Origin of the sequence: Gluconobacter sp. P5H9_a, assembly GCF_018812085.1 — a bacterium.
In the GTDB taxonomy this organism is placed as follows: domain Bacteria; phylum Pseudomonadota; class Alphaproteobacteria; order Acetobacterales; family Acetobacteraceae; genus Gluconobacter.
On the sequence record NZ_JACRVW010000011.1, the window covers coordinates 1 to 56,418 of the forward strand.

At 57.6% G+C, this 56,418-nt stretch carries 55 protein-coding genes (1 of these 55 only partly in view); 29 read left to right on the plus strand and 26 right to left on the minus strand.

Annotation, left to right across the window (positions count from 1 at the left end):
- The coding region (locus KP708_RS10915) for an NAD(P) transhydrogenase subunit alpha (protein ID WP_215757181.1) at positions 1-1,158 on the minus strand (1,158 nt) is incomplete at its 3' end.
- Positions 1,159-1,491: 333 nt separating this feature from the next.
- On the opposite strand from KP708_RS10915, the gene dnaG reads away from it, so the two are divergent.
- The 7 genes from dnaG (at position 1,492) to KP708_RS10950 (ending at position 8,899) form a co-directional block, all read left to right on the plus strand.
- The gene (dnaG, locus tag KP708_RS10920; RefSeq protein ID WP_215750739.1) at positions 1,492-3,330 is read left to right on the plus strand and encodes a DNA primase; all 1,839 of its coding nucleotides are present in this window, start codon (positions 1,492-1,494) and stop codon (positions 3,328-3,330) included.
- Positions 3,331-3,464: 134 nt separating this feature from the next.
- On the plus strand, positions 3,465-5,420 hold the full coding sequence (gene rpoD / locus KP708_RS10925) for an RNA polymerase sigma factor RpoD (protein ID WP_064275007.1): 1,956 nt from the start codon (positions 3,465-3,467) through the stop codon (positions 5,418-5,420).
- A gap of 11 nt (positions 5,421-5,431) precedes the next feature.
- Positions 5,432-6,004: a GNAT family N-acetyltransferase gene (locus tag KP708_RS10930; protein WP_086632985.1), complete on the plus strand. Its 573-nt coding sequence runs from the start codon at positions 5,432-5,434 to the stop codon at positions 6,002-6,004.
- Positions 6,005-6,162: 158 nt separating this feature from the next.
- Positions 6,163-6,645, plus strand: coding sequence for a 30S ribosomal protein S6 (gene rpsF / locus KP708_RS10935; RefSeq protein ID WP_046901239.1), 483 nt, complete (start codon positions 6,163-6,165; stop codon positions 6,643-6,645).
- A 5-nt stretch (positions 6,646-6,650) separates the two neighbouring features.
- A complete protein-coding gene (rpsR, locus tag KP708_RS10940) occupies positions 6,651-6,941 on the plus strand; it encodes a 30S ribosomal protein S18 (protein WP_046901240.1) in 291 nt (96 codons plus the stop codon).
- A gap of 10 nt (positions 6,942-6,951) precedes the next feature.
- Positions 6,952-7,545, plus strand: coding sequence for a 50S ribosomal protein L9 (gene rplI / locus KP708_RS10945; RefSeq protein WP_215750740.1), 594 nt, complete (start codon positions 6,952-6,954; stop codon positions 7,543-7,545).
- A 133-nt stretch (positions 7,546-7,678) separates the two neighbouring features.
- A complete protein-coding gene (locus KP708_RS10950) occupies positions 7,679-8,899 on the plus strand; it encodes a cyclopropane-fatty-acyl-phospholipid synthase family protein (RefSeq protein WP_215750741.1) in 1,221 nt (406 codons plus the stop codon).
- 4 nt (positions 8,900-8,903) lie between these two features.
- On the opposite strand, the gene KP708_RS10955 is transcribed toward KP708_RS10950, so the two are convergent.
- Genes KP708_RS10955 through KP708_RS10995 form a run of 9 tightly spaced genes read right to left on the minus strand, consistent with a single transcriptional unit; the run spans position 8,904 to position 18,648 of the window.
- Positions 8,904-9,479 (minus strand): DNA-3-methyladenine glycosylase I, encoded by a 576-nt coding sequence (locus KP708_RS10955; RefSeq protein ID WP_215750742.1) that lies wholly within the window; start codon positions 9,477-9,479, stop codon positions 8,904-8,906.
- Positions 9,460-10,284 (minus strand): 16S rRNA (adenine(1518)-N(6)/adenine(1519)-N(6))-dimethyltransferase RsmA, encoded by an 825-nt coding sequence (gene rsmA, locus KP708_RS10960; RefSeq protein WP_215750743.1) that lies wholly within the window; start codon positions 10,282-10,284, stop codon positions 9,460-9,462. The genes KP708_RS10955 and rsmA overlap by 20 nt, the downstream gene beginning before the upstream one ends.
- A 1-nt stretch (position 10,285) precedes the next feature.
- Positions 10,286-11,644 carry a peptidylprolyl isomerase gene (locus KP708_RS10965; RefSeq protein ID WP_215750744.1) on the minus strand — a complete coding sequence of 453 codons (1,359 nt, stop codon included), beginning with the start codon at positions 11,642-11,644 and terminating at the stop codon, positions 10,286-10,288.
- A gap of 2 nt (positions 11,645-11,646) precedes the next feature.
- On the minus strand, positions 11,647-13,965 hold the full coding sequence (locus KP708_RS10970; protein ID WP_215750745.1) for an LPS assembly protein LptD: 2,319 nt from the start codon (positions 13,963-13,965) through the stop codon (positions 11,647-11,649).
- The gene (lptG, locus tag KP708_RS10975; protein WP_252347461.1) at positions 13,965-15,152 is read right to left on the minus strand and encodes an LPS export ABC transporter permease LptG; all 1,188 of its coding nucleotides are present in this window, start codon (positions 15,150-15,152) and stop codon (positions 13,965-13,967) included. The genes KP708_RS10970 and lptG overlap by 1 nt, the downstream gene beginning before the upstream one ends.
- Positions 15,149-16,297: an LPS export ABC transporter permease LptF gene (lptF, locus tag KP708_RS10980; protein ID WP_202207671.1), complete on the minus strand. Its 1,149-nt coding sequence runs from the start codon at positions 16,295-16,297 to the stop codon at positions 15,149-15,151. Before lptF ends, lptG begins: the two co-directional genes overlap by 4 nt.
- A 56-nt stretch (positions 16,298-16,353) precedes the next feature.
- A complete protein-coding gene (locus KP708_RS10985) occupies positions 16,354-16,836 on the minus strand; it encodes a hypothetical protein (protein ID WP_215750746.1) in 483 nt (160 codons plus the stop codon).
- 4 nt (positions 16,837-16,840) lie between these two features.
- Complete coding sequence (locus KP708_RS10990) at positions 16,841-17,854, minus strand: L-threonylcarbamoyladenylate synthase (RefSeq protein WP_215750747.1); 1,014 nt, start codon at positions 17,852-17,854, stop codon at positions 16,841-16,843.
- Positions 17,851-18,648 (minus strand): 3'(2'),5'-bisphosphate nucleotidase CysQ, encoded by a 798-nt coding sequence (locus KP708_RS10995; RefSeq protein ID WP_215750748.1) that lies wholly within the window; start codon positions 18,646-18,648, stop codon positions 17,851-17,853. The genes KP708_RS10990 and KP708_RS10995 overlap by 4 nt, the downstream gene beginning before the upstream one ends.
- A gap of 240 nt (positions 18,649-18,888) precedes the next feature.
- Between KP708_RS10995 and KP708_RS11000 the strand changes: the two genes are divergently transcribed.
- The 10 genes from KP708_RS11000 (at position 18,889) to KP708_RS11045 (ending at position 28,572) form a co-directional block, all read left to right on the plus strand.
- Entirely contained in the window at positions 18,889-20,370 is a 1,482-nt protein-coding gene (locus tag KP708_RS11000; protein ID WP_215750749.1) for a leucyl aminopeptidase, read from the plus strand.
- Positions 20,371-20,372: 2 nt separating this feature from the next.
- Positions 20,373-20,816, plus strand: a complete 444-nt coding sequence (locus KP708_RS11005; RefSeq protein WP_099213221.1) for a DNA polymerase III subunit chi — start codon at positions 20,373-20,375, stop codon at positions 20,814-20,816.
- Between the two features lie 66 nt (positions 20,817-20,882).
- Positions 20,883-21,728, plus strand: a complete 846-nt coding sequence (locus KP708_RS11010) for an aldo/keto reductase (protein ID WP_086632998.1) — start codon at positions 20,883-20,885, stop codon at positions 21,726-21,728.
- A gap of 105 nt (positions 21,729-21,833) precedes the next feature.
- Positions 21,834-23,081, plus strand: coding sequence for a hypothetical protein (locus KP708_RS11015; protein WP_215750750.1), 1,248 nt, complete (start codon positions 21,834-21,836; stop codon positions 23,079-23,081).
- Complete coding sequence (locus KP708_RS11020; protein ID WP_215750751.1) at positions 23,078-23,938, plus strand: hypothetical protein; 861 nt, start codon at positions 23,078-23,080, stop codon at positions 23,936-23,938. Before KP708_RS11015 ends, KP708_RS11020 begins: the two co-directional genes overlap by 4 nt.
- A complete protein-coding gene (locus tag KP708_RS11025) occupies positions 23,935-24,456 on the plus strand; it encodes a hypothetical protein (protein WP_046901257.1) in 522 nt (173 codons plus the stop codon). The genes KP708_RS11020 and KP708_RS11025 overlap by 4 nt, the downstream gene beginning before the upstream one ends.
- Positions 24,456-25,547 (plus strand): hypothetical protein, encoded by a 1,092-nt coding sequence (locus KP708_RS11030; protein ID WP_211498456.1) that lies wholly within the window; start codon positions 24,456-24,458, stop codon positions 25,545-25,547. Before KP708_RS11025 ends, KP708_RS11030 begins: the two co-directional genes overlap by 1 nt.
- Positions 25,517-26,983, plus strand: coding sequence for a hypothetical protein (locus KP708_RS11035; RefSeq protein WP_252347462.1), 1,467 nt, complete (start codon positions 25,517-25,519; stop codon positions 26,981-26,983). Before KP708_RS11030 ends, KP708_RS11035 begins: the two co-directional genes overlap by 31 nt.
- Before the next feature lie 14 nt (positions 26,984-26,997).
- Complete coding sequence (locus KP708_RS11040) at positions 26,998-27,465, plus strand: NADH-quinone oxidoreductase subunit B family protein (RefSeq protein ID WP_215750799.1); 468 nt, start codon at positions 26,998-27,000, stop codon at positions 27,463-27,465.
- Positions 27,466-27,636: 171 nt separating this feature from the next.
- Positions 27,637-28,572 (plus strand): ROK family protein, encoded by a 936-nt coding sequence (locus KP708_RS11045; protein ID WP_215750752.1) that lies wholly within the window; start codon positions 27,637-27,639, stop codon positions 28,570-28,572.
- Positions 28,573-28,656: 84 nt separating this feature from the next.
- On the opposite strand, the gene KP708_RS11050 is transcribed toward KP708_RS11045, so the two are convergent.
- The 3 genes from KP708_RS11050 to KP708_RS11060 form a co-directional block, all read right to left on the minus strand.
- Positions 28,657-29,538, minus strand: a complete 882-nt coding sequence (locus tag KP708_RS11050) for a phosphatidylcholine/phosphatidylserine synthase (RefSeq protein ID WP_046901261.1) — start codon at positions 29,536-29,538, stop codon at positions 28,657-28,659.
- 14 nt (positions 29,539-29,552) lie between these two features.
- Complete coding sequence (locus tag KP708_RS11055) at positions 29,553-30,230, minus strand: phosphatidylserine decarboxylase (protein WP_046901262.1); 678 nt, start codon at positions 30,228-30,230, stop codon at positions 29,553-29,555.
- Between the two features lie 61 nt (positions 30,231-30,291).
- A complete protein-coding gene (locus KP708_RS11060) occupies positions 30,292-31,008 on the minus strand; it encodes a methyltransferase domain-containing protein (RefSeq protein WP_215750753.1) in 717 nt (238 codons plus the stop codon).
- A gap of 40 nt (positions 31,009-31,048) precedes the next feature.
- Here KP708_RS11060 and gloB point away from each other — a divergent pair, with 40 nt between their 5' ends.
- On the plus strand, positions 31,049-31,765 hold the full coding sequence (gloB, locus tag KP708_RS11065) for a hydroxyacylglutathione hydrolase (RefSeq protein WP_215750754.1): 717 nt from the start codon (positions 31,049-31,051) through the stop codon (positions 31,763-31,765).
- A 54-nt stretch (positions 31,766-31,819) separates the two neighbouring features.
- Here the strand turns inward: gloB and KP708_RS11070 are convergent, their stop codons facing one another.
- The 8 genes from KP708_RS11070 to KP708_RS11105 form a co-directional block, all read right to left on the minus strand.
- The gene (locus tag KP708_RS11070) at positions 31,820-31,975 is read right to left on the minus strand and encodes a DUF2474 domain-containing protein (protein ID WP_086633006.1); all 156 of its coding nucleotides are present in this window, start codon (positions 31,973-31,975) and stop codon (positions 31,820-31,822) included.
- Between the two features lie 19 nt (positions 31,976-31,994).
- Positions 31,995-33,020, minus strand: coding sequence for a cytochrome d ubiquinol oxidase subunit II (gene cydB, locus KP708_RS11075; RefSeq protein ID WP_215750755.1), 1,026 nt, complete (start codon positions 33,018-33,020; stop codon positions 31,995-31,997).
- Positions 33,021-33,026: 6 nt separating this feature from the next.
- Positions 33,027-34,451 carry a cytochrome ubiquinol oxidase subunit I gene (locus KP708_RS11080; RefSeq protein WP_046901266.1) on the minus strand — a complete coding sequence of 475 codons (1,425 nt, stop codon included), beginning with the start codon at positions 34,449-34,451 and terminating at the stop codon, positions 33,027-33,029.
- Positions 34,452-34,661: 210 nt separating this feature from the next.
- Positions 34,662-35,738 carry a DUF2125 domain-containing protein gene (locus tag KP708_RS11085; RefSeq protein ID WP_215750756.1) on the minus strand — a complete coding sequence of 359 codons (1,077 nt, stop codon included), beginning with the start codon at positions 35,736-35,738 and terminating at the stop codon, positions 34,662-34,664.
- A gap of 250 nt (positions 35,739-35,988) precedes the next feature.
- Entirely contained in the window at positions 35,989-36,738 is a 750-nt protein-coding gene (locus KP708_RS11090; protein WP_215750757.1) for a 1-acyl-sn-glycerol-3-phosphate acyltransferase, read from the minus strand.
- Positions 36,739-36,782: 44 nt separating this feature from the next.
- Entirely contained in the window at positions 36,783-37,424 is a 642-nt protein-coding gene (locus KP708_RS11095; RefSeq protein WP_371822759.1) for a YdcF family protein, read from the minus strand.
- Positions 37,373-38,272 carry an FtsX-like permease family protein gene (locus tag KP708_RS11100; RefSeq protein ID WP_215750758.1) on the minus strand — a complete coding sequence of 300 codons (900 nt, stop codon included), beginning with the start codon at positions 38,270-38,272 and terminating at the stop codon, positions 37,373-37,375. Before KP708_RS11100 ends, KP708_RS11095 begins: the two co-directional genes overlap by 52 nt.
- Positions 38,269-38,946 (minus strand): cell division ATP-binding protein FtsE, encoded by a 678-nt coding sequence (locus tag KP708_RS11105; RefSeq protein WP_046901269.1) that lies wholly within the window; start codon positions 38,944-38,946, stop codon positions 38,269-38,271. The genes KP708_RS11100 and KP708_RS11105 overlap by 4 nt, the downstream gene beginning before the upstream one ends.
- 122 nt (positions 38,947-39,068) lie before the next feature.
- Between KP708_RS11105 and KP708_RS11110 the strand changes: the two genes are divergently transcribed.
- Entirely contained in the window at positions 39,069-39,524 is a 456-nt protein-coding gene (locus KP708_RS11110) for a zinc-ribbon domain-containing protein (RefSeq protein WP_215750759.1), read from the plus strand.
- A 9-nt stretch (positions 39,525-39,533) separates the two neighbouring features.
- On the opposite strand, the gene KP708_RS11115 is transcribed toward KP708_RS11110, so the two are convergent.
- On the minus strand, positions 39,534-39,944 hold the full coding sequence (locus KP708_RS11115) for a hypothetical protein (protein WP_086633011.1): 411 nt from the start codon (positions 39,942-39,944) through the stop codon (positions 39,534-39,536).
- Between the two features lie 117 nt (positions 39,945-40,061).
- Here KP708_RS11115 and KP708_RS11120 point away from each other — a divergent pair, with 117 nt between their 5' ends.
- Genes KP708_RS11120 through KP708_RS11140 form a run of 5 tightly spaced genes read left to right on the plus strand, consistent with a single transcriptional unit; the run spans position 40,062 to position 46,181 of the window.
- Entirely contained in the window at positions 40,062-41,882 is a 1,821-nt protein-coding gene (locus KP708_RS11120; RefSeq protein ID WP_046901272.1) for an ATP-binding protein, read from the plus strand.
- Positions 41,879-43,780: a response regulator gene (locus tag KP708_RS11125; protein ID WP_215750801.1), complete on the plus strand. Its 1,902-nt coding sequence runs from the start codon at positions 41,879-41,881 to the stop codon at positions 43,778-43,780. The genes KP708_RS11120 and KP708_RS11125 overlap by 4 nt, the downstream gene beginning before the upstream one ends.
- A 55-nt stretch (positions 43,781-43,835) precedes the next feature.
- On the plus strand, positions 43,836-44,414 hold the full coding sequence (gene hslV / locus KP708_RS11130; RefSeq protein ID WP_200898348.1) for an ATP-dependent protease subunit HslV: 579 nt from the start codon (positions 43,836-43,838) through the stop codon (positions 44,412-44,414).
- Position 44,415: 1 nt separating this feature from the next.
- A complete protein-coding gene (gene hslU / locus KP708_RS11135) occupies positions 44,416-45,732 on the plus strand; it encodes an ATP-dependent protease ATPase subunit HslU (protein ID WP_215750760.1) in 1,317 nt (438 codons plus the stop codon).
- A 14-nt stretch (positions 45,733-45,746) separates the two neighbouring features.
- On the plus strand, positions 45,747-46,181 hold the full coding sequence (locus tag KP708_RS11140; RefSeq protein ID WP_211501406.1) for a SufE family protein: 435 nt from the start codon (positions 45,747-45,749) through the stop codon (positions 46,179-46,181).
- A 63-nt stretch (positions 46,182-46,244) separates the two neighbouring features.
- On the opposite strand, the gene KP708_RS11145 is transcribed toward KP708_RS11140, so the two are convergent.
- The 3 genes from KP708_RS11145 to KP708_RS11155 all read right to left on the minus strand — a co-directional run bounded on the left by KP708_RS11145 (position 46,245) and on the right by KP708_RS11155 (position 49,756).
- Positions 46,245-46,454 (minus strand): hypothetical protein, encoded by a 210-nt coding sequence (locus tag KP708_RS11145; RefSeq protein ID WP_086633016.1) that lies wholly within the window; start codon positions 46,452-46,454, stop codon positions 46,245-46,247.
- 85 nt (positions 46,455-46,539) lie between these two features.
- Positions 46,540-47,196, minus strand: a complete 657-nt coding sequence (locus tag KP708_RS11150) for an energy transducer TonB (RefSeq protein WP_215750761.1) — start codon at positions 47,194-47,196, stop codon at positions 46,540-46,542.
- 133 nt (positions 47,197-47,329) lie between these two features.
- A complete protein-coding gene (locus KP708_RS11155) occupies positions 47,330-49,756 on the minus strand; it encodes a glucose/quinate/shikimate family membrane-bound PQQ-dependent dehydrogenase (protein WP_046901278.1) in 2,427 nt (808 codons plus the stop codon).
- Positions 49,757-50,060: 304 nt separating this feature from the next.
- Between KP708_RS11155 and rpmI the strand changes: the two genes are divergently transcribed.
- From rpmI to lpxB, 5 genes are all read left to right on the plus strand, one after another.
- On the plus strand, positions 50,061-50,261 hold the full coding sequence (rpmI, locus tag KP708_RS11160; protein ID WP_046901279.1) for a 50S ribosomal protein L35: 201 nt from the start codon (positions 50,061-50,063) through the stop codon (positions 50,259-50,261).
- A gap of 15 nt (positions 50,262-50,276) precedes the next feature.
- Positions 50,277-50,636: a 50S ribosomal protein L20 gene (gene rplT / locus KP708_RS11165; RefSeq protein WP_007282845.1), complete on the plus strand. Its 360-nt coding sequence runs from the start codon at positions 50,277-50,279 to the stop codon at positions 50,634-50,636.
- A gap of 101 nt (positions 50,637-50,737) precedes the next feature.
- Entirely contained in the window at positions 50,738-51,808 is a 1,071-nt protein-coding gene (gene pheS / locus KP708_RS11170; RefSeq protein ID WP_215750762.1) for a phenylalanine--tRNA ligase subunit alpha, read from the plus strand.
- 1 nt (position 51,809) lies between these two features.
- Complete coding sequence (gene pheT / locus KP708_RS11175) at positions 51,810-54,278, plus strand: phenylalanine--tRNA ligase subunit beta (RefSeq protein ID WP_215750763.1); 2,469 nt, start codon at positions 51,810-51,812, stop codon at positions 54,276-54,278.
- On the plus strand, positions 54,275-55,537 hold the full coding sequence (gene lpxB / locus KP708_RS11180) for a lipid-A-disaccharide synthase (protein WP_215750764.1): 1,263 nt from the start codon (positions 54,275-54,277) through the stop codon (positions 55,535-55,537). The genes pheT and lpxB overlap by 4 nt, the downstream gene beginning before the upstream one ends.
- Here the strand turns inward: lpxB and trpS are convergent.
- Positions 55,527-56,418: the 3' portion of a tryptophan--tRNA ligase gene (gene trpS / locus KP708_RS11185; protein ID WP_099213243.1), read on the minus strand. The gene runs 98 nt beyond the window's last position; the window shows 892 of its 990 coding nt (coding positions 99-990); its start codon lies beyond the right edge, outside the window; the stop codon is at positions 55,527-55,529. The genes lpxB and trpS overlap by 11 nt on opposite strands.

Genomic DNA, 56,418 nt, shown 5'->3' on the forward strand with positions numbered 1-56,418 from the left:
GGGTTGCGGTGCGGGCGGCGCCGGGGAATTCGGATCGACGGCCGTGCGGATGCCTTCGTTCGTGATGTAGCCATCATGAGTCAGGGCGGTGCCGGAAATGACTTCATCCGTGAAATCCAGCTGGATCTGACCATCCTTGGTCAGGATCTGCTGGAGCAGATGCATGATGTTTTTGGAATAAAGTTCGCTGGCCTGAAGGGCGAGCATGGACGGAACATTGATGGGGCCGACAATCGTCGTAGGGCCGACCTGCACGGTCTGGCCTGCCTGTGTGCCTTCACAGTTGCCACCGCCTTCTGCACCGAGGTCGATGATGACGGAGCCGGGCTTCATGGCCTTGATCTGCTCGGCATCAATCAGGCGCGGAGCCTTTTTGCCGGGGACTGCTGCTGTCGTGACGATCAGGTCAGCCCGTGCGATGTGGTCGCTGATGACCTTGCGGACCGTCTGTTTTTCTTCGTCTGTCAGTTCGCGGGCATAACCGCCTTTGCCGGTGCCATCCACGCCGGTATCGACGAATTTGGCGCCGAGAGACTGCGCTTCTTCGCGTGTTTCCGGGCGGACGTCATAGCCTTCCGTGACCGCACCAAGACGCTTGGCCGTGGCAAGAGCCTGTAGACCCGCAACGCCAAGGCCCATGACAAGAACCTGTGCAGCCCGCAGGGAGCCGACGGCTGTGGTCATCATGGGAAGGATCTTGGTCATGTGCACGGACCCGAGCAGAACGGCGTAATAGCCGGCGAGGGTGGCCTGACTGGAGAGGGCGTCCATGGCCTGCGCGCGGGAAATGCGGGGAACCAGCTCCATGGCGAAGCAGGTCACTTTCTGGTCCCGGAGGGCCTTGACCAGATCAGGGTGGTTTCGGCCGTAAATGAAGGACACCAGAATGGCGCCGGGCTTCATGGCCTGAACGGTTTCAATGGTGGGAGGCTGAACGGCGAGGACAATATCCGCATCGCCGAGGAGAGCCTTCCGGTCTGTTGAAAGGGTTACGTCTTTATAGGTTTCATCCGGATAGGAAGAGGCGACCCCGGCCCCGTTTTCCATCGCGAAAGAGACGCCGAGGCTGCTGAGGCGCTCGACAACCTGCGGGATCAGGGCGACGCGGCGTTCACCGCCTTCGTCCTGTTCTTTTAGTACCGTGATTTTTACGGTCATAGGTTGAGATCCTGCGTCTTTAATCTTTTGTGAAGGCGCGACTCATCCACCCCACTAAAGGGATGCAGGGGCCTGCACCTCGTTCGACTGCCATATTGACGCTATATTTGCGCCTCTTCCATTGATGGGTGTCAAAAGAAAAAAAATTCTTTTAGTTGTCATATTGTAATCGTTTCCAGATCAGGAAAACGGCTACGATTGTTTCGGAAACTGGCATTCACTATTCAGGTTTTCTTTAACGCAGGGAGATTTGGGGAAGAGTAGATTTTCCCTTCCCAGGATTGTAAGAGCCTTCTCTCCTGACAGACCTGATCGAAAGGCTCTTGCTGCCCGATGGCATTCGACGCTGCCTTTCTGGACGAACTCCGCAATCGGACGCCGCTGGCCTCCCTGATCGGACGGCGTAACAAGCTGGTTCGTTCTGGCCGGAACTGGAAAACGTGCTGCCCTTTCCATGGGGAAAAGACGCCGTCTTTTTACGTTTATGATGATCATTTTCATTGCTTTGGCTGTGGCGCACATGGCGATGCGATCTCCTTTGTCATGCAGAGCGACGGCCGGAGTTTTCCTGAGGCTGTCGAGCAATTAGCTGCTGAAGCAGGCCTTGAAGTTCCGAAGCAGGACCCACGGAGTGAGGCGCGTGCGCGGGAGGTCAAATCTCTCGGCGATGTTCTGTCCCTCGTTCAGGCCAGTTACCGGCGTCGACTCTTCCTTCCGGAAGGAGGGGAAGGGCTCGTTTATCTGCGTGGGCGTGGACTGAGTGACGCGACTATCGAACGGTTTGGTTTGGGGTGGTCCGGCGATGGGCGGCATCTGGTTGAAGAATTACGTGCTCATGATGTGACGCCTGAAATGCTCGTTCAGGCGGGCATTTTGCGCGTGGATGATCGGGGACAGCCCAAAGGGGAACTGTTTTTCAATCGCGTGACGTTTCCGATCCGGGATCGCCGCGGCAAGCTAATTTCTTTTGGTGCGCGTACCCTGGGGGATGGGCAGCCAAAATATCTCAATGGTCCGGAAACGGCGCTCTTCTCCAAGCGGCGCACACTCTACAACCTCGATCTGGCACGTGAGGCTGTCCACAAGGGCGCTGAGCTTGTTGTGGTTGAAGGGTATATGGATGTCATTGCTCTGGACCAGGCAGGCTTTGGCGGTGCTGTGGCGCCGTTGGGGACTGCGCTGGGCGAAGAGCAGCTCAATCTGCTGTGGCGCATGACGCCCTCTCCGATCCTGTGTCTGGATGGTGATGCGGCAGGAGCCCGCGCCGCTTTGCGGGTCTGTGAAGTCGCGCTTCCGCTGCTTTCTCCCGAACGAACGCTCAGGTTCTGTCGCCTGGACCCTAAAGATGACCCGGACAGTCTGATCCGTACACGCGGCGTTGCGGCCATGAAGGAAGCCCTGTCTGGGGCGACGTCTCTGGCGACTGAATTGTTCGGGTTGATGACGGGGGGAATGGTTGATCCCGGTCCCGATCAGCGGGCGGCGTTGCGTGAGAAGCTTGTTGCTCTGTCAAAGCTGATCCCGGATCGGGCACTCGCGTCTGAGTATCGCAGTACGTTTCTGGATATGTTTTTCGCGCGATTCAGGCGCGGGGGAGGAAGTAAAAAACCGTTCCAGAAGAAAGGAGCGCCGCTTCCTCTTTCAACGCAGGCCCCTGGCGAGATGCGGCATATCGAGCAGGGGAGTGTGGAGCGTCTTAACATCCTGACTGCGATGCTGTTGCGCTATCCGGATATCCTTCCGGAAGTGGAGCAGGCCTATAGCAGTCTCGCTCTTCCGGGTGATCTGGATCGGATTCGCTCGGCTCTTCTGGACTGGAGTTGTCAGGACGAGGATCTGACGGAAGAGAACTGCCATCGCTGGATCGAGGCTCATGGGCTGACGGATATCGTGGCGGCCGTGACAGAAAGTCCGATGCCTCGGGAAGTGGGGCTCGGAAAAGACAGGGATGAAGTTCTCAAGATCGATGTTGTGGAGAGCTGGTGGCACTTTTACGGGCTTGTAAATTTTCGCAATTTCGAGCGCGAAGTGGCCAATGACATTCAGGCAACCATCATGCAGGTCTATTCTGGTGGGGGAGGCGGAGACTCATCTTTTCCGGAAAGCCTGCTGGCGCGGATGAGGGTTCTGGAAGCGCTGCGGCGAGGTGAGGATGTTGAAGAAGAAGGGTGAAAAAGGCCGGGGCTAACGTTTTTTATTGCCCTGAAGTTGCTTTCTTTTTCGTCTAAACCTTGACTTACGGCTCAGGATCGACCACCTGCACGCTGCCGAATTGCTTGCTTTCGGTGGAGTTGAGGGAGAGACGCATGGCGACGAAAACAGCCTCTGGTACGGATCGGAACGCGCAGGAACAGGAGGGGGATGCCACTCTTCTTGATACGCAATCCGCTGCCGTGAAGCGGCTGATCGCCAAAGGGCGTGAGCGTGGCCATATTACCTTTGACGAGCTGAACGCCGTTCTGCCGCAGGACCAGATGTCCTCCGAGCAGATCGAAGACGTCATGGCAGCTCTGTCAGAGATGGGCATTCAGGTTCTGGAAAACGAAGAACAGGACGAAGCTGAGCCGGCTCAGGAAGAAGCCAAGGAAGAAGCTGAGGAATCAGACGAGCCTCAGGGCGGCAATATTGATGCCGAGGCTGCCAGCCGCACGGATGATCCGGTTCGGATGTATCTGCGTGAGATGGGGTCTGTAGAGCTCCTGTCCCGCGAAGGCGAAATCGCGATCGCCAAGCGCATTGAAGCTGGCCGTGACGAGATGATCGGTGGGCTGTGCGAAAGCCCCCTGACGATCCGTGCGATCATTTCCTGGCATGAGCGCCTCAAGGACGGCGAGATGTTGCTCCGCGACATCGTCGATCTGGAAGCCAGTCAGGCTGTCGGTCCGGGTCCTGAAGGCGAAGAGGGCGAGGAAGGCGAGGAAGCTGCGGCTGACGAAGACGCTACGGACGACGATGCCGAAGAAGGCGACGGCGATCAGCAGGAAGGCAGTGGCCTGTCCCTGTCTGCTCTGGAAGAGAAGCTGAAGCCAGAAATCCTGGCCCGTTTCGAAGCCATTGAGCCGCTGTATCACAAGCTGCGTCAGCTTCAGGTCAAGCGTCTGGAGGCCCTGACGGCCGGTGAGGAAAGCTCGGACAAGTCTGAGAACATCTACGAAGAACTGCGCCATGAACTGGTCAGTCTGGTGGAGCAGGTTCACCTGCATAACAACCGGATTGAAGAGCTGGTTGCCCAGATCAAAATGCATGTTCAGCGTCTGAATAACCTCGAGGGCCGCTTGCTGCGTCTGGCTGAGGGCTGCAAGATTTCGCGTGATGACTTCCTGCTGAAGTATCGTAACCGCGAGATGGACCCGACCTGGGTTGATTTTATTTGCACTCTGCCCGGTAAGGGTTGGAAGACGCTGACGACCAAGCACCTGGACCAGATCCGGTCCATGCGTGCTGATCTTGCGGCGCTTTCTCACGAGACTGGCCTGCCGGTTGGGGAATTCCGTCGTGTGTATGCGACCATTTCCCGTGGTGAGCGTGACTCCACACGTGCCAAGAAGGAAATGATCGAGGCTAACCTTCGTCTCGTGATCTCGATTGCCAAGAAGTACACGAACCGTGGTCTGCAGTTCCTGGATCTGATTCAGGAAGGCAACATCGGTCTGATGAAGGCTGTGGACAAGTTCGAGTACCGTCGCGGTTACAAGTTCTCGACCTATGCCACTTGGTGGATCCGTCAGGCGATCACGCGTTCTATCGCCGATCAGGCCAAGACGATCCGTATTCCGGTGCACATGATCGAAACGATCAACAAGCTGGTGCGGACGTCCCGTCAGATGCTGCATGAGATCGGGCGCGAGCCTGCTCCGGAAGAGCTGGCTGAGAAGCTGGGTATGCCGCTGGAGAAGGTCCGGAAGGTCCTGAAGATTGCCAAGGAGCCGATCTCCCTTGAAACGCCGATTGGCGACGAGGAAGACAGTCATCTTGGTGACTTCATCGAGGATAAGACGGCTGTTATTCCGTTGGATGCCGCGATCCAGACCAACCTGCGTGAAGCAACCACGCGCGTTCTGGCGTCCCTGACGCCACGTGAAGAGCGCGTTCTGCGGATGCGCTTTGGTATTGGCATGAACACGGACCACACCCTTGAGGAAGTGGGTCAGCAGTTCAACGTGACGCGTGAGCGTATTCGTCAGATCGAAGCAAAGGCTCTTCGCAAGCTCAAGCACCCGAGCCGCAGCCGTAAGCTGCGTTCCTTCCTCGACGATAACTGATCGTCTGGGTCATGCTGCCGGCCTGGCTTCATCCGCAGGGATCATCCACCCGTTTTGAGGTGGGTGTGACTTTTCTGGAGACGAGGGCAAGCCGCCCAGCTCCGGTTTTGCCGGAGGGGGTCTCTCTTGAGAGAGTTCTCCCTCCGGCATTGCCGCTATACCGCAAGCTTTATCGGGAAGTCGGTGAGGCATATTGCTGGTGGATGCGTCGTCCGATGCCGGACGAAAAACTTGCTGAAATTGTTCATGATCCTGACGTTTACTTCATGGTGCTCTGGCAGGCAGATGGTACGCCTCTTGGGTTCTACGAACTGGATCTGCGAGAGGGCGGAGACGCCAATCTCGCGTACTTCGGACTTCTGCCAGCAGCGATTGGTCGTGGCTTAGGTCGGGCATTGCTGGATTCCGCGATTTCTCAGGCGTTTGCGGCAGGGTGCTGGCGATTGCGGGTCAATACCTGCACACTGGATCATCCCAGAGCTCTGACCAATTATCAGAAATGTGGGTTTGTAATTCAGTATGTTGTTCAGGAAATCTGGAACGTTCCTGACGAATATGTTCCGGCAGAGCTGCGTCGACTCTGAGTTTATCCTTGATTTCCGTTAGGCTGCATGATTAATGCAGTCTTTCCCTGCCGGGCGATGTGGCGTCGCGCCGGCTATACCCGCGCTTTCCCCAAAGATTGCACTGTCTCCGGCACGGGCTGGACCAGTTGGGTTGACCTTATCCGAAGGGAGTTTTCATGCCACTGTACGAAAGCGTGCTCATCGCACGTAACGATGTGTCTCAGGCACAGGTCGAGAGCCTGGTTGAGACCATTGAAGCCCTGCTGACCGAGAATGGTGGTTCCATCCAGAAGCGCGAATTCTGGGGTCTCCGTTCGCTCGCATACCGCATCAAGAAGAACCGTAAGGGCCATTACGTCCTGCTCGGTATCGACTGCACGCCGGATACGCTTCGTGAAGTTGAGCGTCAGCTCGGCCTGAACGAAGACGTGCTTCGCGTTCTGACGCTTCGCGTTGACGAAATCGACGAAACTCCGTCCCCGGTTCTTGCTCGCAAGAATGATGACCGCGGCGACCGTGGTAGCTTCCGTGGCGGCTCCAAGCCGGCTGGTCGCTTCGAGAGCGGCCGTGGCGGCCCGCGTCGTGGCAGCGAAGACCGTGAAGAATACCGTGCACGCGGCGAGCAGGACGATGCTCGTGAGGCGGCTGGAGCGGAGTAAGAAACATGTCCGATACAACCACCACCGACGTGAACGACGTCAACCCAGCAGCCCGTCGCACGGCTGTCGGCGCACGCCGTCCTTTCTATCGTCGTCGTAAGTCCTGCCCGTTCTCCGGCCCGAATGCGCCGAAGATCGACTACAAGGACGTGCGTCTTCTGAGCCGCTTCCTCTCTGAGCGTGGCAAGATCGTGCCGAGCCGTATCACGGCTGTTTCGGCCAAGAAGCAGCGTGAGCTGGCGCAGGCTATCAAGCGTGCCCGCTTCCTTGCCCTGCTCCCCTACGTCGTAAGCTGAGGAGAGCACCATGTCCCAGACCGCACTGATCCTGCTCCAGCGGGTCGAGCATCTCGGCCAGATGGGCGATCTTGTTTCCGTGAAGCCGGGTTACGCCCGTAACTTCCTGCTTCCGCAAGGCAAGGCGATGCGTGCTACGGCCGCAAACCGCAAGCGCTTTGACACGGAGCGTGCCCAGCTTGAAGCGCTGAACATCAAGAAGCGCGAAGAAGCCGAGCGTCTTGCCGAACGTATGGACAGCCTGTCTGTCGTCATCATCCGTCAGGCAAGTGACAGCGGCAACCTGTACGGCTCCGTCAGCACGCGTGATATCGCTGTTGCTGCTACGGACGCTGGCCTCACGGTTGCTCGTCAGCAGGTTGTTCTGGCTCACCCGATCAAGTCTCTTGGCCTGACGGAAGCCCGCATCGTCCTGCACCCGGAAGTTTCCATTCCGCTGACAGTCAACGTTGCACGTTCTGCTGAAGAAGCTGAGCGCCAGGCTCGCGGCGAAGCCGTTGGCGTGGAAGAAGAGGATGACAACATCCTTGGCGACCTGCAGGCAGAGAACGCAGCTGAAGAAGCTGCTGCCGAAGCTGCAGTCACGGAAGAAGCCGAAGGCTGATTTCGCTGGCATAGCCAACAGAAAACCCGGCCGGGTATTCCCGCGCCGGGTTTTTTGATGTCTGCTCTCCCGGTCAGGAAACTGAAGACTGTGTCATGTCTTGTTATGACGCGTGAACAGGAGGGAGACAGGCGTGAAACCCATTCTCGATTTCGTTCTGAAGAAATTTATTCAGGTCGGAACGCTGCGAGTCACGTTCAGTGACGGTACGATACAAACCTATCGTGGGGCCTTACCCGGCGTTGAAGCGGGCTTACATCTCAAAACAAAACAGGCTGAGCGTTCTCTGGTTATTAATTCCGGGTTGGCGTTTGGCGAAGAATACATGGCTGGTGAACTTGCGCCGGAAGGATGCACTCTTGAGACACTGATGATCGTCCTCATGGCGAACATCACCCAAGGCGGTCATGTTTTTGAAGAGATCGAGGACCGACTCCGTTATCTTCTGCGACCTTTAAAGGGACTTAATTCCCTGAAGCGGTCCTGCCGGAATGTTGCGCATCACTATGATCTGAATGGTCGACTTTACGACTTGTTCCTCGACAAGGACCGCCAATATTCGTGCGCGTATTTCCAGCGTGAGGATATGACCCTAGAGGAAGCCCAGATCGCAAAGAAGCGACATATTGCAGCTAAGCTCAATCTAAACCGTCCCGGACTGGAAGTTCTGGATATTGGGTGCGGCTGGGGCGGTCTGGCACTGACACTGGCAAAAGACTATGGCGCGACGGTTGTCGGTATTACGCTTTCAAAAGAGCAACTGGAGGAAGCGCGGGCTCGAGTGCGGGCAGAGGGACTTGAGGGGCAAGTCCGTTTCGAGCTCATGGACTATCGGAATGTTCATCACGAGTTCGATCGCGTCGTGTCAGTCGGAATGTTCGAGCACGTTGGACAACCGCAATTTGAGCGCTATTTTCGCGGAATTAAGGAATGTTTGAAGCCAGATGGGGTGGCTTTAATCCACTCGATCGGTCGGACGGATGGGCCGGGAACCACCAATGCGTGGCTTCAGAAATACATCTTCCCCGGAGGATATTCTCCGTCTTTAAGCGAGACGCTGGCTGCTATTGAGCGCACCGGTCTCTGGATGACAGACTGCGAGGTGCTGCGTCTGCACTATGCCAAGACAATTGCAGAATGGCGTAAGCGCTTTGATGCCAACCGACAAAAAATTATAGATCTGTATGACGAGCGCTTTGTGCGGATGTTTGAATTGTATCTTGTTGGGAGCGAACTGGCATTCCGTGTGCAGGGGCACATGAATTTTCAGCTTCAGCTAACACGGTCTGTGGATGCCGTGCCTTTGACGCGTGACTACATGTTTGAAAGTGAGCGTGCGAAAAGCGCAGTCTGAGTTTTTAGACTTGGGGTGTGTAGCGAAAGCAGGATGGGTCGTGATCGTGGATCAGACCCACGGCCTGCATCCAGGCATACACGATGACAGGGCCAACGAAGCGAAAGCCCCGGGCTTTCAAAGCCTTGGACACAGTTACTGAAAGAGGTGACTGCGCCAATACTGTTCCGGTTGAATTGTAAATCGGAGCATCAGGAACCAATGATGCAATGAAACCTGCAAAATCTTCGCCTTGTGCCTGCATGGCCAGATAGGCTTGTGCGTTTCCGACAGTCGCTTTGATCTTGGCGCGGGCCCGGATAATGCCGGGATCCTGCATGAGGCGGTCGATATCCTGTTCCGTAAAGAGTGCTACTTTTTCAGGATCGAAGTTGGCGAAGGCCTTTCGAAAACCTTCCCGTCTTTTCAAAACAATCGCCCAGGACAAGCCAGCCTGAAAGCTTTCCAGAACCAAGGTCTCCCACAGCTCACGGCTATCACGGATCGGAACGCCCCACTCTTCGTCATGGTACTGGCGAAGAAGGGGGTCTGTTGCGGCCCAACGGCAGCGGGTAAGGTTCTCAGGCGCGGGAGCGGACAAGATGCAGCTCTGCAAGGCGACCAAATTCTGCAACGCTCAGAGTTTCAGCCCGGCGTGTGGGCTCGATACCCGCAGCGTCCAGAAGTGCTTCCCCACCGATCGACTTAAGTGACGAACGCAGCATCTTGCGGCGCTGTCCGAACGCGGCGGCTGTGACACGCTCCATCGCTCGGAAAAGCTCTGGTGCAGGTTGCTCTGCGTGCGGGATCAGGACTGCAACGGCAGAATGAACCTTTGGTGGCGGGGAAAATGCCCCCGGTGGAATGCGCAGAGCCACGGAGCAGGACGCGCACCATTGGGCCAGCACAGCCAGCCGCCCGTAAGCGGAGGTATCTGGTTCAGCACAGATGCGTTCAGCAACTTCCAGCTGGAACATCAGAGACAAGCGTTCCCACGAATGGGCCTGTCTCAACCAGCCCACAAGAAGGGGAGTGGCGACATTGTAAGGCAGGTTTGCGATGATCTGTCTGGGGGCAGGCGCAAGGCTTGCGGCATCAAGTTTCAGGGCATCCTGCCGGATAATATGCAGGCGATCCGGATAGTGTCCGGCCAGCTCTTCGAGCAGTGGCCAGGCACGTTCGTCAATTTCCACAGCATCGACGCGGCTTGCTGGACTATCGAGCAAAGCTCGTGTCAGGCCACCCGGGCCTGGGCCGATTTCAACAACGCTTCGCCCTGTCAGATCGCCGCCCAAGGCGACGATCCGGGCACAAATTCCGGGGTCCAGAAGAAAGTGCTGACCAAGGGACTTCTTTGCATCCAAGCCATAAGCCTGAATGGACTCTTTTAGAGAAGGAAGGCTCACGTCAGTTAAGAGCCGGTTTTGCGGCAGGGCGTATATCGATGATGGACCGACGCTGCAGATCCCGCTGGAGCTGACGGGAAGCCTGTTCAACGCGCTCGTTCATAAGCTGATCGGCAATTTCACCCGGTGTCTGCTGTGCCAGATTTTTCTGCTGGCGATCACAGACCATTAACAGGGCTATGCCATCCATGGAAACCAGAGGGCGACTGACCTTGTTGACGGGGAGAGGCTCGATGATGGAGCGCATCTGAGGGGCGAGGCGTTCCAGGATCTGCGTGCCGGGGTTGCTGGGACGCTTCTCTCCAAGAGACTTGTTGAGAGCCTCTATTGCGTCGCAGCTATGGATCGTTTCCACAGCATGTGTCGCCTTCTGAAGAGCTGCCTGCTGCTGAGGGGTTGGATTTTGCGGGTTCAGTGGTGCATCGAACGGGAAGAATGCCTGACGCAGGGCAACGAGCGTGCCCATCTGCTTGCCGACGACGCGCTTGGCCTGAACCGTTGCAATGACAAAGCCGCCTGCAACCTGGATCGGATTGGAAATAGCGCCAATCGGCATCTGCCGAACGACATTCACGACCTGTGGATCGAGGCTGTCTTCCTGTACCCATCCCATGGAGCCACCATCCAGAGCAGACTGTGCCTGCGAGAACTGGGCGGCAACAATCGGGAAGGGAGCTCCTTCGCGAAGCTGGGAGATGATGGTGCGTGTGAACGTGAGTTCGTTTTCATCGTGGCGAGGGTCAGCAACAGGAACGAAAATTTCGCTCATCATGTACTGTGCGCGACCCTGCTCAGCCTGAAGGGCCTGCTCACGCTGCGCGATCTGGGTGGCTGTAATGCGCCCCCCTTCGCCCAACTGCTCACGCAGGACCTGCATCCAGCCAATCTGCACACGGATCTGATCGATCAGCGTCGTCAGGGAAACGCCGTCAGACGCGAGGCGGTCACGCAGGGCATTTTTGGGCATGCCGTTGCGCTGTTCGATGTTGCTGATGGCTCCAGCAATCTGCTCAGGCTCGACATTGATGTGTCGCTTGAGCATCTCCTGGGTCTTCAGGCGCTCTTCGATCAACTGGTGAATGATCTGGCCGCGCATGCGGTTCATGACATCCGGGCTGACGGGCAGGCCTGTGGAAAGTACGAACAGCTTGGCGCGGTTATCCACATCACGCTGGGTCAGGACCTGGCCGTTGATAACAGCCAGGATCTGGTCTTCGGGTGGTTTGGCCACAGGTGCCTGCTCTTTTTTGGGAGCAGTCTTGTGGGCGGGTGCAGCATGCGCCACAGCGGTTGGAACCGCCGCAGAGAAGGCCAGCAGGGCAACCAGGGCAGTAGATGCGATGCGATGGGTCTTGAACATGCTCAGCCGTTAATTCCGAAAGTGCCGATCGTTTTGAACGTGAAGTTGAACATCACAGTGGTGTTCCGCTGCTCGCCGCCGATCCGTGTGTACTGTTTGATATACATGATATCCAGCCCGAAGCAGTCGTTGGAATACCCAATGTCTCCCCCGTTTGCGACGAACTGTTTCCGGGACAGGCTGCGCCGGAAGAAGCCGGAGGCATGATAATTACGCCAGTGAGTGGCCACGCTTCCTGTGATTTCGTTCGTTTTGACCAGATAAGGCGAATTTACGCCGCTCTCACGATAATTGGTAGCGTAGTAATAATACGGTGTTACTGGGGCATAGAGATAGCCTGCACTGAAGCGCAAAGCTGGAATGCCGGCGCTGAACAGGCCTTCCCCGTAGTCCAGCTGGTGTGTCCACGGATTGTAGCGGCCGCGAGCGGTCACATCGAGGTATTTATTGGGTGTGAAACGCACACGGCCAACCGGGTCCGAAAAATGGTGATCCAGCCCGGAATACGGAATACGGTTCTTCGTGATGTGTTCCTGGATGCTTTCACCCACCAGCATATCAATGGAATGGCCGTTCCACGTCCAGCTCTGATGAACGCCAATATTGCCGCGCAGACCACCGTCAAGGCGATCTGTTCCGGAATAGCGGTTTAGGGAGAACATGGTTGTATCGGTGAACTCGTACGTCAGGCTGTCTTCATTCGGCATATTGCTGTTGGAAGAGTTGCCGGTATTAGGGGCGGCAATCAGCTGGACAATCGGCTCAAGGATCTGCGTGCCTCGTCCGCGGGCAAAAGACCTGAGAAACGGCCAGTTCATCTTGACGGCAATTGTCGGCAGAACCTGCCCTGTGACTTTTGTGCCGCCAACAGCGTAATAGGTTGGCTGCTGTGCCAGACTGGTGGCGCGATAGACGTTTGAGTCCAGTCGGGCTGTTACAAGCCACTGCTGGCCAAGACTGTTGTGGAATGGGCGGTCCCACTGCATCTGGAGCTGACCACGCTGATCAGACACACCCTTGGAACGGAAGACGTCAAAGTCGGTGGTGTTCATACTGAAACGGCCGCCGAGCGCATCAGGCTGGCCCTGATAGGTATAGGTGAAGCGCGGGAGCGCCCATGGCAGTTCAGAGTTCTGAATGACGCCCTGGTTCAGACCCTGATAGGCCTGCGCGTCGAGGCGGGCGTAGGCGCCTACGCCGTAGCCTTCAAGATAGACGTTCGAGTTGAGCGATTCCTGACCGTAACCAGGGACGCGGTAATCTCGCATGTAGTTGGCAGACGTCGCCAGATTGACGTTGATGCCTGCCTGCCAGTGCTTGTTGATCGCGAAATTGCCCTGACCGAACACGTAGCCCTGCAGGCCGTATTCGCCTGAGGAATTGACGTTGTTACCGAACGTGTTGACGTAACGGCTCTCTCGGTTGGTGTCGTATGCGCCACCTGCAGTAATATCGAGCGTGCCAAAGTTGAAACGGCGACGATATTCGCTGGTGATTTCCGGGCCTGTCTTTGTGGAGACCAGTCCACGAACGGTAAGGTCCTGACTGTCGTCAATGGCCCAGAAATATGGAAGGGTGAAATACGTTCCAAGATAGCGGTCATGCGGGCTGATACCGGCCATTAGGAAGCCACTCTGTCGTTTGACCGAAGGATCGGACATCGAGAAAAACGGGAAATAGAACACTGGAAGGCCGAGCATTTTCAACCAGGCATGGTTGAACTCGATACGCTTGTGCTGGGCATCCTGTGTCGCGCCATAGGCCTGGAACTGCCAGAACGGAGGAGCGTCTGGGTTTGTTTCGCAGATCTTGCACGCCGTATAGACAGCATGTGACAGATCATTGATCAGACCATTGGTGCGACGCATGCCGTTGCCAGCCAGCTTCGCATTGTCCTGCATCTGCATGTAGATGGACGTGCCGATGCCGTCATGCATGCCATGGCTGAATTCCATATAGGCGGCATAGGTTGTGCTGCCGTCTGGTTCCATGATGGCGACATGGCCACGCGCTGCCAGAACGCCGGTATTCCGGTCATAGGTGATCTTGTCCGCACGGAGAGCGTGATCGCCCTGCCAGATGCGGACATTGCCTTCCCATGTGACCAGACCGTTCTTTGCATAGCTTTCGCTGTCAGCCAGATAGGTGAGGGGGTCATGCTCGGACGTCGGCTTACCGATGACGATGATATGCGAATTGTCCCGCTGCATCGTATTGGCAAACATGTCCTGCGGCGCCACGAGCGCAGTTCCCGTCAGGGCGACGCCTGCAAGAGAGACGCATCTGCGGGCGCGTTTTGGGAGCCACCGGGGCACCGACATCAACCATCCTCCATGTGCAGCAAAAGCGCGACCGCAAGGCAAAGCCCTGCGCCCGTGGGCGCCCATGCGGCAAGAACCGGCGGCAAAGCGCCAGATTCACCAAACTGTTCAGCCACTTTCGAGATCGTGAAGAGCGCAAAGCCTGCAGCAATTCCCGATCCCAGCATCCGGGCCACTCCGCCGCGTCGTGCGGGACGCATCGAAAACCCTGCGGACACCAATGCCATTGTACCAGCAAGGATGGGAAGAGCCAGAAGCGATTGGAAATGTAACCTGTGCCGAATTGAAGGGAAACCGGAACGCTCCAGAAGGGAGATAAAGCTGGGTAGAGCAAAGACCGACAGCGTATCGGGCGATGCGAAACTTTCCTGAATGCGGTCAACCGTAAGGTCGGAAGGAAGGGTCAGGGTTCCGACTTTTTCTGGCAGATGGTCTGGATGAAGCAAGGACGAATCATTGAGGTTCCACTGCTGGTGGGCGAGCGTTCCGGTCGGTGCTTCGACGCGTACGATCAACCGGTCACGGTCATCCAGACGGAAAATGGTCACGCCTGAAACATCGAGCGTGTCCTGTGCAAGCTTGACGTTCTGGGCGTGTAGAATGGCAACACCATGGGGCGTCAGCCCTTCATCGGCCTGTCTGAGCCAGAGTTCGCCGCCCTTTAGCGTCAGAACTCCACCGCCTGTCCGAAGGTAGGACTGATCCAGAAGTTCTGCCTGCCGATACATGGAAGAGGAGAGGGCCGAGATGCCGGTGGTTGTGAACAGACCGATCAGGAGTGCGCAAGCCAGGGGGCTGGCAAGAAACTGCCAGGCAGAGATGCCCGCAGCTCTAGCGACGATAAGTTCGGACGACCGCGTCAGACGCGAAAAACAGACAATCCCGCCGAGCAAAATACCGAAAGGCAGCACATAAATGACGTAATACGGAATGTGCAGGCCTGCGATTTCAAGAATAAGGCTCGTGGGCACATTGGGGCGGGTGGCGGCGCGTCTGAGCAGATCAATGAAGTCGAACAGGGACACAAGCCCTGTCAGCGCCAGAACCATCGACAGCGTGTTCAGGGTGAAATGGCGTGCGATGTAGATCGCTAATGTCGTGGAAAACCCGACTTCGGTTTCCTGCGGTCTCAGGGTGTGCAGGAGCGTGGAAAACCAGCTGCGATACCCGTCAGTCGTTGATTTCATGAAGGGCGTCCAGTCTGGCGCGAGGTTCCGGTCCACTGCTCCGCGAACAGAAGAGCTGCACAGATGATGCTGGGAAGAAGGGCTGCAACCCAGAGCAGGGGAACGAGCGCAAGGTTCCGGCCAGCAAAATTCTGGAGCATGAGCGAGAGCGCGAGAAGCCCGACAACTGTCAGAATGGCGATCAGAGGGCGGGTAATGTTGCCATGCCGGGAGAACGTCCCCCGGAGAACAGCGACCAGACCGATCATGGCGAAGGACAGTACCGTTAGCGGAGAAGTCAGGCGATGCCACCCTTCGACCGCAAATTTGCCTCTGTCACGCTCGGAAACCTCATTGGGGTCTGGATGGAAGAGGTCATGCAAGGGCATTTCCGACGCATCCCGCTCCTCGTGGTTGTTCTGGCGGGAGGATGTCAGATCAATCGTGTTGCGGCCAAACGTCAGGACGTTCAGGCGCCCTGTATGCCGGTCGATTTCTTCACGAGAGCCATTATAGAGGACGACGCGAGGCTTGTCGTTGACGGTGACGATGGTGCCCCGTTCGGCCAGAACGGTCGTATGAGCATCCGGGTCACGATCATCTTCCACCAGAACGCCGTGCAACAGTCCGTTGGAATCCCGGGAGCGGACATACACGGTCATGTCTCCCGAGACCTTTGTGAAAACACCATCCTGAAGCAGGAAGGCGGCCATCTGATTGCGGATCTGGAATTCGTATCGATGGAAGGCGTGATAGGACACCGGAGCCAGCCAGAGCGTCAAAACGTAGCACAGTCCCACGCAGGCTCCTGCGCAGATCAGGCCAGGGCGTGCCAGTTCCAAGGGGGAACGACCCGCGGCGCGCATGACGGTCATTTCCCGGTCGCCGGACATCCGCTGATAGGTGAAGAGGATCACGAGGAAGGTCGTGATCGGCAGGATGACGGCCACGAAAGATGGCAGCATGAGGGAAGTAAGCTGCAAAAAGACGCGCAGAGACAGTCCGTGCTGAACAATCATCGAGACGAAGTGCAGCGATTGCGTCAGCCAGATAAGCGCGACTGCTCCCCCCGTCAGTGCCAGAAGGGCAATGACAAGCTGACGGAGGACGTACCGGTCAAGAAGGGGCAGCAGATGTCGCTTTGCAGCGCCGGGGGAAGAGGCCATGGCCCTTCATCTATCCTTAGCCTGTGACGGGAGAAAGGCAAAAAAACAATACGGTATCAGCGAAAGTAGACTGATCGGTCAATCGGAGGCCGGTCTGTCAGGCTATGGTAGAACTGGCTTGTCGCGATCCCAAGCAATAGCCCCGCGCTGATCCCAAAGGCAATTGTAATGTAACGCCATGGACGTTGGGCGCGTTGTGTCGCGATTTCCGTCATGAGAGCCCGGCTTTCCATTTGCATATGGCTCAGGGCGCCTTGGGCGGACCTGATATGGCCCTGTGCTTGGCGAAGCTCACGTTCAAGCTGGAAGATCCTGTTCCGAAGCTGCTCTTCGCGGTCTGCCGCGCTCTGGTGTGAAGTGTCAGTCGCCAGGCTCGTGAAAAGATTTTTGAGCGCGCCGCCTGTCAGGTTGTTGCGTTTGGCACGTATACGAAGGGCTTCGAGCGCATTCTGGGCAGAGCCTGAAGGCTCCGCCAGAACCAATGCAAGAATATCGGAGAGAATCTTGATATCTTTGGGGTCGAAGCGGTTTTCGGCCATATGATCAGCCGGGACTCTGGGAAAGTGGGCGTGGTTCAGCCGCACGCTTTAGGCGGTCCCGGATTGCCAGCCCCAATCCTTGGCGGGGGATGGGCTGGGCAGCAATGCATGTCAGTCCGCGTTTGGTTCCTTCTGCATCCAGGAAGCGCAGCCCTGAAAACAGGCGGGCCGCGGCTTCTTCCAGATTCCCGGTTTCACTCAGGTTCCAGGTCAAGCCGGCGTTGGGGAGCGCAGGCCCGAACGCGAGCAGCGCCTCGTCGGGGCGAACGTCATAAGCGTCCAGCCGGACAGGGAGCGAAGGGGCATAATGAGATGCCAGTCTGCCCGGGGACGACGGGAGCGCTTCTGCAAAATCATCTGGATGATGGATTGGGCCACAGAGTGCCGTCAGTTCTTCCAGCGTTACGCCGCCCGGCCGGAGCAGAACGGGTGTGTCTCGTGTGAGATCCAGAACGGTGCTTTCTACGCCCACAGAACAGGGGCCGGAATCCAGAATGGCGTCGATACGTCCATCCAGCGAGCGTAGCACGTGCGAGGCGTCCGATGGGCTAACGGTCCCGGAAATATTTGCGGAGGGCGCTGCAATAGGAGCCCCGACCTCGCGGAGCAAAGCAAGGGCTGTTTTGCCTCTGGGGACGCGAAGGGCAAGCGTATTCAAACCAGCCGCCGCAAGGTCCGAAACGGTGGAGTTCGGCGCGCGGGGCAGCACCATCGTCAGGGGGCCAGGCCAGAACTTTTCCGCAAGCGCATAGGCGATGTCTTTGGTACGACCATGCAGGTCCGCCTGGGCGAACGCACTTTCTGCATCTGCAAGATGGCTGATAAGCGGATTGAAGCGTGGACGGCCCTTGGCGGCGAAAATACGCGCGACAGCCGTGTCGGACGAAGCAAGGGCGCCGAGGCCATAGACGGTTTCAGTTCCGAAGGCGACAAGCTTACCAGCCTTCAGAAGCTCTGCAGCGCGGCGGATTCCGTTGGTATCAGCAGTCAGGCGTTCCGTGTTCAAAGACTCGCTCACGAAGCGCCTCCCGTGCAGTAAAATGAAGAGTTCAGGCGGTCAGGCTTGCCGTAACGCAAGGGCTGGCCGTTTTCATCCAGTAGGCTGCCACCTGCGGCTTCGAGAATGGCCTGTGGGGCGGCGGTGTCCCACTCCATGGTGGGGCCAAAGCGGGGATAAAAATCGGCAGCGCCTTCTGCGACGCGCATGAACTTCACAGAAGAGGCAAGCTTGTCGATGGACGCGACCTTGCGTCCGGCGAGCCACCGCTCAAGAAGCTCGATGTTACCATGATGGCTGGACGCCAGAACACGCAGCCCTTCAGTTGATGGTTTGGCCGTGTGGATAGGGGTACTGGTCGTGCCATCGAAACGATGCGCGCCGAGCCCTATGCCCCCGCTGTAGATCAGTCCGTATCCTGGAAGTGCGACGACGCCCAGAGCGGGTCTATCTCCACGAATTAGCCCGATATTGACGGTAAAGTCCTTGCCGCCTGAAGAGAAACCCCGCGTTCCGTCCAGAGGGTCGACAAGCCAGTAGGCGTCCCCGGCTGTAACCTCAATCCCCGCGGACATTTCCTCTTCCCCGATTGCGGCAAGCGACGGGCACGCAGTGCGCAGGCCACGCAGGATGTGGTCTTCAGAGGCGCGATCTGCCTCCGTAACCGGAGAGGCGTCTTTTTTGACTTCCGTGAGGAAGCCTCGGGCGCGGATCTCGTTGATGATGTCCGCTGCTTCCGAAGCCAGACGGAATGCGAGGGACAGCAGGGCGCGGTCATCGTCTGGGGAGACCGTATGAAGGGGGGCTGAGGTCATGCCTGCAAGGCTACTTCATGAAAGGCGTTTCGTCATGTGCTGATGCGAGGGAGGTGACTTGAGTTGTTGCATACCGATCAGAACACGCAAATGAAGCTTTGATTGCTGCGGACATGAAAGCCGAACGCAGTGACATGTGACGTCTCTGTTGTGCTCATCGAACTGCCCCCTCTTGTGTGGAAGCACGCTGTTCCCGATAACGGGAGCACTGAAATGGTTCTGCCATGCAAAAGGTGCGATATGCTCGATATTTCTTTTGGTTCGCTTCCAGCGGTGAACAACGCCCAGCCACAGGCTGTGGCCCTGATTGGTCATGGGAAGGCGACCTTTGAAGACAGCACCTTCAAGGCACTCGATGACGCCACGGCTGGTGCATTGAGCCGTGCTGCGTCTTTCAAGGGTTTCAAGGGCGAAGCTGGGCAGACGGTTGTGCTGACGGCGCCATCTGCCGGTCTGTCTCAGGTTGTTCTGGTGGGATGTGCGGCTAAGGATGGCTCGGCTGTCGGGTCGGTTGCTGTTGAAAATGCCGGTGGCTCAGCGGCTAAAGCGCTCGATGGCGTGGCTGATGCGGTTCTCGCCCTGACGGCAGATGTTGCAGAATTCGCACCGGAAGCGGCGTTGGGTGCGCGTCTGGCTCGTTACGATTTTGCGCTGTATCGCACAAAGAAGTCTTCCGAGAGGCCGGTTCTGAAAGCTTTGACGGTCGTGGCTTTGGATGTTGCCGCCGCTGAAGCACGCTGGACTGCTCTGGATGCCGTATCTCGCGGTGTTTTCCTGACCCGCGACCTTATCAGCGAACCCGCCAACATCCTGTCTCCGGAAACGTTCACAGCGCGGATCGAAGCGCTCCGTGAGACGGGTCTTGAAGTGGAGGTTCTCGATGAAGCCGCCATGCAGGAATTGGGCTTTGGTGCCCTTCTGGGTGTGGCACAGGGAAGTGCGAACAAGCCCCGCACGGTGATCGTCCGTCATAATGGCGGTGGTGATGAAGCGCCTCTGGCCTTCATCGGCAAAGGCGTAACGTTTGATAGCGGCGGAATTTCGATCAAGCCTGCTGCCGGCATGGACGAGATGAAGACCGACATGGGCGGGGCCGCCACGGTTATCGGTCTCATGAGCGCACTGGCGCGCCGCAAGGCTCCTGTGAATGCGATTGGTGTTGTCGGGCTGGTAGAAAACATGGTGTCTGACCGGGCACAGCGTCCGGGCGATATTGTGACGAGTTATAGCGGCCAGACCATTGAAGTGCTGAACACGGATGCCGAAGGTCGTCTGGTTCTGGCGGATGTGCTTGCCTACACAAAAGATCGTTTCAAGCCAAAGCTGATGGTTGATCTGGCCACATTGACCGGTGCGATCGTGGTGAGCCTGGGAACGGAAAACGCAGGTTTGTTCAGCAATGACGACGCGCTGGCTTCCGGTCTGTTCGAAGCTGGAAAGCAGGTTGGCGAAGGTCTGTGGCGGATGCCGATGGGCGAGGCCTACAATCGCCAGATCGACTCTGACATCGCTGATATGAAGAACATTGGCGGCCGTCCGGGGAGTGCCATTCTGGCGGCTGAGTTCCTGAAGCGCTTCGTTGGTGAGACTGTCTGGGCGCATCTGGATATTGCCGGCACGACATGGAAGACGACGGCGTCCCCGACGGCTCCGAAGGGTGCAACTGGGTTTGGGGTTCGTCTTCTGAACCAGTTCGTACTGTCTCATGAGGCCAGTGCCTGAGAGTGGATGTCGGATTTTATCATCTGACGCGGACGCCTCTGGAAGAGGCGTTGCCTGCGCTTTTGGGTAAGACGCTGGATGTTGGGGAGCGGGCCTTGGTCCGTTGCCCCGATGCAGCGTCCGTTACGGCTCTGGATGCCGCACTCTGGGCGTCCCGCGATCCCGTATGGCTTCCGCATGGCACTGCGAAAATGGGTCATGCGTCCTGGCAGCCGATCTGGCTGACAGAAGGGACTGATGTGCCGAATGGCGCAAAATTCCTGTTCCGGATTGATGGCGCTGGAGAAGACGATTTTTCTCCGTTCACAAGAATTTTTGACCTGTTCGATGGGCGTGACCCCGCGAGCGTCCAGAGGGCCCGTCAAAGATGGGTAGCCTTGAAAGCGGCTGGCCATACTCTTGTGTACTGGCAGCAGCAGGAGCGGGGCTGGAAGAAGTCCGGCTGAGGTTCAGGCGGAACATCTTCGGGGGGTATGTCGTTGTGTGACAGAGTTCTTCCCGGGAGACGCCTTATGAAAACCGTTACGCTCCGCAACGGCACCACCGTTCCTGCATTGGGAATGGGGACATGGAATGTCGGAGATAGTGCAGATCGCCGCGCTCTGGAAATCGAGAGTTTGCGCACGGGTCTGGAAGCCGGTCTGCGGGTTATCGACACAGCGGAAATGTATGGAAACGGCCGGTCTGAAAAGCTGGTTGGGGAAGCCATCGCGGATGTGCGGGATGATGTTTATCTCGTCAGCAAGGTCCTCCCGTCCAATGCGTCTTATGACGGCGTGCGCCGGGCCTGCCGGCGCTCGCTGGACCGCCTGGATACGGACTGGCTGGACATGTATCTGCTGCACTGGCGTGGCGGTACGCCGCTGGAAGAGACCATTCGGGCGTTTGAAGACCTTCAGACAGACGGGCTGATCCGGGGATGGGGTGTTTCGAATTTCGATGTCGATGACATGGAAGAAATCGAGGCGCTTTCAGGGTCCTGTCAGGTCAATCAGGTTCTTTACAGTCTGGAACATCGCGGAACGGAGTTTGATCTGCTGGATCATGATCTTTCGACCGGAACTGTGACGATGGCTTATTCTCCGCTGGGGCAGGGCGGCGAACTTCTCCAGCACCCCGCTCTTGCCGAGATCGCAGGGAGACATGAGACGTCTGCTGGACCGGCTGATCCTGCTCAGATTGCACTGGCCTGGGTGATGCGTCGGGAAAATGTCATGGCTATTCCCAAGGCCGGCTCTCCAAAGCATCTCCTCTCCAATGTTGCCAGTTTGGAAATCAGCCTCACTGAAGAGGACCTGAAAGTTCTGGATCATGCTTTCCCTCCGCCGCAACGCAAGGTATCTCTCGCCATGATCTGACGGGCATGATCTGATACGGCCCGTTCCCACTCTGGACCGGACCGTACCCTGCTCACTTTTTCTGCCCTGTTTCATACTGATCCGGTCTCTCTTTGCCTGGCGGCATTGACGTTTCCTGCTGCTCTTAAGACAGACCGGGAAAGCCGTGTTGGCGGGGGGCGCTTTGCACTCCCGGCAGCTCTTGCAGCTGTATTGTTGACGTCTGCCCCGGCTGTTGCTGTAGCGATTGGCGTGCTGATGACGCAGGAGCGCAAAGCGTGCCCGGTATGGTGGGCGCTGCCAGCTCTCATATGCTCGACGTTGATGCCAGACAGTACGTTGGCGCTTCTTTCTCTCTTTCCGGTGCTGTTCTGGTCCGCGCTCTTTACGCGTGAGGGTGCGCTGTTTCCGGCGTTATCGTCTGTTCTTGCCGTTGCGCTTGTCTGGCATGCGGGGGCCGTGGTCCCTATCGGCTGTACAGCGGGACTGGCGGCTCTTGTTTTGCTCGTTTTAGGGCGCAGTGTGTTCTGGGGAATTTCCCCTGGCGATCTGGCACTGGTCCGGCCTGCCATTCTGGCAACGCTTCTGATTGCAGCGCAGGATGAGGGCATGGGAACAGGCGCGCGGATTGCGCTTGAAAGCCTGTTGCTGGATCTGACCCTAATAACGCTGTCCGTTCCGGCGCTGAGACTGATGCCAGTCCTCGTGACGTTGCGTCTGCCGTTTCCACCCCTGCCGGGGTTTCTCGTGTTGTGGCTGGGAATTCACGCTGCGCTGGGGCTGGCTGCTGGTGTGCAGGGCTGGAGCGTGATTGGAGTGCTTGTGGCGCTTCTGATTGGCCTGATTTCACTGTTTGATGTGTTGACTGTGGGGCGTCGGCCCGACACGGGCGTTTTGCCTATCGGTCCCGCAGGTGCTGTTTGCGGGGTTATTTTGAGCGCTCTGTTGCTGCCGGTGGCAGTGTTTGGTGTGTTCAGTCCCGTGCTTCATCACGTCGAGGGAGAATGGGTCTGGCCGTTCTGGTCATTGGGTGGCGGAGACGGCGCGCACCTTAAGGTGCCAGCTGTGATGTTAATTCTCAGTGTGTTGTGGCTGTTCTTTGTAAAATCGTGGCGCACGGAGCGCGGTCTTGAAAAGGCGATCGCGAACTTACTGCTTCCGGGGACGCAGACTGGACGTTCGGAGACCGGACTCTTCGAAGAGCCTCCGGCTCTGCCCTGGATCATGCGTCGTTTGATTGTCGGTGGTCGGATCCGTCTTCAGGCACTGGCGGCGCTTAAGAGCGGTCAAATGCCAGATATGCGGCAGATGGCGGTCGGGCTTTGGCTTGTGCTGCTTGCGCTTGTTCTGGTGGTTCTGGGTCTGACGGCATGATGATGACCGGTTTGTGCGCTGTCGCTCAGACGCTGCTTCAGCTTTTAATTCTTCTGGCTCTGGCACCTGTCATGCGGTGGGCGCTAGCAGAGTTGCCTCGTTGGATAAATGGCGAAGCAATTTGCGGACCTCAACGTCAGATGCGCAGGGCAATCGGTTTCTGGGGCGTTGTCTTAAGGCAGCCTGTTGCACCGAGGCTGGCGCTCGTTCTGGCTATCGCGTTGTTGATCTTTGTTGTTCTGCCTGCGGTGACGACGGGCGGGGCATTTGTTTCTCTCGCCAATCCTTTGCTGATTGGCCTTTTGCTGCTGGCCGGTCGTCTCATGTTAGGCGTTCCACAGCAAAGGGAAGAATGGCGGCGGGTTCTCCCTGCCGTTCTGGTTCTCTGTCTGACGGAAGCCTTGATTGCGCTTGCTGCACCGGGTGCGGATGGTCTGGGGGGCTTATGTGCCATGTTGCACATTGAGCCAGCATCAGGGCTCGAAGGTGCGCTGGGCGCATGCGCATTGGCGTTGGCGATTTCCTGCCCGCCCCTGCGTGAAGACGATATGATCCAGCGTCTGGACGGCGAAAAAAGCCGTCAGGTTCGTGAGATGTCGCGGAATGTTGCGGAAGTTCTGAATGCGGCCTGGCTTCTGCTGCTGGCTGATCTCGCTCTGCCCATTACGGTTGGTCTGGGTGGAAGCGATGTGACGGGCTGGTTTGTAGGATTGGGTGGTCTGTTGGGTCGACTTGCTCTTGTGGTGGTCGTTCTTATTGGACTGAGGCTCACCGCACAGGAACGCAGTGAACGACTGACGGCGCTATTTGCCGGAGTGGCGCTTCTGCTCGCGCTCGCCGGGAGGTTTGCGACATGATTGTCGGATTTGGTGTGCTCCTGCTGCTGGCGCTTGCCGGGCTGGGGCGAGATGGACGAGGCCTGCCCCTTTACGGTTTGGTATGTGCTTTTGCGGGGGCGACAGTCTGTGGAGGGCTTCTGGCGCTGCTCACCTCGATCGCATTAATCGGTCTGAATATTGGTGCCTGGATATGGCTCAGGCGGTTCGCTGGTCATGTGCCAGATCGCGGTGCCGTGCTGCCTGTGGTCGGGGCGTTGCTTCTGCTGCTGGCACTTGGCCTCTCAGGTGCGAGTCTTGGGTTGGCGCCTGTGTTGGGAGCGGGAGCTGTTTTGGTGGGCCTTTGTGGCGCTGCTTTCGGCCCAGCCCTTGTGCAGTTTACAGGGCTGCTGATGGCTGCTGACGGACTGATTGTCATGGCGTGTGTTCTTCAGTCCTGGCCGTTCTTTGCTGCGGCTGTAGCGCTATGGGGTGTTCTGGGCGCACTGGGGATGACGCTGTTGCCGCGCCTTGCCTGGCGGCGGGTGGAGGAAAACTGATGCATCCGCTTGCTCCTGTTGGAACGCTGTTTGCCGTGACAGTCTGGCCGCTTCTGGCCGCTTTTCTGCTACTCATGACGCCGCCAGGCCGACAGGCTGTCAGCAGTCGCACGTTTGCGATTGCTGGTGCTCTCATGACCCCCGTTGCCGTTTGGCTGATGCCGGGTGCGGATGCGCTCGCGGCCGCGTGCTCCTGCGTGGTTGCAGTCATGCCGCTTCTTTTGCCGCCTGCGGGAGACCGGGTTGGACGCATTTTGCCATTTCTGGTGACCGGATGCGCTCTGATGGCACTGAATGTTCATTCAGCTTTTGCCGTCACGGTGCTGTGCGGGGCAGGAACGGTTCTCTGGGCTTGGCGCGAGGGCCGGGGCGCGCAGAAGGCTGCCATTGTCTGGGATATGGCGAGGTCACGTCTCGGTGGAGTTATTCTGGGAGTGCTTGGGGCATCCCTGCTGTCGATGGATCAGTCTCCTCTGGGGCCAGTTCTGCTGACAGTCGGGTTGTGCATGATGGCCGGTCTGGGGCCGTCTCCCGTTCCGGAACCTGATGCAGTGCTGCTTGATACGGGTCTGAGGTTTGCGGCCATTTTGCTGATGTTGCGACTGGACGGGCACCCGCTCGTTCATATTCTGGTGCTGGTCGCAGGGTTTGGGACACTGATCATGCGTATGGCAGGCCAGTCCCGAGGGCGCGGTGTCTTCTTGCCCATTCTGTCCTCGCTGGGTGCGATTGCCGCGGCGGTTGGTGAAGGAAGTGCAATTGTCCTTCTTTTAGTGGCGTCTGTTGGGTTGGCTGTTCTGGAGCGTCAGAATGATGGGCGTCGATACGAGATGGTTGCTGCTGGCGTAGCACCATGGCCGGTCTTTTGCGCTTTGTTGGCGATCGGTCGTTCTCTTGAGCCGTTGCTTCTCGTGCTGATGATCGTTTGTCTTCTTCCCGGGTTGAGGCAGGTTCGTCTGGCCGGGCTGATGCCGTCCGGTCTCTCTCTCAAGGGCGGCATTGTTCCGGCTGTTGAGGCCGTTCTTCTGCTTGTCGGTCTTTGCGGGCCGTTGCTTCTGGCATGGCATCCAGCGCCTGGGTGGCGGCCATGATGAGCATGGAACGCATCATCCGGAGTGGTGAGCGGGTTGCACTGGCGCATTACCATCTTGATCCCGAGCAATGGGAAGCGATGCTGACTGCCCCCGGCAGAGCTTTGTCACTACTGTCCTGCTGGGCGGATGAGCAGCGTGTTTACGTGCTGTTGCTGGACGGCGATTGCCCGCTGATGGCCAGTACGCCGGTGGAAGATCGTCGCTATCTGGCGCCATCTTCACGTTTCCCTGCGGCGGAGTGGGGGGAGCGTGTGGCCTATGACCTGTGGGGTGTTGAGGCCATGAGTGCCTGCGGAGATGGTCGTCCTGCCCTTGATGATGGTTTCTGGGAAACGACATGGCCGCTTTCCTCACGGCCGGGGCCTGGAGGGCAGGCTATGCCCTTGCCTGCGGGCCGTAGCCGCCTGCGCGCGGAAACAACAGGATTGAGCGGTCCGCTCGAACTCTCTTTCGATGTTGTGCGCGGCGCAGTGCAAGGGCTGTCCGTCGATGCTGGGCTGGCTCATCGCGGTGTGTTGCAACGCATGGTTGGATTGTCGCCTGAAGAAGCACTCCCGCTGGTCTCCCGCATGACGGCTGGGGGTTTTGTTGCCCATCCAATGGCTTTTTCCCGGGCTCTTGCCCAAGCGCGTGGGTTGCAGCCGGGTCCAGGCACGCGGGATGCCTGGATGATCCTTCTCGAAATCGAGCGAGTTTCCGTTCACCTCTTCGATATGGCGAGAACAGCGCGTGCCGTGGATGCAGGTCTGCTGGCAACACACTGCGAGCATGCGCGGGAGGCCATTGCCGCCGCTTGTGCAGAGCAGGGCGTACCGCGCCGACTGACGGACGTAATTACGTGTGAGGGTGTGCGGTCTGGTCTGGAAATCGTTCCGCTGGCTCAAGCTGTTCTGGAGGTCATGTATTCCCGCATGGCGCAACTGCGCGAACTGCAATCCGTATTTGCACCCCGTTTGAAGGGACTGGCTGTTTTGGCGCCCGCGCAGGCACGTGAATTCGCCGTGGGGGGGCTGGTTGGTCGGGCTTCAGGTCGAAGTCTGGATGTACGTCGCAGGGAAGTTGGTATGCGGCTGGATGCGTTGCGAGCAACGGGCTCAAGCGATGGCGATGCGGCAGCCCGCGATGCGTTGCGTTTGACGGAAATCCGGGATTCTCTGGCTTTAATCAAGCGGATTCTGGGGAGCATCGGCATGGATGATGACGAGCCTGCACCTGAAGCCACGCAGGAAGGCATCGGCGCCGCTGAAGGGGCGAGAGGTGATGTCTGGTATTGGGTCCGCCTGAAGAATGGGAAAATTGAGTCTGTCCATGCCCGAGACCCGGCTGTCTCTTTGCTACCCGTTCTGCATCGTGTGTTGCAGGGAGAGGTTCCAGAGCGTTTGAGCGCCGGGCTGAAGTCTCTGGCTCTGGCCCCGTCTGGAGTGGCGATGTGACAGCGTTTCAGACTATGGGCCCACTCAGTGTGCTGCATGCGTTCCTGAATGTCTCGCGTTGGAGAGTATCTGCGGACAAAGGCACGTCTGCCCGTCCCGATACGATCAATTTGTACGTATTGGAGACCGGAGGATGTGAAGGCTGCGCCATGGAAGTGGAGAGTTTATGCGGCAGTGCTTTCGCTCTTGAGCAATATGGCTTCGCACGCGTTACCGATCCGGCAGATGCCGACTGGCTGTTGGTTACGGGTCCGATGGGTAGGGCCTGTGTTCAGATGCTTGAGCGGGTCTGGAACGCGATGCCGGCTGGAAAAAGTCTGGTGGCTGTAGGCGCCTGCGCTGTTGATGGCGGGATGTTCGGGCCGAATTATGCCACTTTGGGAGGCTTGAAGGCACTCACGCCGGTCCGCCGGGCTATTCCAGGATGTCCTCCGTCTCCCCAGGACATTCTTCTGGGTCTTCAGCGTCTCGCTGAGGGATGAATGGGGGAGTTTGACCAGCACTCGATCGTACAAAAACAGAAACATTGATTTTTTGTGATCGGATGACTTGCCGACAGAGGCTTTCACGTTCAATCAGACGAGCGCATACAGTGCGTTAATCTGTTTTCAGGCTCTCTTTTCAGACGGCCGCCAAACAACACAGGGCATGAGATGGCTGACTATCGCCTTGGTATTGATCTCGGTGGAACCAAGATCGAGATCGCAGTTCTTAATCGTCAGGGCGATCTTGTCCTGCGTGAGCGAATTCCTAATCCAGGTGTTTATCCGGAAGCGGTTCTTGCGATCCGTGATCTCGTGACGAGCGTGGACCACCGTCTGGGGGCTGTTCCTAGCCACCGTGTGTCTGCCGGTCAAAGCACGTCCACGCTGGGTATTGGCATTCCAGGATCGATTTCTCCAGAGACCGGTTTGATCAAGAATGCCAATGCGACCTGGCTGAACGATCAGCCTTTTGGCATGGATCTGGAATCGGCTCTGTCCCGTCCTGTCCGCACAGAGAACGACGCGAACTGCTTTGCGCTGTCTGAGGCCGCCGATGGTGCTGCCAAGGGCGCACAGACCGTTTTCGGCATTATTGTCGGAACGGGCATGGGTGCCGGCATTGTTAATAACGGCCGCGTGATTGAGGGCCGTCATCATATTGCGGGTGAGTGGGGGCATCTGCCGCTTCCCTGGCCGCTCCCTGAAGATGGTGAGCCGCGTCCTTGCTTCTGCGGAAACAAGGGGTGCATGGAGCGCTATCTTTCCGGTCCGGCTCTCGCTGCTGACTGGAAGGGCCCAGGTAACCGCAATACGGCTGGCATCGAAGATGCTGCTGCAAACGGCGATCAGGCTGCCATCCGCGCACTGAACCTCTACATGGAGCGCTTTGCGCGCGCCTGCTCCCTCGCGATCAACTTCCTTGACCCGGACGTGATCGTTCTCGGAGGCGGGATTTCCAATCTGGCGTCTCTGTATGAGCGTGTTCCGCCGCTCCTGAGCAAGCACGTCATTACGCCGGTCTGCACAACGCCAATCGTCAAGAACCTGCATGGTGACAGCTCCGGCGTCCGCGGTGCCGCATGGCTTTGGGATGTCACCGAATAAGTATTTTCCGAATGGCTGGAAGGCTACTTCCAGCCATGTGGAGACACAAAAAAAGCCGCCGGTTATTCCGGCGGCTTTTTTTGTTCAGATTGCTTCTTCTTCAACGGTCTCGGACATGTCTTCAGCGGCCCGTTTCAGCCGGTGATAAGACCGGCGGGAAAAGGGCAGTATTGCGACATAGAAAAGTCCGGCGGCGGCTAGTGCGCCCCACGGGTCTGCAACGAGAACGGCCGCATAGAGGCCCGTTCCCAGCATAAGCGGCAGAACATAGCGGGCCGGAACCTTGAAATTCTTGAAAGACCAGACCGGCAGCGTCGAGACCAGCAGCAGACCTGTCAGGATCAGGCAGACTGCCGAGACGATGGGTGCACGGGCGAAAGCTGCGAGGCCTTCGGCATGCATCCTGTCTGCCTCAAGGCCCAGGAATACGGGGAATAGAACGATACCTGCGCCAGCAGGGGCTGGTACGCCGGTAAAGAAGTTGGCGGAGTAATCCGGCTTGTCATCGTCATCCAGGCTTGCGTTAAAGCGTGCCAGACGAAGGGCCATGCAGACCGTGAACATGATGCAGGGGACAAAGGCATAGCGCCCGGCATCTTCAAGGCACCAGATCAGCAGCACGAATGACGGTGCGACACCGAAGCATACGAAATCTGACAGGCTGTCAAATTCGGCGCCAAAACGCGTTGTGCCGCGCAGAAGGCGGGCAATCCGGCCGTCCAGTCCATCAATGCAGGCGGCGATCAGGAGGGCGACCGCTGCGTGTGCAAACTGGTGTTCCAGCGCAAAGCGCATCCCGCTCAACCCGGCACACAGGCCGAGCATGGTCAGGATGTTGGGAATCAGCCGGTTAAAGGACGGTCCTCGCACGCGTGTGCGGGGGGTGCGTCCCATGCGGCGCAGTCGGCGACGAATGCGGCGGCGTCTGGCAGGACGGTTGGGTTCAGCCGTCTCGGGAATGGTCATTGGCGCGTTCTGGCTCAGAGCTTCGCCAGGACGGTTTCGCCCCCGATCATGGTTTGGCCTTCAACAACGATCGGCTCAACACCTGGCGGCAGATACACGTCTGTGCGGGAGCCAAAACGGATCAGACCAAAGCGTTCGCCAGCTTCCAGATGCTCGCCTTCTTCAACGAAGCAGAGGATACGGCGCGCAATCAGGCCTGCGATCTGCACGACGCCGATATTGCGGCCGTCCGCAAGCGTCAGGCGGATTTCGTTGCGCTCGTTGTGCTCTGATGCCTTGTCGAGGCTCGCGTTCAGGAACTTGCCTGCATGATAGGCAATTTTCGTGACCTGACCGGCTGCAGGCATCCGGTTGATGTGCACGTCCAGTACGGACAGGAACGTCGAGACGCGCCAGACCGGAGTTGTGCCCATTTCAAGCGCTGCCGGTGGAGCAACGAGGGAGACTGACGTTACGCGGCCATCTGCAGACGCCAGTACGAGATCTGATCCCGGTGGCGGTGTGCGCTTCGGGTCCCGGAAGAAGTACAGGCAGAAGGCAGAAAATGCGATGCCAGCCTTTCCGATGAGACGCGTGAACCGCCAGGGTGTCAGGCGGCCGATAATGCCAACGAAGGCACCAGCAGCGAGGAAGGGAGTCGCAGCGCGATGCGGCGGCGACAGGACAAGTTTGAGGGACTGGATCAACGACATGGAACGCACTCTTACGGCACAGGAAGCTAGGGTCAAGAATTCGCCACAAAGAAGGCGTTTTTCAGGCAGGTTCTGCAATCTGTCTGGGGACGGTCACACGCGCTTTTTCGTCCATCAGGGGAAGGCCTGCATAGACGTTCTTGCGAGCCACCACGATATGAACGCCCGCGCAGGGGTAGCGGATCATTTTTCCAACGCGTTCTGGAAGTGTGCCTGAAAGGCGCGACAGCAGAGCAGGGGGCGTCATGAGGGCGCCAGTATGGTGTTCGATTTGGAACAGTCCCTGCTCCAGCAGCCGCGTCAGCTGTCTGGTGCTGAAGGGGGCGCCGTGACCAAAGGGTGTTGCATCCGTATGGGCCCAGTAGCCGGAGCGGTTTGGTACGACGAGAATCAGGTAGCCGTCATCCGTCATGACTTTCCAGGCGGCGCGGAGAAAGTCTGCTGCTGACCGGGCAAACTCTAGTCCATGAACGACGAGCACCGTATCCATCGACAGGTCATCGAAAGGCAGGCGCCCGCTCTCAATCAGGCAGTCCTGAACGATGTGGTGAAATGGGCGCTGGGTCTGGGGATGCTGCAAACGCGCAGAAACTGCGCACCCGGCTGTGGCAGGAAGATAGGGGCCGGGGTACCCTATCCCGAGCAGCCGACGCGCCCGGAGGTCTGGCAGGAGGCTGTTCAATCTTTGGTTGATGAGACTGGCTGTGCGTTGGCCTGCCCAGCTTTGATAGAAAGCGGCAGCATCTTCGGAACGGGTGCGTGTCAGGCGCGTCAGCATGGAAGTATCTAACCAGCAAGCTCAGTTCAGGGGAACTGTCATGTCACTTGATATTCAGTCCATTCCGGTTTTGTCAGACAATTATGTCTGGCTTTTGAAAGCTGAAGACGGGACGCGGGCTGTCGTGGACCCAGGCGAAGCTGGCCCAGTCATGGACGTGTTAGGGGAAGGGCATCTCGATCTGATTCTTCTGACGCATCACCACGCGGATCACACGGGAGGGGTGGAAGCCCTTCGCGAACGATATGGCGCGAAAGTGTTCGGCCCATCCCAAAAGCAGGAATGGCTCCCCAAGCTGGATCGTGGCCTTGAAGATGGTGACAGCTTTTATATCGGATCCACCAAAGTGGATGTTCTTCTAACGCCGGGACACGCTGTCGGGCATCTTTCCTATATTGTGCCTGAAGTGCCTGCGTTGTTCTGTGGTGATGTGCTGTTCAGTGTCGGATGTGGGCGCCTGCTGGAGGGGACAGCAGAGGAGCTGTATCGGAGTCTCCATCGTTATGATGCACTGCCTGATAACACGCTGGTTTGTGCCGGACATGAGTACACCCGCTCGAACATCGCTTTTGCATTACATGTCGATCCAGACAATCAGGCTCTGAAAGCGCGGGCAGCGGAAGTGGAAACGCTTTTGGAAGCGGGGAGACCGACATTGCCAGTCTCTCTGGGAGCGGAGCGGGCCACGAATCCATTTCTGCGAGCGTCCGATGTGGCGCAGTTTGCGGACTTGCGTCGGCAGAAAGATACCTTCTGAGGGCATGAAAAACCCCGCCTTTCAGGGGCGGGGTTTTTCTTTGGGAGGCCTCGGTTAGTGATGGCCGCCGAAGATGATCCTCTTGAGGAGTTCAGCTCCCACGCCAACGACGAGGACACCGCTGAGCCAGAAGAGTACGAACCATCCCACCCGTTTCATCCAGGCGACGGTGCCGGTTTTCTGGTTGGGCTTTCCGTACTCGATTCTCATGGCGCGAACTCCCTGAAGGTCAGTGGTAGTGATGCTCGTTCGTCACTTTTCCACGGAACACGTAGTAGGAATAAATCGTGTAGCCGAGGATGACTGGCAGCAGGAACATCGCACCGAACAGGACGAAAGCCTGACTGCTTGGTGGCGAAGAGGCCTGCCAGATCGTGATGGTCGGCGGCACGATATACGGCCACACGTTGATCCCGAGACCGGAGAAGCACAGGAAGAACAGACCCAGTGTCGAGATGAACGGCAGCAGGTGAGACTTGCGGTTGCGCAGGCCCAGGAACAGCGCGCCAGCGACAGCTACGACAGCGACCGGAACCGGCAGGACCAGAGCAAGCTGTGGCCATTCCAGCCAATGCTGCATGTAGGTCGTGTGAAGCTGTGGCGTCCAGACGGATACAGCGACGATCGTCAGCAGCATCAGGCCGGCAAGGCCGTAGGAAATACGACGCATCGTATCCTGCAGTTCGCCTTCACAGCGCCAGATGAGCCACGTGGAGCCCAGAAGCGCATAGCCGATTGTGACGGCTGCACCACAGAACAGTGCAAACGGCGTCAGCCAGTCCAGCGAGGTTCCGACGAACACGTTGTTCTGGACAGGAATGCCCTGCACCAGCGTCCCGAGGATCACACCCTGCATGAATGCTGCAACGATGGAGCCACCGCAGAAGGAGGCATCCCAGAACAACTGTGAGCCGGGAGACTTCATCTTGAAGCGGAACTCGAAGGAGACACCGCGTAGGATAAGAGCCAGCAGCATGAACAGGATCGGCAGGTACAGCGCGGGAAGGATCGTGCCGTAAGCAACCGGGAAGACGCCGTAGAGGGCGGCGCCGCCGAAGATCATCCAGGTTTCGTTGCCGTCCCAGACAGGGGCGACCGTGTTGACCATGACGTTGCGGTGATCGTGATCCCGTTCCTTGAGGAACAGGACGCCGATGCCCAGGTCAAAGCCGTCAAGAATGACGTAGAGGAAGATGGCTGAGGCCGCGAGAACGGCCCAGACCACGGGAAGCCAGAAAGCGGCGGATTCGGTCATGATCGCTTACTCCGCCAGACCAGCATTGTGGGGGTGATGTGAGACCTGCGTGGTACCAGCGGACATCTGCGGCTCGTGCTCGGACGGACCTTCCTCACCAGAGTGAGGCTCTTCTGCGAAGCTGCGCAGGAGAATGGTGATGCCACCTGCGAATACCACAAAGTACACAATCACGAAGGCAACCATCGACGTCGCCATGCTTGGTAGAGCGATCTGGGAGACACTGTCGGAGGTCTTCAGGAGGCCATAGACCGTGTACGGCTGACGGCCGACCTCAGTCGTGATCCAGCCACACAGCAGAGCAATGAAGCCTGCCGGGGACATCCACAGAGCAACACGATGGAGCATGGCGTTGCTGTAGAGGCTGCCCTTCCAGCGCAGGAAGAGAGACCACAGACCAACCAGAACCATGAGCGAGCCAAGCGCGATCATGATGCGGAAGGAAAAGAACAGCAGCGGCGAATACGGGCGCAGATCCTTCGGGTAGTCCTTGAGGCCCGGCACTTTGCCATCGAGGCTGTGCGTCAGGATCAGGGAGCCCAGGAGCGGAATCTGGACCTTATAGTGCGTCGTCTCGTTTTCCATGTCCGGAATACCGAACAGGATTTCCGGCGCGCGGCCTTCAGAGTCCCAGTCGCCTTCCATCGCGGCGATTTTGGCAGGCTGGTATTCCAGCGTGTTCAGACCCTGCGTGTCACCCGCCAGAAACTGGACCGGAGCCACGATCGCGGCCATCCACATGGCCATGGAGAACATCAGGCGGACCTGTTCGGACGCCTGACGGCCTTCACGACGTGCCTTCAGCAGATGCCAGCCAGCGACGCCAGCCACGATGAACGCGACGGACAGGAACGCTGCCAGTCCCATGTGCACGAGGCGGAATGGGAAGGACGGGTTGAAGATGATCTGCCACCAGTTGCCTGGCAGGAAGCGACCTGTCGCTTCATCGATGATGTAGCCCTGCGGCGTCTGCATCCAGGAATTGGAGGCAAGAATCCACGTCATGGAGATCAGCGTGCCGATCGAGACCATGCAGGTGGCGCCGAAATGCAGACCTTTGCCTACGCGGTTGAGGCCAAACATCATGACGCCGAGGAAGCCGGCTTCGAGGAAGAAGGCCGTCATCACTTCGTAGGCCAGCATTGGGCCGAGGATGGGGCCAGCCTTCTGCGAGAACTGGGACCAGTTGGTGCCGAATTCGTAGGACATGACCAGACCGGAAACCACGCCCATCGCGAATACGACGGAGAAGATTTTCAGCCAGTATTTGAAGAGATCCAGATAGGCGCTGCGTCCCGTCTTGAGCCAGAGGCCTTCAAGAACGGCGAGATAGGCAGCAAGCCCGATCGAGAATGCCGGGAATACGATGTGAAACCCGACTGTAAACGCGAACTGAAATCGCGCGAGAAATAAAGCCGACAGGCCAAACATTGCGATGGTGCCTTCTGCTTGGGAGGCGGACCGCAGAACCGGTCCGCATGGACCCGTCAGCTACGCTCGCACCCTAGAAGTCAGGAATGAGCTGAGATCATGCGCACCGCACTGCACACATGACCCGGATCTGAATCTTGAAAGCCGCAGCACGGGAAAAGTTTTCTTTCCGCGCCATGGTTTTGACAAAAATCAAAACATTCCCTGCGTCTACTCGCGCAAATGTGACGCGTCAATTTTTTGTGTGGAGATTGTTTGCAAAAGTTGTTCGAGAGCAGGTGCAGCATGACCGTTCACGACGGAAACTTCTGCGACAACAGGATGACTTTCTGCCAGTCCGGATGAGGGTGTTGTGTGCAGAATGCGCTCAAGGAAGACGCGCGTGTCTGGAGCGAGCGAGGACTGAAGGCGCGGAATATTCAGGATTTTTTCGGCGGCATCATGCCAGTTCAGAAGCGTCAGGGTGAGGTGGCCGTTGAGCGCTGGGTATGTCAGTTCACCGGAAAAGGAAAGATGTGCAGAAGTCGCTTCCGACCCCATCGAAAATGATGCTGTCTGCACAAGTAGGCGCTCATAGCCTTCAGGACTAAAAAGCGGGCTTTCAGGATGTGTGCTGGACGTCGTGAGAGCTATCACGAGATGAGCGTTGTGCAATGGATACTTGGCAGCATTCAAAAATGATGTGCTGAGAGTGGAAGACAACAGATCCAGTCCGAGGCGTGTGGCTCCTGCTGGAGCCTGAGGTTGGATAAGGATGCGTCCAGAAAGGCGGGACAGCGCGACTGTCTGATCCACAAGGTCCATTGCGACGGCGACTTGGGCAGAAGCAGCATGGAACATCACGGTTCCGTCCTCTGAGATGTTCAGTCTCAAAGCTTCTGTGAGAATGGTCGCTCTGGCCGAAGAAGTGATAATGCGCGCAGCCTGACGACCAGGAAGGGAGACGGTGAGGCCGTTTCTGAGGAACTCCGTCCATGGTCCGCCAAGCCTGAAACTCTCACCTGCCCAACCCGCTTCGAATGGTTGGGCAGGAAAATTTTTATGGCTGAGCTGGGGTGTCTGGATGTCGATCCATGCTCCGAAAGGCCAGCCTCCACGACGAACTTCTCCAGTCTCTACAGACCATCCCGTAGCTTTCAGGTTCGCGACTTCGTTTTCAATTTGTGCCTGCATTCTGGTGGTGACGTGATGCCACAGGGCGGTATCTGCAGCTGCCACAACTGTAATGAAACAGAAGATGACAAGCGTGATTTTCAGGTAACGGGCAGTATTGGAAACTGGGTTCACTGGGCCTGTCTTTGTGTAACTGGATAAAGAAGCTGGTTCGATGGACGGTATTTTATCCCCAAAACAGCATTCCGCGTGCAGTCATTGTTTGACAGCCGAGTCTATGGAAGGCGATCTGGGCACATTGAAGTCAGGGAATAGCTGAAAACCGCAGAAAAACAGGGTTTTTTAGCTACGTATGGAAACCGTCGGGTTTCTTGAAATTCGCCCGAAGCCTCTGGCCTCAAAACTCCTTCTGTTCCGGCGGCTGTTAAACCCTCCGAAGCTCCACAGAGTTATCCACAGTATTGCGCGGTAATTCATGGGTTGCGCACAGTTCATCCCATGCTTCGTTCAGCGCGGTCGTGAAGCCGTTGCGTCCCTCTGTGGAGGGGAGTGGCGCACCGATGACGACCTTCAAAACACCAGGTTTTTTCCGCCAGGGAGATCGGTCCCAGAAGAGGCCGGAATTGGTGGCGACCGGCACGACTGGAACATTAGCCTGTCGGGCTAATGCAATAATGCCCGGTTGGATGGGGTGGCGCTCTCCGGGGAGGGTGCGTGTGCCTTCAGGAAAGATAATAATCTGTCGGTCAGATGCGTGAGCGCGTGCGCTGTCTTTCATCATGGTCCGCAGGGCTTTAGATCCAGCGCTTCGTTCCACAGGGATCATGCCGCTCAGAACAAGCATGGGGCCGACGAGGGGTATTTTAGTCAGTTCCGCCTTGATGATGTAGGTCGGGAGGGGAACCAGATTCATCCACACGAAGCCATCGAAGAAAGACTGATGCTGGGATGCAATGAGGCTTGGGCCTGCAGGAATATTATCCCGACCATGAACTTCGATTTTCACGGAGCAAAGCTGTGCAAATCCGAACAGCACCGCTCTGGACCAGAGTTTGGCGTAAGAGAGTGCCAGATCCTGTCGCTTCATGAGGCGGATCGGGATTGCACCGAGGCCCATGATGACTGTGAGGACCAGGAAATAAAGATTGAACAGCAGGCCGCGAAGAATGCTCATAATTTTGTCTGCTCACCAGAAAAGCTGCAGTTGCACAAGAGGCCTTAGTGAGGCGTAAGGCCAATCTTGCCGTCTGGCAGGCCCGTCAGATTACTCAGTTCTGCGCCTAGAAGTTTGAAATATTCCCGGATGAGTAAGTGCAGGGTCTGGCGGGACAGTGGCGCTTCCAGAGCTGGCGGGAGAACCGGATAAGGCACGAGTTCCAGATCTGGGGCAGTCCGGCTGAGCTCTATAATGGCACGGCGAATGTGGTAGCCAGCGGTAACGACCAGCAGGCTGTGCATCTTGTGATCTCTGGCCCACGTCGTGGTCTCATAAGCATTACCAATCGTGCTAACGGCACGGCGACCCAGAGTGACACGGCTGGCTAGATCGCTGGAAAGCGTCTGGTTCTGAAGGCGCACCAGTTGATCGAGTGTAACATGGGGCCCAACGCCAGAAATCAGTAGAAGCTGGCCATATCCGCCCTTGAGAAGGGTGAGGGATGTTTCGATACGGGATTGGCCGCCTGTGAGGGTGACGATGCCATCGCAGACAGTGGCAACGTGCGGTAGCTGTCGGGAATCGTGGATGAACCAGACGAAGCCAGCCGACCAGAGCACGGCAATAAGAAACAGCGAGGAAAGAAAGGCCTTCACGGCAATCGACGAAGCCACACGAGCACAACGCCCTGAGCTGTGATCCATCCCAGAAGAGCCGCAATGACGGGCAGGGCACCGAGCTCTTTTAGGAGGCTGAGAGGTAAAATGCGGAGTGTCGTCCACCAGCCATCCAGTGTTGTCGGAAAGGTGCTTGGGACGGTGGCCTGATGCATGAAGGGCGCGAGGGTTGTGGCAAGGGAGGTTGTCAGTGGCGTGAGGAGGACGAGGCCAGCCACGCCACCCATAAAGCTGAGGAGTGCAGCCCGATCGGCAATATGGCTGGAAATTGTAAAGTCCCCGGCGCCGAGGGAATGCACGATTTCCACAGCCCGTTTCTGGGCAGCGACAGAGCGGCGGACAGTGATGCCAATGGATAAAACGGCGATGGCTGCGATCAGGATAACGGCAAGCCAGGCGCACCCGACGAGACTTGTGCCCAAATGTTCAAGCCTTTGACCCCACTGCATGTCTTCCTGAACAATGGCCTCAGGCAGCGTATCATGAACAGCGGAGCTTAGGTTAGCGTCAGGCGTGTGGGCGACGATGAGGACGGTGGGCAGTGAGAGGCCCGGGAGACCTTTCCGCGCATCCGTAGGCTGACCAAGCCAGGGCGCCAGTAGATCCTGCACCTTGTCTGTGGAAAGCTTTTGCAGGTTGGTAACGCCTGGCAAGGCTTTGAGAGCGTGAATGAGTGCGTCCGTGCGATCTGAGGCGTTTGGAATGTCCGTCGGGATTTCGATGGTTGCAGCACTCCGGGCGGCCTGCGCCCAGCCATCTGCAAGCGCTTGGACACCGGTCAAACCAGCAAGGGCCAAGCCTGCCAGAAGGGTCATGAGAGCAACAAGCAGAGGGAGGCTGCCTGAGCGCAGACCGGGAGAGACGCGGCGGCTCACGCTATCGCCTCATTGGCATGCGGATCGAGCGTGCCATCACGGAGCATGATGGATGGGGCGGGAGCATCGCGCACGAGGCCTTCGTTATGCGTCGCGACAATCACGGTTGTTCCCAGATCAATCAGTTCCTGGAATGTTGCAAGAAGGCGTCTGGCCTGAGAATCCTCAAGAGCGTTTGTTGGTTCATCGGCGAGAAGGATATCGGGTCGTCCGATCAGGGCGCGTGCAATGGCAACACGCTGCTGTTCGCCTCCCGAAAGAGTGGTCGGCCGGGAATGGGCATGCGGGGAAACATCCAGCCAGTCCAGGACGGCAAAAACCTCTTGTCGAATATCGCGTTCGGAGCGCCCACGCAGACGCAATGGGAGAGCGACGTTGTCAAAAACATTCCACTCCCCGATCAGGCGGTAATCCTGTGGGACGAACCCGATACGTCTTCTCAGGTTCCGTAGAGTGCTTCGGCTGGCGCCCGTGACTGGGGTGTTGAGAATATCCATTTGGCCTGAGGCGGGTTTTGCCCCGAGTGTCAGAAGCTTGAGAAGGCTGGATTTGCCTGCACCTGATGGCCCGAGAAGCCAGCGGAATTCTCCCTGAGGGATTGTCAGGGTCATGCCGTGCAGAACAGGCTGCCCAACGCCAGCAGGTTTCAGGGAGACATCGCGCAGGCGGATCATATGAAAACGATCAAAGGTGTTGCAGGCGTATTAACCATTTATTAACTACAACCTCGTCATATGGGCAACCCAGTTGAGGTCAGACCGAGGCCGGTACGGTCTGATTTTTGAAGGATACCGTGATGCGTGTTGAATGTCCCCACTGTCATGCTGTTTTTGAAGTGCCTGATTCACTTTTGGAGCAGGCGCGGCGGCTGCGTTGCGCGAACTGTGGGGATAGCTGGCCTTTACAAGAGGCTCATGAGCCAGAGCTTGCTGATGACTTGTCATCGCTCAAGACCGAGACTGAAGAGCCTTCAGGCCCTGAAGCGTCACAGTCTTGTCCTGTTGGATTAAGCACGTCGGAAGCACGGGACGCCGCGAAACATGCGTTTGTTCTACATTCCCGGACAGTGACCCACGGTTTGGGCAAACCCGAGACTGTCGGGACGAAAATGATTGGAAGTCTTGGGGCGTGGAGTGCGGCGTGGGGGCTCAGCCTCGTTGTGATCGGCGGAGGCGTGGCCGCACTGTGGCACTGGAAGGCTGGGGAGCTGGTGACTTTATGGCCTGGTATCGGTCATGTCCTTACTCCCTGAGCCTAGGCTTTACATGTTACGAGCGGCCAGGGCGGACAGGGTGGCTCCGATGGCGGCAAGTCCCATCAGGAGAAAGCCGTCGAACATAAGGGAGCCTGGAGTCAGCAGGTGACTGCCGATCTGAAGATGGGTCGGCAGGGTGCCCGCTACATGGTTCATGATGTCTTTCGCCTGCGGGTCGGCACTCGCAGCACTCGTCGTAATGGCGTTCACGATGTGCGGAAGGATGTACCAGCCGAGACCAAGAATCAGGAGAAGCGGAGCGAGAAGCTCTGCGACCTGCTGGGCGAAGTAGAAGGCGAAATAGCAGATGGACCAGATGCCCGTCCGGATCAGCGCGCCGGTTGAAAGAGGGCCGCTTTCCCCGCTGCGGGAGTTGAGCAGGCGATCCGTCAGGTTGCGCGAGGGCTGAATGTCCATGAGATACGGCTTCCACTGATCCGGTAACGGGAGTTATCTTCGCCCCTTGGAAATCGGACGAACATCAGCTTCGGACTAGCTGCAAGAGGCCGTTAATGCAAACATTCCGTCATTCTCATGCTGCCTTCTGATCTTAAAGCTCCGCTCGGAGCCACAGAGACCGCACGTGTTCTGCTCGTGGAGCCGGATGATGCTCACGCCCAGCGGATCTGGCGTGTTCTTCTAAAGGAAGGCTTCACCGTCACCTGTCTCGGCAGCGGTGAAGCTGCTTTGGGAACGGTTGAGGATCTGATGCCTGACCTTGTGGTCGTGTGCTCTGAGCTACCCGGTATGACGGGTGGGCAGTTGGCGCGGCGTTTGCGGCTGGATGCCCTGACACGCACCATTCCGATCCTGATGCTGACGGAAGATGCTTTTCCCGGTGGTGAGCGAGAGGGGCTGGAAAGTGGGGCAGATGCCTATATTTCCAAATCCGCTCATCCTGACCTGCTGGTGTTGCGGATGCGGGCTTTGCTTCGGGAAGGACCGGAGCTTCTTCAGGTGGATGAGGCCTCTCGCTTTCGCCGGGCAAGAATTGTCATCGTCAATTCTCCCCGTGAAGAGGAGGAAGACGAAGAGATTACTGAAGACGCGCCCGAGACAACGTTGGGTGAGCTGCTCTGGCGTGATGGGCATACGGTCACGTCCATCGAGCGTTCAGACGATCTGATTGATGGTGGATGGTTGCGCGGCGCAGACGGCCCGGATTGTCTGGTTCTGGAACTGGGGAGCGGAGATGAAGATCTCAAGTTCTGCCGCCTTCTGGATGCGCGGCGTCAGGCTGTTCTGGAGGCCGGTGGAATTCCGTTCCGAACGCTTGGCATTGTGGAGGCCTCACGCTTCCGGAGGCAATCTTCCGGTGAATTCTTCGAGGCCGGCATTGATGATCTGGTTCCCAGCGACATTGCCATAGAAGCCCTCGCCATGCGGATCAGGACGCTGGCGCAGAGACGCATGGCGCAGGATGAGTTCCGGCAGCAGGAAATTGAGCGCCAGCAGAATGCGCTTACTTTGGAAGCTGCAAGAGCGAAGGCCGAAATGGCTGAAGCTCTGGCGCAGGCCAATATGGAATTGGCGCGCACAAACGAACAGTTGATTCAGGCGCAGTCGAAACTCGTGCAGACTGCCAAGATGGCTTCGTTGGGTGAGCTGGTGGCGGGTATCGCTCATGAGATTAACAATCCGCTCGCCTTCACAATCGCCCATGCCGACACAGTGGAGCGGACGTTGAAACGCCTTCAGACGCTGGGGAGCCCGGAGGATGGGGCGCCGCTCATGCAGAAGGGGATTTCACGCCTGGAATCCATGAAGCTCGGGTTGCAGCGGATTCAGAATCTCGTTTTGAGTCTCCGGCGATTTTCCCGGCTGGATGAAAGTTCATTCCAGACAGTCGATGTTCCTAGTGCACTTGAGACAGCACTGGCGTTGCTGGGACACAAGCTTGGCCCGGACATTAGAATTGAAAAGGATTTGCAGGCTCCGGCGCATTTGGTCTGTCAGCCTGCGTTTCTGAATCAGGTGGTTATGAACATTATTTCCAATGCGGCCGATGCATTGGCGGATATCTCGCCTGAGGGCGGCCCTGTGCAGGGGCGTATTGTGATCAAGTCCCGTCTTGAAAATGGCCGGTATGACATGACGATCAGCGATGACGGTCCGGGTTTGCCGATGGAACTGAGAAACAGGGTGTTTGACCCGTTCTTCACGACCAAGCCTGTTGGAACAGGAACAGGTTTGGGGCTTGCGATAGCTTATAGTGTGATGGAAGCCCATGATGGCATTATCGAAATTACAGATGCCCATTTGCCGGATGGGCGCGGAATAGGGGCGTGTTTCCGGCTCAGCCTTCCCGTCACAATGACGGAAGATGGGCCGGTGGCAACGGGACGTTCCGTATGAGTGTGTGGAGCGTGAAGGGGCCATTACGTCCCCGTATTTTGCTGGTGGACGACGAGGAAGAAATCCTCGTTGCCCTGGAAGATCTGCTGGAAGACCAGTACGAAATTCTTGCAACGACGGATCCGCTGCGAGCTTTGGAGCTTTTGCGGGCGCATCCGGATGTTGCCACCATTATCTCCGATCAGCGGATGCCTGGACTGACGGGGGATCAGCTTTTGATGCGGGCGCGCGAGTTTTCGGATGCGCGCAGTATTCTGCTGACGGGCTATGCGGATCTGGATGCTGTGGTGTCTGCCCTGAACCTCGGGCAGGTGCAGGCTTACGTGCACAAGCCCTGGGATTCGGACGCGCTTCGGTCTCTGGTTGGGGAAGTGACGCAGCATTGTATTGCCCAGCGGGCGCTGCAGACGGAGCAGGCTCTGTTGCGGGGCTTGATGGATGCCCTTCCGATGGGGCTTGTTTTTTCTGATGCTCAGGGACGCTGTATTCGGAGCAATGTGAAAGACGTTGCGCAGGATTTTAACGACGAACTGATGCACTTCCCGGAAGTACTGCGTGATGATGTTCAGCAAATGCGCGAGAATGTCCGTAGTACGGGGCAGGAAGAGCGACTGGTTGCTGAAGTTCTGCCCGATCATGACGGAGGAAGCGTTCAGCGCTGGCACGAATTGAGCCGCCTTTCTCTGGCCTGGCCTCAGGGCGTGCCGACGGAAGACCGATGGCAGGTCAGCATGGACCGGGACGTTACGCAGCGAGTGCTGATGGAAAGCCGTCTGCGGCAGGCGGACAAGCTTCAGTCCCTGGGCACATTAGCCGGGGGAATTGCGCACGATTTCAACAATCTTCTCGCTGCCATTTCCGGGTCCCTGGAATTGCTGGAAGATATGGTGGACCTGGATGAGACATCCGGTGCTCTGGTGAAGAACGCTATGGAATCTGCGCAGCGTGGTGCTGTGTTGACACGGCGGTTGCTTCAGTTTGGGCGTCCACGTGAGGCACGCCTGGCACCGGTGGCGTTGCAGGATCTTCTGCCGGGGCTGGAAGCGCTTCTGGTCCAAAGTCTCAAGCGTCGAAGTGGCGAAAGAAGTGTGGCTTGCAAGCTGTCGCTTGAGGATATGCCTGCTGATTTCCCCGCGGTCTGGTCGGATCAGGATCAGCTTGAAATGGCGCTTCTGAACCTCTGTGTGAATGCTCGTGATGCCATGACGCGGGGTGGAACGGTGTCGGTGTCGGCGCGTGTGGTGGGGCAGAAATTCACGACGCTGCCTCCGGAATGTTGTCTGGATCGTGCGGTGGCCATTGATGTGGTCGATGAAGGTGAGGGCATGTCACCCGAGGTGATGAAGCGGATTTTTGATCCATTCTTCACCACCAAGGACGTCGGGCGTGGAACGGGGCTGGGCCTTTCCAGCGTGTATGGCTTCCTGAGCCGGAGTTACGGCGAGATCGTTGTGGACAGCACGCCTGGCAAGGGGACGTGCATGACGTTGCTGCTTCCTGTCGTCCGAAGCGATGTCGTGGCAGATCTGGTGGCAGACGATGAAAAACCTCATTCCCTGAAGGTACTGGTCGTCGATGATGAGGCGCCGGTTCGTATGGTGACGGAGGGTTTCCTTCGCCATGACGGGCATAATGTAGCCGCGGCGTCGTCTCTGGCGGAAGCTTTGACCCTGACAGACGAAAATGGTCCATTCGATCTGGCTGTGATTGATATGCGTATGCCAGATCATGATGGCCCAACCTGCGCAGCCATTCTGATGGACAAAATGCCTGAGCTGAAAGTGCTGTTCATTAGTGGGCACACAGATGCGCAGTCTGAAAATGTGCCGTTGCCCAAGCCCTTTACACAAAAAGGGCTTCAGGATGCGATCCGGCGGCTGATGCAGGGGGCAATATAACCTGACAGGAGTAGTCCTCTTGTCAGGCGCTATATCCGCACCATCTTTTTGAGTGATGTCTTACCAAATCACTCCCCACGATCCGGTCGGCTGGCATGGCACGACCATTCTTTGTGTCCGTCGCGATGGCCGGGTGGCCATGGCGGGGGACGGCCAGGTCTCCCTCGGGCAGACCGTTATCAAGGGTAATGCTCGCAAGGTTCGGCGAATTGGCCCTCACAGCAATATCCTTGCGGGTTTTGCCGGTGCCACGGCTGACGCCTTTACCCTGCTGGAGCGACTTGAAGCGAAACTTGAGCGGTATCCAGGGCAGCTTGAGCGGGCCTGCGTCGAACTGGCGAAAGACTGGCGCACGGACCGCTATCTGCGGCGTCTGGAAGCCATGATGCTGGTGGCTGACGCAGACCGCTCTTTCACCCTGACCGGAAATGGCGATGTGCTGGAGCCGGAAGACGGCATTGTGGCCATTGGCTCCGGCGGAAATTACGCACTGTCTGCAGCGCGGGCATTGATGACGGTGGAGGGCCTGAGCGCCGAGGAAATCGCGCGTCGGTCCATGAAAATTGCCGGTGATATCTGCGTTTACACGAACTATTCCGTGACGCTGGAAACACTAGGCGGGGAGGCCTCCTGAGATGTCTGTTCCAAATTTTGCCCCCCACGAAATCGTATCCGAACTTGATCGCTTTATTGTTGGTCAGTCCGACGCAAAACGTGCAGTTGCCATCGCGATGCGTAATCGCTGGCGCCGGTCCCAGCTTCCTGAAGGCTTGAAGGATGAGGTTGTTCCCAAAAACATTCTCATGATTGGCCCTACAGGTTGCGGCAAGACAGAAATCGCCCGTCGACTGGCCAAGCTGGCGCAGTCTCCGTTCCTGAAAGTGGAAGCGACCAAGTTTACGGAAGTTGGCTACGTTGGGCGGGACGTGGATAGTATTGTTCGGGATCTCGTTGAGGTGTCTCTGACCATGCTGCGTGATGGACGCCGCAAAGACGTGCAGGAGAAAGCTGAAGCCGCGGCTGAAACCAGGCTTGTTGATGCGCTGGTTGGCGAAGGCGCGACAGCCGACACCAAGGTAAAGTTTCGCCAGATGCTGCGAGATGGCGCTTTGGAGGACAAGGAAATTGAAATCCAGATTGCTCCTGATCCACAGCGCGGTAAGGAGGGCGGCGATATTCCAGGGCTTCAGCCCGGGCAGGTCATCAGTTTCAACGATATGATGAAGGGATTCATGAACCGGATGCCTTCTCGCAAAAAGCTGAAGGTTTCGGTGGCCCGCGAGCAGTTAATCCGTGAGGAAGCGGACAAACTTCTGGATGATGAAGCCCTGACGCGCGAAGCCATAGAGCACACCCAGAACCATGGCATCGTGTTCCTGGATGAAATCGATAAGGTTTGTGCGACATCTGAGCATGGGACTCGGAGCGGAGATGTCTCTCGTGAAGGTGTGCAGCGTGATCTTCTTCCGCTGATTGAGGGGACGACCGTCAGCACGAAGTATGGCTCGGTGAAGACGGACCATATCCTGTTTATCGCGTCCGGAGCCTTTCACATTGCCAAGCCTTCAGATCTTCTGCCGGAATTGCAGGGGCGTCTGCCTATTCGTGTGGAGTTGGCTGGTCTGAGTAGGGACGATCTGAAGCGTATTCTGCTGGAGCCTGAGCATTCGCTTCTGAAGCAGTATGTGAGTTTGCTGGGTACGGAAGGTGTGACGCTGGAATTCGGTGATGATGCCGTGGATGCTTTGGCGGAACTGGCGGCTGATATTAACGAGCGTGTTGAAAACATTGGGGCTCGCCGTTTGGCAACAGTTCTGGAAAAGCTGCTGGAGGACGTCTCATTTTCTGCATCTGACCGGAAAGGCGAGACCGTGAGGGTGACGGCAGAGGATGTTCGTGACAGGGTGGCGCCGCTTGCCCGCAAGGGTGATTTGAGCCGCTTTATCCTGTGACGGAGACGTTTTTTGTGAGTGATGCCTTTCTTGCCCCTCAGGAAGAGACGGCGACCGCTGCCATCGAGGAAATTGAAGCCGAACTGGCGATGTTCGACGACTGGATGGAGCGGTATCAGTATATTATTGAAATGGGCCGCAAACTTCCGGCTTTCCCTTCGGAATGGCAGGACGATGTCCACCGTGTTCCGGGGTGTCAAAGCCAGGTCTGGCTCGAAGCGGAAGACCGTGATGGTAAGCTCTTCTTCGCTGGGGCTTCCGATGCGGCCATTGTTCAGGGATTGGTAGCCCTTTTGCTGAGAGTGTACTCAGGGCGAAGCCGTGAAGAGATCCTTCAGACGAGCCCGGTCTTTTTGCATGATATGGGACTGGTCAAAGCACTGTCCACGAACCGTGGGAATGGTGTTGAGGCAATGGCTCAGGCGATCCTCAAGCGTGCCGCTGCCTGACGATCTCAGTCTTTCAAAAAAGCCCCTGCCAGCATCTGCTGACAGGGGCTTTTTTGTTTGAGCTTAGTGAGCGGGCTGAGCAACCTGCGGAGCTGTTACGTCACACTTTGTGAACTTGCCTTTGGCATCCCGGCAGGCCTTCGGCTTCTTCGGTGCTTCACACTTGGTGAATTTGCCTTTGGCGTCCCGGCAGGGCTGAGACTTGGCATGTGCGAACTGGCCGCCGAAAGCGACGGTAGCGAAGGCAAGAAGAGCAAATTTGCGAAGGGTCATGCGTAGCCTCTGTGCAGTTTTTGCCCTGAACCGACAGGGCTTTCGATGCTGATTATGGAATGGACCAGCGTGCAGACACAAGATTTCAGCGGAACCCGTCATTCCGGTCTTTCGCGTCTGACTCCCAGTTTATGTTGCCATGATAGGGGGCTGAGATGGGTTGCCCGTCTTTCATAGCTGGAAGGTATCTGGCCAGCGTGAAATAGGCGAGCGCTGCCCGTCGTAAAATTTCGGGCCCCGGGCTGGCGATGCAGTCATGCGCGATGCCTGCAGTATCAACCTGACAGGTGACGGCTACTCTTCCTGTAATATTTCTGTCGTTCGCAAAGTCTGGATAGTAGGGGCGTGGAGTGTGCTGATGATCCACGACGGGGACGGTTGCTGTTCCTTGGGCCTGGAAGGGAATGGTCTTTTCCCAGCGGCCTTCAACGGGTTTGCTGTTTTCGTATGCTGGAAGAAACTTGGATGAATAGGCATAGGCTTCTGCTGCAAGTGCGAAATCCGGTGCGCTCGCTGAAGTTTCGCAGCTTTGAGGCTGACCGTCCTTTGTGATGACGCAGACAATATGCGCCGATCCCGAATGCCGTAGTTCAAGTTCAGCCGGTGGATAGACGAGACGCCCGTGATGGCTCGGATCCAGAACTGCCGTTACGGAAGCAGTATCATCGCTGTGGGCTGGAGACGGAGCAACGGCGATGAGGCCAAAGATGGCCAGAGCCATTCCAGATCGAGAAAAATGCATGGTGCCCTTACTTTATGGAATATATTTCATAACGTAACGAGAGCTTAGAAAGCTTTTGCCGGGACTTGAAGACAAAAAAAAGGGGCACCCGAAGGTACCCCTTTTTCTCGATAACCAATGGCTTACTCAATGATCACTTCTGATCAGCGAGGCTGTAAGCAATCAGGTCGTCGCCCATGACGGTCGGGAAGGAGTTGTGGCCACCAGCATAGGTGACAACGAACTGCTTTCCATTGACCGCATAGGTCATTGGCGTGGCTTGCGCGCCAGCTGGGAGGCGATCCTGCCACAGGGTCTTGCCTGTCGTCAGGTCGTAGGCGCGGATGTAGTAGTCCATCGTGCCCGTCAGGAAGCCAACATTGCCAGCCGTGGAAAGCGGGCCGCCGAGGCTCGGGACGCCGATCTTGATCGGAGGCAGCGGAATGGGCAGGGAGCTGCCGTGCATGGAATCACGGAGCGTACCGTTACGATGCTGCCAGACCACCTTGTTGGTGCGCAGATCGATACCGGCCACATAACCCCACGGCGGCGTACGGCAAGGCATCTTGATGCCAAGCGGCAGCAGGACCGGGTCCATGAACGGATGCAGATCAACAGCATATGGGATGCCGTAGTTCGGCTGCAGACCGGTTTCGCCACCAGAGCCCTTTGCGTTCGGTTCCGGCCATAGCGGGTTACCCGGACCACGGGGAACCAGACGGGAGACGAATGGCAGGGAGATCGGGTTGGCAAATGCCACCTGGCGCTGCGGATCGACAGCCAGACCACCCCATTCGAACATGCCAAGGTCGCCCGGGAAGATCAGAGATCCCTGGAGTGACGGCGGCGTGAACGGACCTTCATAGCGAAGGGAGTGGAAGTAGATGCTGCAGAACATCTGATCGAAGATCGTGCCACCCCAGATATCGGAATCGGAGAGGGCTGCCTTCGGACGCAGACTCAGCTGAGACATCGGCTGCGTTGGGCTGGTGTGATCGCCCGGTGCGGCGCCACCAGGAACCGGTGTTTCCGGAGCCGGGACGACTTCCTTGCCCGTACGACGATCAAGAACGAAAATGTCGCCAGTCTTCGTCGGAACGTAGATGGACGGAACAATCGTGCCGTCTTTCGACGTGATGTCTACGAGGCTCGGCTGGGACGGGGCGTCCATGTCCCACAGGTCGTGGTGAACAGTCTGGTAATACCAAGCCAGCTTACCCGTCTCTGCGTTCAGCGCGACGATACCCGGAGCAAAGCGCTCGGATTCCTTGGTGCGGTAACCGCCCCACTGATCCGGCGTACCAACGCCCATTGGGATGTAAACGAGGTTCAGGTTCTTGTCGTAGGACGACACGATCCAGGAGTTTGGAGAGTTCGGATGGAAGACCGGATGATCCGGGTCTGGCATCTGGTTCGGGTCAGGGTTGGATGCGTCAAACACCCACACGCGCTTGCCGGTATAAACGTCAAATGCCTGCGTTGCGCCCGATGCCTGCTTGATGGAGCCGTTATCGGTGATGGCGCTGTTGGCAATGATCAGCTTATCGGTGATGACCGGCGGAGACGTCGGTTCATACATGCCTGGCGTGGTGTAAGGCTGGTTCGGCAGGCGCAGATCCAGTTCACCGTCGTTTCCGAAGCCAGAGCACTTTTGCCCGGTTTCAGCATCGACTTCGACAAGGCGACCGTCATTGACGGGCAGTACGATACGCTTGGCGCAATCGGTTGGAGCCGGATTGCCATCGCTGTCCGTGGCATCCGCCGGTGTCTGGTGGAAGCTCACGCCACGGCACGTCAGATGCTGGAAGCCTGGGTTGATCTGCAGATGCGGATCGAACGTCCATTTGACGTGACCCGTTGCGGCATCAACGGCCCAAAGCTTCTGGTGCAGCGAGCACAGATACAGCGTGTTGTCGAATTCAATCGGCGTGACTTCGTTGGTTGCTTCGCCTGGATCGTTCGGTCCCATCAGATCCTTGGTGTGGATGTGCCATGCCACCTTGAGGTTCTGAACGTTGGACGAGTTGATCTGCTTCAGCGGAGACCAGCGATCGCCAGCCTGCGTGCGGCCATAAGCGTGCCACTCGCTGTCTGGAACGTTGTCTGCGTCGACTGGTGCTGCGTTGGTCAGCTCTGTTGGCAGGTTGCCGCTGATGTCGTGCGGGTCTGTGAAAAGACCGGCAGCAAGAACCAGTACGGCGAGACCGACGGAGCCTGCCAGGGGAAGGACAGATGCGCGTGTGCCGCCGATCTGGCGGGACACGAACGGGATCAGCAGCCAGATGCCAAGAATGATCACGATGTCGGAGCGGGGAACCAGTGCCCAGAGGTCGAGACCGACCACGGAGAGTTCCCATACGACCGTCGCGAACACTACAGCAGCAAAGAGCCACAGTGCGGCCGGGTTACGGCGCCATGCGAGGAAGGCAGTCGCAAGAAGTGCGATGCCGAGAAGGAGATAATACAGGGGGCCGCCGAGGGAAACGGCCCATGCGCCGCCCACGGTAAGGATCGCGCCACAAAGCGCGAAGACCGCGGCCGTGATCAGGGCCCAGAGCCCTGGCCGGGATGATGTGCTCATGATGTTCCTAGAGCTGTTATTTGGTGCAGCACTTGACCTTCGGACAAACACATAGAAGCGCTTTAAGAATCAAGATGTCAGATGGTTCATGTTGCTCACGTCACTGTGAGCGAGATCACAGTGACGTGACTTGAACAAAGAGGCGTCTTTTGCTTGCACGCTAAAGAAAATAAAGTCCTTGGCGGAATCAGTTCGATGGGATAAGGCAGCCGCTCCGTGTACGCGTCCGGGCCATAAGTGGCATGCCCGGCCGTGCAGAGTCCCGCTCCGGTGGGACCAATCGTTTACGGCGAGGGAGACCGAAATGCCCAAGATGAAGACGAAGTCGTCGGTCAAGAAGCGGTTCAAGATCACCGCGACCGGCAAGGTAATGTGCGGCCCAGGCAACAAGCGCCACGGCCTTATCAACCGCCCGCAGAAGATGAAGCGCACCAACCGTGGTCCTCAGACCATGACGGATATGGACGCAAAGACCATCAAGCAGTGGGCGCCCTACGGGCTCTAAGGGAGATTAAGGTACATGGCACGTGTTAAGCGGGGCGTAACGACGCACGCCCGTCACAAGAAAGTTCTCGATCTCGCTAAGGGTTACCGCGGCCGTTCGTCTACGAACTACCGTATTGCTCTCGAGCGCGTTGAGAAGGCGCTGCGCTATGCGTATCGCGACCGTCGCAACAAGAAGCGTGATTTCCGCGCTCTGTGGATCCAGCGTATCAACGCTGCTGTCCGTGAGCACGGTCTGACGTACAGCAAGTTCATCAATGGCCTGGACAAGGCTGGCATCGAGATCGACCGTAAGGTTCTTGCTGCCATTGCTTTCGACGACGCAGCTGCTTTCGCAGAAATCGTCAAGAAGGCACAGGCCGCTCTCGCAGCCTGAGCTATTCAGACCTGATCCCCACGTGTGGGGGCTGGTGACTGGCGGGCCGTCCTGTTATCAGGGCGGCCCGTTTTGTATTTGTACTGTAAGCGATGGGCGGTATGGCTGACGATCTCGACACGCTGAAGAATGAAACTCTTGCTGCGCTGGGCGCTGCTCAGGACCGCGCGCAATGGGATGCCGTTCGCGTTGGAACGCTGGGCAAGTCTGGCGCTCTCACCGGGCTGCTCAAACAGCTTGGCAAACTCGACCCCGAAGAGCGCAAACTGCGCGGACAGGCTTTAAACCGCCTGCGGGACGAATTGACCAAGGTGATCGAAGATCGCGGTCGGGAGATTGAAGAGGAAGCGCTTCAGGCACGCCTGAAAGCCGAACGGGTGGACATCACGATGCCTGTGCCGTCCGTGGTGACAGGTGCCATTCATCCGATCAGCCGCACCATTGAGGAAATGACAGCCATCTTTGGCGCCATGGGTTTTTCCGTCGCGGAAGGGCCTGATGTTGAAAGCCAGTGGCATAATTTCTCGGCACTCAATACGCCGGACCATCATCCGGCCCGGACTGAGCACGATACTTTTTATCTTCCGCCCAAATCAGGCAGCAATGAACCGCGTGTTCTGCGGACCCAGACGTCTGGCGTTCAGATCCGGACCATGATTGGTCAGAAGCCACCCATCCGCATCATTGCTCCCGGCCGCACGTATCGTGCCGATCATGACGCAACCCATTCCCCGATGTTCCATCAGTGCGAAGGGCTGGTCATTGACCGCAATATTACTCTTGGGCACCTCAAGGGCTGCCTGATCGAATTCCTGCGCGTCTACTTCGACAAGCCTAATCTGCCTGTGCGTTTCCGTGCGTCTTATTTCCCATTTACCGAGCCTTCCATGGAAGTGGATATTGGCTGGTCAAAAGCCACGGGCGAGATTGGCGGTGGGTCGGACTGGCTGGAAGTTCTGGGGTCCGGCATGGTGCACCCGCGCGTGCTGGCCAATTGCGGCCTCGATCCGGCCGAATGGCAGGGCTTTGCGTTTGGCATGGGCGTCGAGCGTCTGGCCATGCTTAAGAACGGTATTCCGGATCTGCGGTCGTTCTATGAGAGTGACCTGCGCTGGCTGCGTCACTACGGATTTTCCGCTTTCTCTCCCGCCACGCTAACGGAGGGCGTGTGACATGAAGTTCTCTCTCTCCTGGCTGCGTGAACATCTTGATTTTACAGCGTCTTGCGAAGAGATCTGTGCCCGTCTGAACGGCATCGGTCTTGAAGTTGAGAGCGTTGAAAACCCAGCCGAGAAGTTGGCAGGTTTCAGAACGGCCAAAATTCTGGAAGCGCATCGTCATCCGGATGCGGACCGTCTTCAACTTTGCCGTGTCGCTGCTGGTGCGGGTTATGAAGATCTGCAGGTCGTGTGTGGCGCGCCGAATGCGCGTGCGGGCCTACATGTGATTTTTGCGCCTCCGGGGACGTATGTTCCGGGGCTGGATATCACCATCAAGAAGGGCAAAATCCGCGGCGAGGAAAGCGGCGGTATGCTGTGTTCCCTGCGTGAGCTGGGCCTTGGTGAAGAGAGCAACGGTATTGCCGAACTGCCAGAAACGGCTCCGATCGGTGAGGCTTATGCGACTTACGCCGAGCTTGATGACCCGGTCATTGAAATCGCGATTACACCGAACCGTGGCGATGCGCTGAGCATTCGCGGTATTGCGCGTGATCTGGCTGCAGCTGGCATTGGTCATCTCAAGCCATGGCTGACGGAAGCTCTTGAGGGTGATTTCGAATCACCGATCTCGTGGAAGTCCGAAAATCCTGACTGCCCGTACGTGGTAGGCCGTGTCATTCGTGGCGTGAAGAATGGTCCAAGCCCGAGTTGGCTGCAGCGCCGTCTTCAGGCGGTTGGCGTGAAGCCGATTTCGGCTCTGGTGGATGTCACGAACTACCTCACATATGATCTCGGTCGGCCTCTGCATGTCTTTGATGTTGCGAAACTTTCTGGCAGCACCCTGACCGTGACCCACGCGGCACGTGAGACTTTCACGGCGCTGGATGGCAATGAGTACGTCCTGGGGACGGACGATATGGTGATCGTCGATGATGCTGGTGTGCAGTCGCTTGCGGGCATCATGGGTGGTCAGCAGAGCGGTGTGGATGAGAACACGACAGACGTGTTTGTTGAATCCGCGTTGTTCGATGCTGTTCGGATTGCTCTGACTGGCCGCCGTCTCGCCATTCATACGGATGCCCGTCAGCGTTTCGAGCGCGGCATTGATCCTGCGCTGGTTCGTAGCGGCCTCGAAGCGGCCACAGCAATGATCCGTGACTTGTGTGGTGGTGAGCCGAGCGAAATCACGGAGGCTGGCGAACTCCCCAATTGGAAACGCACGGCTACGCTGCGTTTTGAGCGTCTGGCAACGTTGGGTGGCGTCACTATTCCTGCGGATGAGGCGGTGCGGTCTTTGGAGCATCTCGGCTTCGAGGTCGTTGAGCGGAAAGACGAGGAGGCAACTTTCGCCGTTCCTTCCTGGAGGAATGACGTTGCGTCCGGTCAGGTTCTGGCTCAGTCCGTGACACTTGATGAGAACGTTGCCGCAAAGGCAGCAGCGAATGTTCCGCGCATGGAAGCGGAATGTGACCTCATAGAGGAAGTGCTGCGTCTTTATGGGCTGGATGCTGTGCCGGCTGTGCCACTCCCTCAGTTGGCCATGGTCGCGGCTCCTGCAGTCACGCCTCTTCAGGCGCGTGCAGCGCTGATGCGTCGTATCTGTGCAGCACGTGGGATGATGGAGACGGTTGGTTTCTCCTTCGTCGCTCATGAAGACGCGGTTCTGTTTGGTGATGTGCCCGAAACGCAGCGTTTGCTGAACCCTATCGCTATGGATCTTGATCAGCTGCGCCCGACGCCGCTCGTCAATCTGGCGCGTGCACTCGGCCGTAACCTGGCGCGTGGTCTGGGGCTTTCTGGCGAAGGCGCATTGTTTGAAATCGGTCCATGTTTTGATTTCGAAGGTCAGCACCTGCGTGTTGCCGGCTTGCGAGGCGGATTGACGGCTCGTGAACCCGGTCAGGCGGCGCAGGAAGCAACGCTTTGGGATGCTAAGGCGGATCTGACGGCTGCGCTGACGGCGCTTGGTGTTCCAGAAGCCTCTTTGTCTGTCACGGCAGATGCTCCGGGCTTTTATCATCCGGGTCGGTCAGGTCAGGTACGGCAGGGTCCTAAACTGGTTCTGGGTAGCTTTGGTGAACTGCATCCTCGCACAGCACGCGCGCTTGGTTTGACAGGGACTGTTGTAGCTTTCGAGCTGTATCTGGATCGTATCCCTCAGCCTAAGGCTAAAAAGAAGACCCCTCCTGCGCTCTCAGCGCTACAGCCAGTGCGTCGTGACTTCGCGTTCCTTGCTGGGCCGGATGTTGAGGCGCAGGCTGTTCTCAAGGCCGTTCGTATGGCCGACCGGAACCTGATTCAGGATGTTCGCCTCTTTGACGTCTTTGAAGGTGGTAGCCTGCCGGAAGGACATCGTTCTCTCGGTGTTGAGGTTGTCCTACAGCCGCAGACCGAAAGTCTGACGGATGTCGGCCTTGAAGCGCTTTCCAAATCGGTGGAAGCTGCGGTTCTCAAGGCAACAGGAGCTACGTTGCGCCGATGAACTCTCTTCCAGAATCCGAACTGGCGCATCAGCCGGGCAATAGGGCCTTCCAGCCGGGGGCTCCCACGCCTCAGCATGGGCGCGTGATTTGGATTCTGGCGGGGGAAGCCAGTGGAGACGTGATTGGTGCACGTCTCATGCTGGCGCTTCATGCGCAGGACCCTACGTTGGTGTTTGCCGGAGTCGGGGGTGGCCGCATGGAAGCCCTTGGGCTTCACAGCCTGTTCCCGATGAGTGATCTGGCTGTCATGGGGCTTGTGGAAGTCTTGCCACGGGTCAGGCATTTGCGGCAGCGGCTTCTGGAAGCTGTTCAGGATATTGAGCTTCGTAAGCCTGATCTGGTTGTCACAATAGACAGCCCGGGTTTTGCACTTCGACTTCTTCAGAAAATTGAAAATTCCGGTTTCAAGCGCGTTCATTACGTTGCGCCGCAGGTCTGGGCCTGGCGCGAAAATCGCGTCAAGGAATTCCCCGGGCTCTGGGATCGGTTGCTCTGCCTTTTACCGTTTGAGCCTGAATGGTTTGCGCAAAGAGGACTGGAAGCGCGGTTCGTCGGGCATCCGGTGTTGCAGTCGGGTGTGAGACAGGGAAACGCTGCCCGCTTTCGGACGCGGCATAATATTCCTGAAACGGCACCCGTCCTGATTTTGATGCCGGGAAGTCGGCGGTCTGAAGTTCCAAAGCTGTTGCCAGTTTTTCGGAAGATGCTGGATATTCTGCGTAAGACGCATCCGGATATCTGCCCGGTGATACCGGTTGCTCCGGTCATTGCGCCGACCGTGCGCAACCTTATTCGTAAATGGCCCGTACAGCCGCATATCGTGACTGATATTCACGATAAGCACGATGCATTTGCAGCGGCTCAGTGCGCTCTGACAAAGTCGGGGACGTCCACGCTTGAGCTTGCTATGGGCAATGTGCCGATGGTGGTGACGTATCGGGTGAATCCGCTAACTGCGATGATGGCGCGTCGGATGATCAAGGTGCCATACGTGGCAATGGTCAATCTTCTGGCCGGACGTGAAGTCGTTCCGGAAATGTTGCAGGAGAACTGCACGCCTGAAAAGCTGGCGGATATGGTCTCAAAGCTGCTTGATGATCCGGCAGCGGCAAAGAAGCAGCAGATGGCATTTGAAGAGGTGCTGGAAAAGCTCTCTCCCGCCGTTGGTACGCCTGCGGATGCAGCCGCTGCGGAAATCATGGATCTTCTGGACGAGCCGGTGTCCCGCTCGTCCAAGAAGAAAAAAATCAGCGAATAAAGCCGACCAGTCGCTCTGCTTCCTGCACGATTGGCTCGGAAATTTCACGGGCCCGGTCGGCACCTGCGCGCAGGACGGAGATGATGTGGTCTTCGTTCTGCATCAGGCGGGCTGTTTCGGTGGCAACTGGCCCAAGTTTTTCCACGAGCAGATCGGCCAGAGCGTTTTTGAACGGGCCAAAGCCCTGTCCACCGAAACGCGCCAGAACGTCAGACATCGTTTCGTCTGACATGGCCGCGTAAATAGCCACCAGATTGCGGGCTTCCGCCCGGTCTTCCAGTCCCTCAACGTCGCTTGGCAGCGCGTCGGAATCTGTCTTGGCGCGGCGAATCTTCAGAGCGATTTCGTCCGGGGTATCTGTCAGGACAATGCGGCTCTGTTCGGAGGGGTCCGACTTGGACATTTTCTTCGTACCGTCGCGTAGGCTCATCACGCGGGCTGCCGCTGGAGGAATAAAGGCCTCGATCTGCGGAAAGAACTCCGTACCCATATCATGGTTGAACTTCTGGGCGATGTCATTGGCCAGCTCAATATGCTGCTTCTGATCGTCACCGACGGGGACGCGGGTCGCGTGGAACGCCAGAATGTCCGCAGCCATGAGGTTCGGATAGACATAGAGGCCCGCTGAGTGGTTCTCGCGGTTCTTGCCAGCCTTGTCTTTGAACTGTGTCATCCGGTTCAACCAGCCGAGGCGGGAAACACAATTGAAGATCCATCCCAGTCGCGCATGGGCGCTGACGGCAGACTGGTTGTAGAGGCGTGTCGGTTCAATGCCGGTTGCCAGAAGGCAGGCTGCCGAGCCAAGCGTCTGACGACGCAGGTCTTCCGGATTCCAGGGCATCGTGATCGAGTGCATGTCCACGAGGCAGAAGACACAATCA

Coding starts and splice junctions, on each gene's coding strand:
- KP708_RS11125 (WP_215750801.1), top strand. CDS start 41,879: ATGAGTGTGTGGAGCGTGAAGGGGCCATTACGTCCCCGTATTTTGCTG.
- KP708_RS11120 (WP_046901272.1), top strand. CDS start 40,062: ATGCTGCCTTCTGATCTTAAAGCTCCGCTCGGAGCCACAGAGACCGCA.
- pheS (WP_215750762.1), top strand. CDS start 50,738: ATGGCTGACGATCTCGACACGCTGAAGAATGAAACTCTTGCTGCGCTG.
- KP708_RS10965 (WP_215750744.1), bottom strand. CDS start 11,644: ATGTTCAAGACCCATCGCATCGCATCTACTGCCCTGGTTGCCCTGCTG.
- rpmI (WP_046901279.1), top strand. CDS start 50,061: ATGCCCAAGATGAAGACGAAGTCGTCGGTCAAGAAGCGGTTCAAGATC.
- hslU (WP_215750760.1), top strand. CDS start 44,416: ATGTCTGTTCCAAATTTTGCCCCCCACGAAATCGTATCCGAACTTGAT.
- KP708_RS11070 (WP_086633006.1), bottom strand. CDS start 31,975: ATGAGAATCGAGTACGGAAAGCCCAACCAGAAAACCGGCACCGTCGCC.
- lpxB (WP_215750764.1), top strand. CDS start 54,275: ATGAACTCTCTTCCAGAATCCGAACTGGCGCATCAGCCGGGCAATAGG.
- KP708_RS11060 (WP_215750753.1), bottom strand. CDS start 31,008: ATGCTGACGCGCCTGACACGCACCCGTTCCGAAGATGCTGCCGCTTTC.
- KP708_RS11145 (WP_086633016.1), bottom strand. CDS start 46,454: ATGACCCTTCGCAAATTTGCTCTTCTTGCCTTCGCTACCGTCGCTTTC.
- KP708_RS11155 (WP_046901278.1), bottom strand. CDS start 49,756: ATGAGCACATCATCCCGGCCAGGGCTCTGGGCCCTGATCACGGCCGCG.
- pheT (WP_215750763.1), top strand. CDS start 51,810: ATGAAGTTCTCTCTCTCCTGGCTGCGTGAACATCTTGATTTTACAGCG.
- KP708_RS11105 (WP_046901269.1), bottom strand. CDS start 38,946: ATGATCCGCCTGCGCGATGTCTCCCTGAAACCTGCTGGCGTTGGGCAG.
- KP708_RS11150 (WP_215750761.1), bottom strand. CDS start 47,196: ATGCATTTTTCTCGATCTGGAATGGCTCTGGCCATCTTTGGCCTCATC.
- KP708_RS11050 (WP_046901261.1), bottom strand. CDS start 29,538: ATGACCATTCCCGAGACGGCTGAACCCAACCGTCCTGCCAGACGCCGC.
- KP708_RS11115 (WP_086633011.1), bottom strand. CDS start 39,944: ATGGACATTCAGCCCTCGCGCAACCTGACGGATCGCCTGCTCAACTCC.
- KP708_RS11030 (WP_211498456.1), top strand. CDS start 24,456: ATGCATCCGCTTGCTCCTGTTGGAACGCTGTTTGCCGTGACAGTCTGG.
- rplI (WP_215750740.1), top strand. CDS start 6,952: ATGTCCCAGACCGCACTGATCCTGCTCCAGCGGGTCGAGCATCTCGGC.
- cydB (WP_215750755.1), bottom strand. CDS start 33,020: ATGACCGAATCCGCCGCTTTCTGGCTTCCCGTGGTCTGGGCCGTTCTC.
- lptF (WP_202207671.1), bottom strand. CDS start 16,297: ATGGCCTCTTCCCCCGGCGCTGCAAAGCGACATCTGCTGCCCCTTCTT.
- lptG (WP_252347461.1), bottom strand. CDS start 15,152: ATGAAATCAACGACTGACGGGTATCGCAGCTGGTTTTCCACGCTCCTG.
- KP708_RS11010 (WP_086632998.1), top strand. CDS start 20,883: ATGAAAACCGTTACGCTCCGCAACGGCACCACCGTTCCTGCATTGGGA.
- dnaG (WP_215750739.1), top strand. CDS start 1,492: ATGGCATTCGACGCTGCCTTTCTGGACGAACTCCGCAATCGGACGCCG.
- KP708_RS11035 (WP_252347462.1), top strand. CDS start 25,517: ATGGCATCCAGCGCCTGGGTGGCGGCCATGATGAGCATGGAACGCATC.
- KP708_RS11080 (WP_046901266.1), bottom strand. CDS start 34,451: ATGTTTGGCCTGTCGGCTTTATTTCTCGCGCGATTTCAGTTCGCGTTT.
- KP708_RS10995 (WP_215750748.1), bottom strand. CDS start 18,648: ATGACCTCAGCCCCCCTTCATACGGTCTCCCCAGACGATGACCGCGCC.
- gloB (WP_215750754.1), top strand. CDS start 31,049: ATGTCACTTGATATTCAGTCCATTCCGGTTTTGTCAGACAATTATGTC.
- KP708_RS11020 (WP_215750751.1), top strand. CDS start 23,078: ATGATGATGACCGGTTTGTGCGCTGTCGCTCAGACGCTGCTTCAGCTT.
- KP708_RS11040 (WP_215750799.1), top strand. CDS start 26,998: ATGGGCCCACTCAGTGTGCTGCATGCGTTCCTGAATGTCTCGCGTTGG.
- rpsF (WP_046901239.1), top strand. CDS start 6,163: ATGCCACTGTACGAAAGCGTGCTCATCGCACGTAACGATGTGTCTCAG.
- rplT (WP_007282845.1), top strand. CDS start 50,277: ATGGCACGTGTTAAGCGGGGCGTAACGACGCACGCCCGTCACAAGAAA.
- KP708_RS11110 (WP_215750759.1), top strand. CDS start 39,069: ATGCGTGTTGAATGTCCCCACTGTCATGCTGTTTTTGAAGTGCCTGAT.
- hslV (WP_200898348.1), top strand. CDS start 43,836: ATGTCTTACCAAATCACTCCCCACGATCCGGTCGGCTGGCATGGCACG.
- KP708_RS10930 (WP_086632985.1), top strand. CDS start 5,432: ATGCTGCCGGCCTGGCTTCATCCGCAGGGATCATCCACCCGTTTTGAG.
- KP708_RS11090 (WP_215750757.1), bottom strand. CDS start 36,738: ATGAGCATTCTTCGCGGCCTGCTGTTCAATCTTTATTTCCTGGTCCTC.
- KP708_RS10970 (WP_215750745.1), bottom strand. CDS start 13,965: ATGTCGGTGCCCCGGTGGCTCCCAAAACGCGCCCGCAGATGCGTCTCT.
- KP708_RS10985 (WP_215750746.1), bottom strand. CDS start 16,836: ATGGCCGAAAACCGCTTCGACCCCAAAGATATCAAGATTCTCTCCGAT.
- KP708_RS11095 (WP_371822759.1), bottom strand. CDS start 37,424: ATGGATCACAGCTCAGGGCGTTGTGCTCGTGTGGCTTCGTCGATTGCC.
- KP708_RS11025 (WP_046901257.1), top strand. CDS start 23,935: ATGATTGTCGGATTTGGTGTGCTCCTGCTGCTGGCGCTTGCCGGGCTG.
- KP708_RS11055 (WP_046901262.1), bottom strand. CDS start 30,230: ATGTCGTTGATCCAGTCCCTCAAACTTGTCCTGTCGCCGCCGCATCGC.
- rpsR (WP_046901240.1), top strand. CDS start 6,651: ATGTCCGATACAACCACCACCGACGTGAACGACGTCAACCCAGCAGCC.
- KP708_RS11045 (WP_215750752.1), top strand. CDS start 27,637: ATGGCTGACTATCGCCTTGGTATTGATCTCGGTGGAACCAAGATCGAG.
- rpoD (WP_064275007.1), top strand. CDS start 3,465: ATGGCGACGAAAACAGCCTCTGGTACGGATCGGAACGCGCAGGAACAG.
- KP708_RS11000 (WP_215750749.1), top strand. CDS start 18,889: ATGCTCGATATTTCTTTTGGTTCGCTTCCAGCGGTGAACAACGCCCAG.